The 57,671-nt window shown below is 42.9% G+C and carries 55 protein-coding genes, 4 tRNA genes and 3 pseudogenes (2 of these 62 only partly in view); 26 read left to right on the forward strand and 36 right to left on the reverse strand.

Annotation, left to right across the window (positions count from 1 at the left end; genetic code table 11):
* The 15 genes and pseudogenes from rpoB to dnaJ form a co-directional block, all read right to left on the reverse strand.
* Positions 1-2,166, reverse strand: the 5' portion of a protein-coding gene (rpoB, locus tag IPK86_03895; GenBank protein ID QQS16565.1) for a DNA-directed RNA polymerase subunit beta. Its footprint begins 2,010 nt before the window's first position; the window shows 2,166 of its 4,176 coding nt (coding positions 1-2,166); the start codon lies at positions 2,164-2,166; the stop codon falls past the left edge of the window.
* 116 nt (positions 2,167-2,282) lie between these two features.
* A complete protein-coding gene (rplL, locus tag IPK86_03900) occupies positions 2,283-2,666 on the reverse strand; it encodes a 50S ribosomal protein L7/L12 (GenBank protein ID QQS16566.1) in 384 nt (127 codons plus the stop codon).
* Between the two features lie 32 nt (positions 2,667-2,698).
* The gene (gene rplJ, locus IPK86_03905) at positions 2,699-3,196 is read right to left on the reverse strand and encodes a 50S ribosomal protein L10 (protein ID QQS16567.1); all 498 of its coding nucleotides are present in this window, start codon (positions 3,194-3,196) and stop codon (positions 2,699-2,701) included.
* 87 nt (positions 3,197-3,283) lie between these two features.
* Positions 3,284-3,358, reverse strand: a tRNA-Thr gene (locus IPK86_03910).
* Positions 3,359-3,540: 182 nt separating this feature from the next.
* The gene (rplA, locus tag IPK86_03915) at positions 3,541-4,242 is read right to left on the reverse strand and encodes a 50S ribosomal protein L1 (protein ID QQS16568.1); all 702 of its coding nucleotides are present in this window, start codon (positions 4,240-4,242) and stop codon (positions 3,541-3,543) included.
* A 1-nt stretch (position 4,243) separates the two neighbouring features.
* Positions 4,244-4,675 (reverse strand): 50S ribosomal protein L11, encoded by a 432-nt coding sequence (gene rplK / locus IPK86_03920; protein QQS16569.1) that lies wholly within the window; start codon positions 4,673-4,675, stop codon positions 4,244-4,246.
* A 113-nt stretch (positions 4,676-4,788) separates the two neighbouring features.
* Positions 4,789-5,322: a transcription termination/antitermination protein NusG gene (gene nusG, locus IPK86_03925; protein ID QQS16570.1), complete on the reverse strand. Its 534-nt coding sequence runs from the start codon at positions 5,320-5,322 to the stop codon at positions 4,789-4,791.
* Positions 5,323-5,324: 2 nt separating this feature from the next.
* Positions 5,325-5,684: a preprotein translocase subunit SecE gene (gene secE / locus IPK86_03930; protein ID QQS16571.1), complete on the reverse strand. Its 360-nt coding sequence runs from the start codon at positions 5,682-5,684 to the stop codon at positions 5,325-5,327.
* Between the two features lie 60 nt (positions 5,685-5,744).
* Positions 5,745-5,820, reverse strand: a tRNA-Trp gene (locus IPK86_03935).
* A 13-nt stretch (positions 5,821-5,833) separates the two neighbouring features.
* Positions 5,834-7,023: pseudogene (gene tuf, locus IPK86_03940) on the reverse strand (elongation factor Tu).
* 117 nt (positions 7,024-7,140) lie between these two features.
* Positions 7,141-7,214 (reverse strand) — tRNA-Gly (locus tag IPK86_03945).
* Positions 7,215-8,149: 935 nt separating this feature from the next.
* Positions 8,150-8,234 (reverse strand) — tRNA-Tyr (locus IPK86_03950).
* Between the two features lie 137 nt (positions 8,235-8,371).
* Positions 8,372-8,626, reverse strand: coding sequence for a YfhL family 4Fe-4S dicluster ferredoxin (locus IPK86_03955; GenBank protein ID QQS16572.1), 255 nt, complete (start codon positions 8,624-8,626; stop codon positions 8,372-8,374).
* A 49-nt stretch (positions 8,627-8,675) separates the two neighbouring features.
* Positions 8,676-9,224, reverse strand: a complete 549-nt coding sequence (gene rsmD, locus IPK86_03960; GenBank protein QQS16573.1) for a 16S rRNA (guanine(966)-N(2))-methyltransferase RsmD — start codon at positions 9,222-9,224, stop codon at positions 8,676-8,678.
* Positions 9,225-9,263: 39 nt separating this feature from the next.
* Positions 9,264-10,370, reverse strand: a complete 1,107-nt coding sequence (gene dnaJ, locus IPK86_03965; GenBank protein ID QQS16574.1) for a molecular chaperone DnaJ — start codon at positions 10,368-10,370, stop codon at positions 9,264-9,266.
* 291 nt (positions 10,371-10,661) lie between these two features.
* Between dnaJ and IPK86_03970 the strand changes: the two genes are divergently transcribed.
* The 4 genes from IPK86_03970 to IPK86_03985 all read left to right on the forward strand — a co-directional run bounded on the left by IPK86_03970 (position 10,662) and on the right by IPK86_03985 (position 14,942).
* Complete coding sequence (locus IPK86_03970; GenBank protein ID QQS16575.1) at positions 10,662-12,023, forward strand: amino acid permease; 1,362 nt, start codon at positions 10,662-10,664, stop codon at positions 12,021-12,023.
* Between the two features lie 31 nt (positions 12,024-12,054).
* On the forward strand, positions 12,055-12,909 hold the full coding sequence (gene folP, locus IPK86_03975) for a dihydropteroate synthase (GenBank protein QQS16576.1): 855 nt from the start codon (positions 12,055-12,057) through the stop codon (positions 12,907-12,909).
* A gap of 69 nt (positions 12,910-12,978) precedes the next feature.
* Positions 12,979-14,310, forward strand: coding sequence for a phosphoglucosamine mutase (gene glmM / locus IPK86_03980; protein ID QQS17072.1), 1,332 nt, complete (start codon positions 12,979-12,981; stop codon positions 14,308-14,310).
* 11 nt (positions 14,311-14,321) lie between these two features.
* Positions 14,322-14,942, forward strand: coding sequence for a DedA family protein (locus tag IPK86_03985; protein ID QQS16577.1), 621 nt, complete (start codon positions 14,322-14,324; stop codon positions 14,940-14,942).
* Between the two features lie 78 nt (positions 14,943-15,020).
* On the opposite strand, the gene IPK86_03990 is transcribed toward IPK86_03985, so the two are convergent.
* The 3 genes from IPK86_03990 to IPK86_04000 form a co-directional block, all read right to left on the reverse strand.
* On the reverse strand, positions 15,021-15,299 hold the full coding sequence (locus IPK86_03990) for a hypothetical protein (GenBank protein QQS16578.1): 279 nt from the start codon (positions 15,297-15,299) through the stop codon (positions 15,021-15,023).
* Between the two features lie 166 nt (positions 15,300-15,465).
* Complete coding sequence (locus IPK86_03995; protein QQS16579.1) at positions 15,466-16,089, reverse strand: 5-formyltetrahydrofolate cyclo-ligase; 624 nt, start codon at positions 16,087-16,089, stop codon at positions 15,466-15,468.
* Between the two features lie 340 nt (positions 16,090-16,429).
* Positions 16,430-17,317, reverse strand: a complete 888-nt coding sequence (locus IPK86_04000; protein QQS16580.1) for a cobalamin-binding protein — start codon at positions 17,315-17,317, stop codon at positions 16,430-16,432.
* Positions 17,318-17,475: 158 nt separating this feature from the next.
* On the opposite strand from IPK86_04000, the gene IPK86_04005 reads away from it, so the two are divergent.
* The 21 genes from IPK86_04005 (at position 17,476) to IPK86_04105 (ending at position 37,245) form a co-directional block, all read left to right on the forward strand.
* Positions 17,476-18,750, forward strand: coding sequence for an aminopeptidase P N-terminal domain-containing protein (locus IPK86_04005; protein QQS16581.1), 1,275 nt, complete (start codon positions 17,476-17,478; stop codon positions 18,748-18,750).
* Positions 18,737-19,924, forward strand: coding sequence for an FAD-dependent monooxygenase (locus IPK86_04010; GenBank protein QQS16582.1), 1,188 nt, complete (start codon positions 18,737-18,739; stop codon positions 19,922-19,924). The genes IPK86_04005 and IPK86_04010 overlap by 14 nt, the downstream gene beginning before the upstream one ends.
* Positions 19,925-19,937: 13 nt before the next feature.
* Positions 19,938-21,092 carry an FAD-dependent monooxygenase gene (locus IPK86_04015; GenBank protein QQS16583.1) on the forward strand — a complete coding sequence of 385 codons (1,155 nt, stop codon included), beginning with the start codon at positions 19,938-19,940 and terminating at the stop codon, positions 21,090-21,092.
* Positions 21,093-21,239: 147 nt separating this feature from the next.
* Complete coding sequence (eutS, locus tag IPK86_04020) at positions 21,240-21,584, forward strand: ethanolamine utilization microcompartment protein EutS (GenBank protein QQS16584.1); 345 nt, start codon at positions 21,240-21,242, stop codon at positions 21,582-21,584.
* A gap of 1 nt (position 21,585) precedes the next feature.
* Entirely contained in the window at positions 21,586-22,050 is a 465-nt protein-coding gene (locus IPK86_04025) for an ethanolamine utilization protein EutP (GenBank protein QQS16585.1), read from the forward strand.
* 86 nt (positions 22,051-22,136) lie between these two features.
* Positions 22,137-22,853 carry an ethanolamine utilization acetate kinase EutQ gene (gene eutQ, locus IPK86_04030; GenBank protein QQS16586.1) on the forward strand — a complete coding sequence of 239 codons (717 nt, stop codon included), beginning with the start codon at positions 22,137-22,139 and terminating at the stop codon, positions 22,851-22,853.
* Positions 22,854-22,866: 13 nt separating this feature from the next.
* Positions 22,867-23,682, forward strand: a complete 816-nt coding sequence (gene eutT / locus IPK86_04035) for an ethanolamine utilization cob(I)yrinic acid a,c-diamide adenosyltransferase EutT (protein ID QQS16587.1) — start codon at positions 22,867-22,869, stop codon at positions 23,680-23,682.
* On the forward strand, positions 23,675-24,697 hold the full coding sequence (locus IPK86_04040) for a phosphotransacetylase (protein ID QQS16588.1): 1,023 nt from the start codon (positions 23,675-23,677) through the stop codon (positions 24,695-24,697). The genes eutT and IPK86_04040 overlap by 8 nt, the downstream gene beginning before the upstream one ends.
* A gap of 52 nt (positions 24,698-24,749) precedes the next feature.
* Complete coding sequence (gene eutM / locus IPK86_04045; GenBank protein QQS16589.1) at positions 24,750-25,040, forward strand: ethanolamine utilization microcompartment protein EutM; 291 nt, start codon at positions 24,750-24,752, stop codon at positions 25,038-25,040.
* A 110-nt stretch (positions 25,041-25,150) separates the two neighbouring features.
* Entirely contained in the window at positions 25,151-25,435 is a 285-nt protein-coding gene (locus IPK86_04050) for an ethanolamine utilization microcompartment protein EutN (protein ID QQS16590.1), read from the forward strand.
* Positions 25,436-25,499: 64 nt separating this feature from the next.
* On the forward strand, positions 25,500-26,918 hold the full coding sequence (locus IPK86_04055; protein ID QQS16591.1) for an aldehyde dehydrogenase EutE: 1,419 nt from the start codon (positions 25,500-25,502) through the stop codon (positions 26,916-26,918).
* A 22-nt stretch (positions 26,919-26,940) separates the two neighbouring features.
* On the forward strand, positions 26,941-27,762 hold the full coding sequence (gene eutJ / locus IPK86_04060) for an ethanolamine utilization protein EutJ (protein QQS16592.1): 822 nt from the start codon (positions 26,941-26,943) through the stop codon (positions 27,760-27,762).
* A gap of 2 nt (positions 27,763-27,764) precedes the next feature.
* On the forward strand, positions 27,765-29,003 hold the full coding sequence (locus IPK86_04065) for an iron-containing alcohol dehydrogenase (GenBank protein ID QQS16593.1): 1,239 nt from the start codon (positions 27,765-27,767) through the stop codon (positions 29,001-29,003).
* 23 nt (positions 29,004-29,026) lie between these two features.
* Positions 29,027-30,376, forward strand: a complete 1,350-nt coding sequence (gene eutH, locus IPK86_04070; GenBank protein QQS16594.1) for an ethanolamine utilization protein EutH — start codon at positions 29,027-29,029, stop codon at positions 30,374-30,376.
* Positions 30,377-30,392: 16 nt separating this feature from the next.
* Positions 30,393-31,823 (forward strand): ethanolamine ammonia-lyase reactivating factor EutA, encoded by a 1,431-nt coding sequence (locus IPK86_04075; GenBank protein ID QQS16595.1) that lies wholly within the window; start codon positions 30,393-30,395, stop codon positions 31,821-31,823.
* 23 nt (positions 31,824-31,846) lie between these two features.
* Positions 31,847-33,208 (forward strand): ethanolamine ammonia-lyase subunit EutB, encoded by a 1,362-nt coding sequence (locus IPK86_04080; protein QQS16596.1) that lies wholly within the window; start codon positions 31,847-31,849, stop codon positions 33,206-33,208.
* Between the two features lie 15 nt (positions 33,209-33,223).
* Positions 33,224-34,096: an ethanolamine ammonia-lyase subunit EutC gene (gene eutC, locus IPK86_04085; GenBank protein QQS16597.1), complete on the forward strand. Its 873-nt coding sequence runs from the start codon at positions 33,224-33,226 to the stop codon at positions 34,094-34,096.
* A 16-nt stretch (positions 34,097-34,112) separates the two neighbouring features.
* Positions 34,113-34,769 (forward strand): ethanolamine utilization microcompartment protein EutL, encoded by a 657-nt coding sequence (gene eutL, locus IPK86_04090; GenBank protein QQS16598.1) that lies wholly within the window; start codon positions 34,113-34,115, stop codon positions 34,767-34,769.
* Between the two features lie 11 nt (positions 34,770-34,780).
* On the forward strand, positions 34,781-35,356 hold the full coding sequence (locus IPK86_04095; protein ID QQS16599.1) for a BMC domain-containing protein: 576 nt from the start codon (positions 34,781-34,783) through the stop codon (positions 35,354-35,356).
* On the forward strand, positions 35,326-36,678 hold the full coding sequence (locus IPK86_04100; protein QQS17073.1) for an SLBB domain-containing protein: 1,353 nt from the start codon (positions 35,326-35,328) through the stop codon (positions 36,676-36,678). The genes IPK86_04095 and IPK86_04100 overlap by 31 nt, the downstream gene beginning before the upstream one ends.
* 12 nt (positions 36,679-36,690) lie before the next feature.
* Complete coding sequence (locus IPK86_04105) at positions 36,691-37,245, forward strand: BMC domain-containing protein (GenBank protein QQS16600.1); 555 nt, start codon at positions 36,691-36,693, stop codon at positions 37,243-37,245.
* 11 nt (positions 37,246-37,256) lie between these two features.
* Here IPK86_04105 and IPK86_04110 read toward each other — a convergent pair.
* From IPK86_04110 to IPK86_04140, 7 genes and pseudogenes are all read right to left on the reverse strand, one after another.
* Positions 37,257-40,043 (reverse strand): annotated as a pseudogene (locus tag IPK86_04110) (DEAD/DEAH box helicase family protein).
* Positions 40,044-40,051: 8 nt separating this feature from the next.
* The gene (locus IPK86_04115) at positions 40,052-40,300 is read right to left on the reverse strand and encodes a hypothetical protein (protein ID QQS17079.1); all 249 of its coding nucleotides are present in this window, start codon (positions 40,298-40,300) and stop codon (positions 40,052-40,054) included.
* A gap of 213 nt (positions 40,301-40,513) precedes the next feature.
* Positions 40,514-41,449, reverse strand: a complete 936-nt coding sequence (locus IPK86_04120; GenBank protein ID QQS17080.1) for a site-specific DNA-methyltransferase — start codon at positions 41,447-41,449, stop codon at positions 40,514-40,516.
* A pseudogene (locus IPK86_04125) lies at positions 41,437-42,579 on the reverse strand (hypothetical protein). Before IPK86_04125 ends, IPK86_04120 begins: the two are co-directional and overlap by 13 nt.
* A gap of 71 nt (positions 42,580-42,650) precedes the next feature.
* Complete coding sequence (gene rpmE, locus IPK86_04130; protein QQS16601.1) at positions 42,651-42,884, reverse strand: 50S ribosomal protein L31; 234 nt, start codon at positions 42,882-42,884, stop codon at positions 42,651-42,653.
* A 103-nt stretch (positions 42,885-42,987) separates the two neighbouring features.
* Positions 42,988-44,382 carry a cysteine--tRNA ligase gene (locus IPK86_04135; GenBank protein QQS16602.1) on the reverse strand — a complete coding sequence of 465 codons (1,395 nt, stop codon included), beginning with the start codon at positions 44,380-44,382 and terminating at the stop codon, positions 42,988-42,990.
* A 31-nt stretch (positions 44,383-44,413) separates the two neighbouring features.
* Positions 44,414-46,114: a glutamine--tRNA ligase/YqeY domain fusion protein gene (locus tag IPK86_04140; GenBank protein QQS16603.1), complete on the reverse strand. Its 1,701-nt coding sequence runs from the start codon at positions 46,112-46,114 to the stop codon at positions 44,414-44,416.
* Between the two features lie 87 nt (positions 46,115-46,201).
* Between IPK86_04140 and IPK86_04145 the strand changes: the two genes are divergently transcribed.
* Complete coding sequence (locus tag IPK86_04145) at positions 46,202-47,203, forward strand: class 1 fructose-bisphosphatase (GenBank protein QQS16604.1); 1,002 nt, start codon at positions 46,202-46,204, stop codon at positions 47,201-47,203.
* A gap of 8 nt (positions 47,204-47,211) precedes the next feature.
* Here the strand turns inward: IPK86_04145 and IPK86_04150 are convergent, their stop codons facing one another.
* The 11 genes in view from IPK86_04150 to IPK86_04200 are tightly spaced (at most 48 nt apart) and all read right to left on the reverse strand, a layout consistent with a single transcriptional unit that may run on beyond the window.
* Positions 47,212-48,417: a molybdopterin molybdotransferase MoeA gene (locus IPK86_04150; GenBank protein QQS16605.1), complete on the reverse strand. Its 1,206-nt coding sequence runs from the start codon at positions 48,415-48,417 to the stop codon at positions 47,212-47,214.
* A gap of 48 nt (positions 48,418-48,465) precedes the next feature.
* The gene (rnhB, locus tag IPK86_04155; protein ID QQS16606.1) at positions 48,466-49,038 is read right to left on the reverse strand and encodes a ribonuclease HII; all 573 of its coding nucleotides are present in this window, start codon (positions 49,036-49,038) and stop codon (positions 48,466-48,468) included.
* A 23-nt stretch (positions 49,039-49,061) separates the two neighbouring features.
* On the reverse strand, positions 49,062-49,529 hold the full coding sequence (fabZ, locus tag IPK86_04160; protein QQS16607.1) for a 3-hydroxyacyl-ACP dehydratase FabZ: 468 nt from the start codon (positions 49,527-49,529) through the stop codon (positions 49,062-49,064).
* A gap of 22 nt (positions 49,530-49,551) precedes the next feature.
* On the reverse strand, positions 49,552-51,882 hold the full coding sequence (gene bamA / locus IPK86_04165) for an outer membrane protein assembly factor BamA (protein QQS16608.1): 2,331 nt from the start codon (positions 51,880-51,882) through the stop codon (positions 49,552-49,554).
* Between the two features lie 2 nt (positions 51,883-51,884).
* Positions 51,885-53,228 (reverse strand): RIP metalloprotease RseP, encoded by a 1,344-nt coding sequence (gene rseP, locus IPK86_04170; protein QQS16609.1) that lies wholly within the window; start codon positions 53,226-53,228, stop codon positions 51,885-51,887.
* Positions 53,225-54,409, reverse strand: coding sequence for a 1-deoxy-D-xylulose-5-phosphate reductoisomerase (locus tag IPK86_04175; GenBank protein ID QQS16610.1), 1,185 nt, complete (start codon positions 54,407-54,409; stop codon positions 53,225-53,227). The genes rseP and IPK86_04175 overlap by 4 nt, the downstream gene beginning before the upstream one ends.
* Positions 54,410-54,434: 25 nt before the next feature.
* Positions 54,435-55,232, reverse strand: coding sequence for a phosphatidate cytidylyltransferase (locus IPK86_04180; protein QQS16611.1), 798 nt, complete (start codon positions 55,230-55,232; stop codon positions 54,435-54,437).
* A gap of 12 nt (positions 55,233-55,244) precedes the next feature.
* On the reverse strand, positions 55,245-55,961 hold the full coding sequence (gene uppS, locus IPK86_04185; protein QQS16612.1) for a di-trans,poly-cis-decaprenylcistransferase: 717 nt from the start codon (positions 55,959-55,961) through the stop codon (positions 55,245-55,247).
* A 35-nt stretch (positions 55,962-55,996) separates the two neighbouring features.
* Positions 55,997-56,551, reverse strand: coding sequence for a ribosome recycling factor (gene frr / locus IPK86_04190; GenBank protein ID QQS16613.1), 555 nt, complete (start codon positions 56,549-56,551; stop codon positions 55,997-55,999).
* Positions 56,552-56,584: 33 nt separating this feature from the next.
* Positions 56,585-57,304, reverse strand: coding sequence for a UMP kinase (locus IPK86_04195; GenBank protein QQS16614.1), 720 nt, complete (start codon positions 57,302-57,304; stop codon positions 56,585-56,587).
* 6 nt (positions 57,305-57,310) lie between these two features.
* Positions 57,311-57,671, reverse strand: the end of a protein-coding gene (locus IPK86_04200) for an elongation factor Ts (protein ID QQS16615.1). Its footprint extends 476 nt past the window's final position; only the last 361 of its 837 coding nucleotides appear in the window; its start codon lies beyond the right edge, outside the window; it ends in the stop codon at positions 57,311-57,313.

Genomic DNA, 57,671 nt, shown 5'->3' on the forward strand with positions numbered 1-57,671 from the left:
CGGTTTTTCTGACCGTAAACAAGGGACTGCTTGACGTTGCATATTTGCGCCCATTAGCGAACGGTTCGCATCGTTGTGCTCTAAAAATGGTATCAGTGCCGCTGCAACTGATACAATTTGTCCCGTTGAGACATCCATATATTCCACCCGATCAGGTGTCGTCAAAATGGTTTCGCCTTTTTCCCGACAAGTAACTAGCTCATCAACCAATTTACCGTCCTTGCTCAGTTCCGCATTGGCTTGTGCAATCACATAACGACCTTCTTCAATAGCAGAAAGGTACTTGACTTCATTGGTTACGTATCCGTTAACAACCTTGCGGTAAGGTGTCTCTAAAAACCCATAGTGATTGGTACGCGCAAAAATAGAAAGGGAATTGATTAACCCAATATTCGGCCCCTCTGGTGTTTCGATTGGGCAAACTCGACCATAGTGAGTAGGATGCACATCACGTACCTCAAACCCGGCTCGATCACGCGTCAATCCGCCAGGCCCTAAAGCTGATACCCGTCGCTTATGGGTAATTTCAGACAACGGGTTCGTTTGATCCATGAATTGCGACAGCTGAGAAGAGCCAAAAAATTCTTTAATAGCAGCCGTAATTGGTTTTGCGTTGATTAAATCCTGCGGCATCAATTGATCCATCTCAACTTGACTAAGGCGCTCCTTCACCGCTTTTTCAACACGTACTAAACTTGCGCGAAATTGGTTTTCTATTAATTCTCCCACCGAGCGTACGCGACGATTGCCTAAGTGGTCAATATCGTCAACTTCTCCTCGACCATTGCGTAACTCAATAAGCATGGCAATCGTAACCACAATATCTTCAACGCTGAGAATGTTGCCAGTACTGTAACCTTTTTCATTAAAACGCCCCAGTAGACGATTAAACCAACCAGCAGCCTTATCGTGTACTTTAAGTTGGTAGGTACGGGAATTAAATTTCATGCGACCAACATGAGATAAATCATAGGCATCCACACTAAAAAACAAGCGTTGGAACAACTGCTCAACAGCTTCTTCGGTAGGTGGTTCTCCAGGACGCATCATCCGATAAATCGCCATGCGCGACTGTTGCTGGCCATTGATATCATCAATACGTAGAGTCTGGGAAATGTAAGCACCTTGATCTAGATCATTAACGTATAGTACTGCAATTTCCGAAATAGCATTGGCTCGTAGAGCCTCAAGAATTCCTTCATTGATTTCTTCATTAGCCCTAGCAATTACTTCACCTGTTTCGGTATTGACAACAGACTTAGCTAACACCCTGCCAAACAAAACATCAACTGACACGTCAATACGATCAATACCTGCTTGTTCCATATGTTGAACATGCTTGGTAGTAATACGCTTGCCTTTTTCAACCAGTAATTCACCGTCAGGCGCAACAATATCAGATTTGGCGATATCGCCCCTTAAGCGCTTCGGCAACAAGCGCATCTTTAGCGTTGGCTGTAAGTAAAAAGTATCGGTATCATAGAAATCATGCAAAATCGCTTCGTTATCATAACCTAACGCTTTCAACAAAATCGTAATGGGTATTTTGCGACGACGATCAATGCGAAAATACAATAGATCTTTGTGATCAAACTCAAAATCTAACCATGATCCGCGATAGGGAATAATACGCGCAGAAAATAATAGCTTGCCAGAAGAATGTGTTTTACCTCGGTCATGCTCAAAAAACACGCCTGGGCTACGATGCAGCTGAGAAACCACGACACGCTCTGTTCCGTTGATGACAAATGAACCATTAGTAGTCATTAGCGGAATCTCGCCCATATATACATTATTCTCACGCACTTCCTTAATCGTCTTTTTGGAAGATTCACGATCAAATATTGTCAATTGGATATTAGCGCGAAGCGGTGCCGCATAAGTCATGCCACGCATTTGACACTCTTGTACATCAAAAGATGGCTCTTCAAACATATAATGCGAAAAATCTAGGCGAGCGTAGCCACTATTACTCACAATTGGAAAAATAGACTGGAAAGCTGCCTGCAAACCAATGGTTTTGCGTTTTTCTGGTCGTATACCTTGTTGTAAAAACTCCCGATAGGACTCCATTTGAATAGCCAAAAGCGGTGGGATCTCCAGCACATTAATACTCTTGGCAAAACTTTTACGGATACGCTTTTTCTCAGTCAATGAGTAACTCATTAGCAAACTCCATCAAAATAGGGTGCACAAGCAAGCTAAAATTCCATCCGTACAGCACACAAATAAACAAGAAGAGCCGATGCTATGCATCAGCCAATTTTTGTTGCACTCAAACGTTACTTCATCTCCGCTTTGGCGCCCACTTCAGTGAGTTGTTTGATGAAATTTTCTGCATCAGATTTTGGTACACTCTCTTTAATCATTTTGGGTGCTGCATCCACCAAATCTTTGGCTTCTTTAAGTCCTAAACCAGTAATAGTACGCACCACTTTAATTACGCTTACTTTCTGATCACCCACTGCAGTAAGTAAAACATCAAATTCTGTTTTTTCAGCACTGGCTACTTCTTCATTGGCCTGAGCATTACCACTTCCACCCGCTACTACCATCGCCGCAGCCGATACGCCAAATTTCTCTTCAAATGCTTTGACCAAATCATTAAGATCAATCACACTCATGTTGCTAATAGCCTCAAGAATGTCATCTTTGCTAATCGCCATGTCCTATCTCCTGAAAACAATTATTCCTAAAATTAAGCAACTTCTGTTTCTTTTTTGCTTGCGATGGCCGCTAACACACGCGCTAAACCGACCACAGGCGACTGGATGACACCGAGCAACTGAGCCAATAATGCTAAATGATCCGGAATAGCAGAAAACGCTGCTACATCCTTTTCAGATAGTAATTGACCGCTATAGCTGCCTCCTTTGACAACCAGCTCCTCTTCTTCATGAGCAAATCGGCAAAGCACTCTTGTTACAGCAACAGGATCCGATGACATACCGTATAAAAGTGGTCCGTTCATCTTTTCTGATAAATTTTCAAAAGATGTCCCTTCCACTGAACGGCGTGCTAAGGTATTTTTGAGTACACGCAAAAACACCCCTTTTTCTCTCGCCTGTAAACGCAGTTTGGTTAAACCAGCCACACTAACACCGCGGTACTCAGCAATAACAATTGTTTGAGCTTTATCAATTTGTGCTTTTGCTTCGGCCACCACTGCTTTCTTAGATTCAATATGAGAACTCAAGGTCTACCCTCCTAATCCTACAGATAGCATATGCATGCTATACCAATTAAAATGGCGACCAATTTCAGAAGATTAACTGTCATGAAATGGTGCCCACGGGCAGAATTGAACTGCCGGCCACTCCCTTACCAAGGGAGTGCTCTACCTCTGAGCTACATGGGCGCATCTATCGCGACAAAACGCCTATTCGGCCAAATTATCTGCGCAGGACGCCGAACAACAATTAAGTTCCAGTGAACTCCTGCGATCTCCGATGACTGATTTTCCTACAACAACGCTCCAAAATTTAAATGCTGGAGAGCCTGAAGGATACGCCGTACACTACTCCCACTTTAAAAACTGGATCACGACAGCACCGAGACGCTACCGGTATCCACTTTAATTCCCACCCCCATTGTGCTAGACAAAGTAATTTTCTTCAAATACAGCCCCTTAGCAGTGCTCGGTTTTGCTCTAATTAATGCGTCCACCAGCACACTGAGATTATCCTGCAGCGCCTTGACTTCAAAAGAAGCCCGTCCAATTGTGCTATGCACGACACCACCTTTATCTGTTCGATACTGTACTTGCCCTGCCTTTGCTTTTTTGACTGCTTCTGCCACGTTAGCTGAAACAGTGCCCACCTTAGGATTAGGCATCATGCCACGAGGACCAAGAATTTGTCCTAATTGTCCCACAACACGCATAGCGCTCGGCGTGGCAATAACCACATCAAAATCAATATTGCCCGATCTAACAGCCTGCGCAAGATCTTCAAATCCAACGATATCTGCTCCAGCCTCCTTGGCAATTTCTGCTTCCTCGCCTTGCGCAAATACGGCAATTCTTAACGTCTTGCCCGTACCATGAGGCAAAACTACAGCACCACGGACAGCCTGATCAGATTTGCGCGGGTCAACCCCTAAATTAACCGCCACATCAATTGATTCATCAAATTTTGCTGTCGCAGACTGTTTAGCCAGCTGCAATGCCTCACCTATAGAATATTGTGTATCACGTTTCGCTAAAGCATCCAGTTGCTGTAAGCGTTTAGACAGTTTTCCCATACTATAAGCCCTCCACCTCAATACCCATTGATCGTGCAGAACCAGCAATGGTACGGACTGCTGCTGCCAAATTAACGGCAGTTAAATCAACTTTTTTAGTATGCGCAATCTCTTCCACTTGCTTTAGCGAAACTTTCCCTACCTTATCTGTATGAGGACGTGGGCTGCCTTTTGCTAACCCAGCGGCTTTGAGCAACAATACTGACGCTGGGGGTGTTTTTAATTCAAAATCAAAAGATTTATCCGCATACACAGCGATTAAGACCGGAATAGGCAATCCCAGTTCCAGGTTCTGAGTTTTAGCATTAAAAGCTTTGCAAAACTCCATAATGTTCAGCCCACGCTGCCCTAGTGCTGGTCCAATAGGTGGTGCAGGATTGGCTTGACCAGCTGGTACTTGTAGTTTTATATACCCCAAAATTTTCTTTGCCACGAAAGGCTCCTGATCAGGTGGGATGCAATAAACTACCCACCCAAAAACCATTGAACGGTAAATCTTCTGATTGTAACGTTTTAATCAAAAAGTATCAACACATACTTATTCAATTACAGCTTTTCGATTTGGTTAAAACCCAACTCTACGGGCGTGTCTCGACCAAATATCTGAACAGAAATACGCACTTTGCTGCGCTCGTAATTTACCTCATCAACAATGCCATCAAAATCGTTAAAGGGTCCTTCAATTACCCGTACACGTTGACCAACCTCAAATAGCACTTTTGGTTTTGGTTTTTCAACACCGTCTTGTATACGTTGCGTAATGGCATCTACCTCTTGTTGTGAAATGGACGAAGGTCGATTGCTCGTACCGCCAATAAATCCTGTTACTTTGGGAATACTTTTGACAATATGCCAAGTTTCATCCGACATTTCCATTTCAACCAGCACATATCCTGGGAAAAATTTGCGCTCAGAAATTTTGCGTTGGCCGTCTTTTATATCCACTACTTCCTCAACAGGTACCAAAATTTCGCCAAATTGATCGGACAGTTCTTCCCGCTCAATACGCTCACGCAACAGTCTCTGCACGCTTTTTTCAAAACCAGAATAAGCGTGTACTACGTACCATTGTTTTGCCATCCTCAGCCCCGTCGCAACAGTAGATCGTTAAATACCCAAAATAACAGCGAGTCAATCAGCCACATAAATAGTGACAAAAGCAAAATAAACACAAACACCAATAAGGTTAATCGCAAAGATTCTTGTCGAGTTGGCCAAACTACCTTTCGACCTTCTTCAATGGAAGACTTGACATAAGATAACAATGCCTTGCCAGCATTCGCCTGGCTCATCACAAGGATACCAAGTAACAACAGCATCATGATAGCTAAAATACGCCAGGCAATTTGCATTGTCGGAAATACATAAAACAGCGTAAATCCGGCACACACTAAAAGTAGCGCTAGAATGACTTTCAATTTATCCGATATATTAATTTTCATACAAAGCCTCAGGTAGCTGGCAACAAAAAACTAACTGGCGCTTTACCAGTTAGTCCCATCTGGCAGGTCAGGAGGGTCTCGAACCCCCAACCCTCGGTTTTGGAGACCGATACTCTACCAATTGAGCTACTGACCTCTATCACCACCCCTCACACAATAATCTTAGATACCACTCCTGCTCCGACAGTATGACCACCTTCTCGGATAGCAAAGCGTAAGCCTTCTTCCATAGCAATGGGAGCAATGAGTTCTACCGTCATTTCAATGTTATCGCCTGGCATAACCATTTCAACGCCAGCTTTCAATTTAATGGCACCTGTCACATCGGTTGTTCTAAAGTAAAACTGTGGACGGTAGTTGGCAAAAAACGGCGTGTGTCGACCCCCTTCTTCTTTGGACAACACATACACTTTAGCTTCAAAAGCTGTATGGGGGTAATGGTACCAGGTTTAGCCAATACTTGTCCTCTTTCCACTTCTTCACGCTTGGTGCCACGTAATAAAATCCCAACATTGTCTCCAGCTTGGCCTTGATCTAGTAACTTACGGAACATTTCAACACCTGTACAAATTGTTTTTTGGGTGTCTTTTAGGCCGACAATCTCAAGCTCATCACTGACTTTGACAATACCACGCTCTACACGACCCGTCACAACCGTTCCTCGTCCTGCAATAGAAAATACATCTTCAATAGACAGTAAGAAGGGTTTGTCTAAAACACGTTCTGGGTTAGGAATATACTGATCGAGGGCTTCTGCTAGTTGGAGGATGGAGGGCTCACCCAGTTCACCTTTATCTCCTTCTAGGGCTTTTAAAGCAGAGCCTTTGATCATGGGAATTTTGTCCCCAGGAAATTCATAGGAAGTCAGCAGATCTCTCACCTCCATTTCTACCAATTCTAATAATTCAGCATCATCCACCATGTCACATTTGTTCAGATAGACCACAATGTAAGGAACACCAACTTGGCGGGCTAATAGAATATGCTCACGGGTTTGAGGCATGGGTCCATCGGCAGCTGACACCACCAATATGGCTCCATCCATTTGTGCGGCACCTGTGATCATGTTCTTGATATAGTCAGCATGACCTGGGCAATCCACATGGGCATAGTGACGAGCCGCTGTTTCATACTCCACATGGGAAGTGTTAATGGTAATGCCCCTTGCTTTTTCTTCTGGGGCATTATCAATTTGATCATAACCTTTGGCTTCCCCCCCAAACTGGCGGGATAAAATCGTTGTGATGGCAGCCGTTAAGGTTGTTTTACCGTGGTCAACATGACCAATAGTACCCACATTAACATGGGGTTTTGTCCGTTCAAATTTGTTTTTAGCCATTTGGGGGGATCCTTCTTAACAAGTGTTAATTGTACTATTTCCAAAACCGCTGAATCTATATTTTTTTATGAACATCAATACCCAATTGAATTTTTTTAAGCATTCTTTGGCCGGAACTGGAGCGGGTGAAGGGAATCGAACCCTCGTCATAAGCTTGGAAGGCTTCTGCTCTACCATTGAGCTACACCCGCTTTCCGCTTCATACGCTTTACATACCAGCACCACTTTTGCGTAATTTTACTCTCAATCCAATTTCATATTCTAACCGAACACAGCAACTTATAAGCACATATCAAAACGTCTAAACTTAGTAAAATTCCTCTGCATTTCTTCATGATTTTTGCAAAACTCAAAAACATTTAGTGCTTAGTACCTAAAAATTAGCCAAGGTAAACTGAAAAAAATCGCATTGCTAGCAAAAATAGCAACACAACATAATTCAATTAATAACTATTTTGAACTATTCATGTTTTATGTTTGCCGCTCTTATTTTAAAACCAATCAATATTTCGATAGGTCATAATTTTTAGTTCAAAAATCCTCAATTGCCCATAACTTTACTCACAACAAAAATTTTGCTTTTGATTTTGTGTAACAAGTTTATTTGCAATATTTTCGCTGGACATATCCTAAGGTTATAATATAGCCTTCAGTTCTGTTCGTTGACATACCGATTTTTTAAATACCTTAAATGCCTGATGTGAATCAATCATACTATCACCCAAAATACAAGCTCTCGTTCTGTATTGCGCTTTAATTTTTTGTGAAGGCTCAATCATAATTTTGTGATAATTACCCCAAGCTGTTTCTCTAAAATACAATGGGTATCCCCATCGCCTTGCTTTGTGCCATTAAAAAATGCAAGCTAGTACCTTCGGGTCTTAAGTAACACTTACGATCTACACACAAAGTAATACTACGGTTTTGAATCCAAGCGCCCTAACGAGATGTAAAGCAAGGCAATAACAACCTTTACAGCCATTCCAAGATACAACAACATTCATCATTTTTTCCCTTTTGTTACTCATAATTAAGAACCACTGGATGATCAGTACCAAATAGACACCAAAATCCAACAGCAGATCCCAAAAGCAATAAAGGGAACAGAACCCCAAAAGGAATTGATTGGTGGAGGGGGAAGGATTCGAACCTTCGAAGGCTGAGCCATCAGATTTACAGTCTGCTCCCGTTGACCGCTTGGGTACCCCTCCATGAGAATCGAGGGGGCATCATAATGCCTACACCATTAATCGTCAACTATCTGAAACTGAACCCATATCTTCCGTGTCCTAACCATTTGCCAAGATAGCAGGTCAAATGGGCAAGTAAACCTTACAACTTCATAAACTTAAGTAAGTTGTTGGGTAATTTTACGGTATTTCATTTCTAATGCTTCTGGTGTTTCAACATGATCAGGGTCAATAATAATACAATCAACTGGACACACTGACTGACACTGTGATTGATCAAAATGACCAACGCATTCAGTGCACAAATTCGGATTAATTTCGTAAATTGCTTCACCCTGCGAGATAGCATTGTTTGGACACTCTGGTTCGCAAACATCGCAATTGATGCATTCATCAGTAATTTTTAAAGCCATGATATTTCCAAACCGTATAATCTTAATTTACCCATTATCTACCTAAAAATTAGGAATTTGCGATAAATTTTAGTAATGCGTATTGCGTATGGCAGCTTTTTCCAGTTCGAGTAATCTGCCACTGATCTAAAATAGGTAAAGTATCCGACTCAATATATACCTGACCACCAGTCGTTAAACAATGGGGTATAGTATCCAATAACCGAGGCAACATATTTGCGCCGAAAGGGGGATCGAGAAAGACCACGTCAAACCGTCTTGATTCCTGTTTTATGTGCAGCAAAGCATCGCCCATAACGATTTCTACATTTTTGGCTTCTAACTCCCGTTTACTATCATTCAGGTATTTTACAGCTTGAGCATTACGCTCAACCATTAATACGTAATCTGCACCACGAGAGGCAGCTTCGAAACCGAGTGCGCCGCTACCCGCAAAAAGATCGAGACAACAATAACCTCTCAATGATCCTAACCAATTGAATAACGTCTCGCGCGTTCTATCTGACGTGGGATGTAGTCCATCACAATCTGGAAAACGTAACAACCGATGTCGATATTGTCCGGCGATAATTCGAACTTGGTTTTTTGAGCGATGCATCGCGTATTATCCAAACAAACGCCTGATGGATCTACTTGGTTAGCCAAAAAAACGGCGCAACTTATCCATAAAGGAACGCGTTAGGGGATTTTGGTTATCTTTTACGCCTTGAGAAATGGCTTCGAATTCCTCAAGAAGTGCTCTTTGCCGCTCCGTCAATTTAATAGGTGTCTCCAGTACAACATGACACAGCAAATCGCCCTGTTGACCACCATTTATTGCTTTAATCCCTTTGTTGCGTAGTCTGAAAATTTTTCCAGATTGCGTCTCGGGAGGTATTTTCATTTTAGCAAGACCATCTAGAGTCGGCATTTCAATTTCGCCGCCTAGCGCTGCTACCGTAAAAGAAATAGGCATTGTACAGTGCAAATCAATACCGTCTCGCTCAAAAATGCTATGTGGCTTGATATGAATAAATACATATAAGTCACCTGCACCACCACCTCTTGCACCATGCTCTCCCTTGCCAGAAAGCCTGATACGCACACCATTATCAACCCCAGCTGGTACCTTCACATTGAACGTGTAATCTTTCTTTTGTAGTCCACTACCGCGACAAGCCGAACAAAACTCTTTAATGGTCTTACCTGTACCGTGACAAGCTGGACAAGTTTGTTGAATAGAAAAAAATCCCTGCGACATACGTATCTGTCCATGCCCATGACAATGTGAACAAGTTACTGGCGAGGTACCTGGTTTTGCGCCGCTACCCTGACAAGTTTTACAAGTCTCACTACCTGCAATATGCAAGGCTTTCTCGCAGCCCTTCGCTGCTTCTTCTAGAGATATTTCTAGGTCATAACGCAAGTCATTTCCGCGTTGTGCATGTGCATTTCCGCCTGTACTGCGACCGCCAAAAATATCGCCAAAAATATCGCCGAATACATCTGAGAAATGACCAAACCCCGCTGACGCATTTTGGTCAAGGCCAGCTTGCCCAAATTGATCGTAAGCAGAGCGTTTTTGAGGGTCAGAGAGTATTTCATAAGCCTCTTTAATGCCCTTGAATTTTTCTTCTGCTTTTTTGTCATTAGGGTTGCGGTCAGGATGATATTTCATCGCGAGCCGTCGATATGCTTTCTTGATTTCTTCGTCCGATGCGCTGGAAGTTAAACCAAGCTCCTCATAGTAGTTCGGTTTTGCCATGTTGTACTCTGTTGTTAAAATGGGAACGCATCACCCTATGTGGTGGCGATATTAGCAACTTACAAGATAAAATAGACCTATTTTAATTAAATTTGATAGAATGTTGCTGATGTATTGAGACTTTAAAAGGTGGTGGTTTGGAAGCCTTGTGTGTTGCTAAGCAAGTAAGTATATTTTACCAGAATAGACTTCACCTTTCTTGTAACTATTCCAGTCTCTGATAATACTACATGGTAGGCTAGTTGCCTTATACAAGATTTATAACATAAACTAAAAAAATCGGAGTTCTTAATGTCGCAACCCGTCCGACTTGATCATTCGCTAGAACAACGTCATGTCACGATGATGGCTATTGCAGGCGTCATTGGCGCTGGTTTATTTGTCGCATCCGGTCACATCATCAATATGGCAGGTCCGGCAGCATTAATTGCCTATATTATGGCAGGTGGCTTAGCTACGATCATTACACGCATGCTCGGTGAAATGGCTTTTGCATCGCCTGATACAGGCTCTTTTTCTGTCTATGCTGAACGCGCCATTGGTCCTTGGGCAGGCTTCACCATAGGATGGCTATATTGGTGGACATGGGTAATGGTATTACCCATGGAAACAAATATTGCTGGTATCATTCTTCACGCTTGGTTTCCAGCTATTCCAGTTTGGATTATGGTATTAGCTATCACGCTATTTTTAACAGCAACGAACCTGTTAAATGTCAAAAATTATGGCGAATTTGAATTTTGGTTTGCGCTCATTAAAGTAGTTGCCATTATCACGTTCTTAGTATTAGGCTTTAGTGCCATGATCAACATTTGGCCTTATGGCAACGTATCAGGCATAGCACAGTTAACTGCTAAGGGAGGCTTCATGCCAAATGGCTTTGGTGCAGTTATTTTAGCCATGTTCAGTACGATCTTTGCTTTCATCGGTACCGAGATTGCGGCGATTGCGGCAGCAGAATCAAAAAATCCCGCTAAGCAAATTGCGATGGCGAGTCGATCTATTATATGGCGGATTTTTATTCTCTATGTCGGCTCAATGACCGTAATTGTCTCGCTTATTCCTTGGAATGACCCAAACCTCATAACCATTGGACCATTTCGCTATGTGTTAGAACGCATGGATATTCCTTATGCGGGTTTCTTTATTGACGCTATCGTTTTAACAGCGGTATTAAGCTGCTTTAACTCAGGGCTTTATACAGCATCCCGTATGTTGTTTTCTTTAAGTACAAGGGGTCACGCACCCATTGCAATGCGGTTGGTTGCTCGAAATGGTTCGCCTCAGTTTGCCGTTATAGCATCCAGTCTTGTCGGCTTCATCGCTGTTATTGCAAACTACGCAGCTCCCGAAGCAGTTTTTGGTTTTCTCATGAGTACAACAGGCGCTACGATTCTCTTAATGTACATTGTGATTGCTGTCTCGCAACTAAGAATGCGTCGTCAATTAGAAGCAGCAAACCAGCCTATTGGCTTAAAAACTTGGTTTTATCCGTGGTTAACTTGGGCAACCATCTTTTGCATGATTGCGATCACACTCATGATGTTAATTCGAGAAGAAACCAGGTCAGCTGTGATTAGCACAACCCTACTGGGCTTTATTATTGTTGGAATAGCGCTTTTTATACAGCATCGCAACCATCAACGTTCTTAAAATCATTAACAGCACTAATCCTAGAGGAAGGATGACATTCCCTAAATGTAGAACTGACCGCTTTCGTTGTGGTCGCTTTGAATTCGCCTTATCGCGCCCTTTAATTATGGGTGTACTAAACATTACCCCTGATTCTTTTTCCGATGGTAATCGTTTTTATCTAGTTGATGCAGCCATGGCTCACGCAGAACGTATGGTCGAAGAGGGCGTTGATATTATCGATGTTGGTGGTGAATCCACAAGACCGCAAGCAAAACCCATTAACCATCAAGAAGAATTGGATCGTATAAGTCCTGTACTAGAAAAACTGCAAGCCTTGTCGGTTCCTATTTCGTTAGACACAAGACATGCTACTGTCATGGCTCACACAATCAACAACCATTGGGTAGACATGATTAACGATGTACACGCATTGGAAAATCCGCACGCTTTGGAAATATTAGCCGCTGCTCCCACAATCGGCATATGCTTGATGCATATGCAAGGCACACCTGCTTCCATGCAATGTGATCCATCTTATCAAGATGTTGTCAAAAACGTATCACATTACCTTAAAGAAAGAGTAGCAGCTTGTTGGCAATCCGGTATTGCAACAGAGCGTGTTTTGGTTGATCCAGGGTTTGGGTTTGGTAAAACCTTTTCGCATAATATGACTTTACTTCATCACATCAAAATAATTCAAAAAATAACTGGTAGACCCGTATTGGCTGGACTTTCTCGAAAATCAATGCTGGGTACAATCACTAAGGAGTCCGTACCCAGCGAGCGTTTAGGAGCAAGTATTGCCATCGCACTTGAAGCGATCAAACAAGGTGCTACCATGGTACGCGTGCATGATGTTAAACCAACAAAACAAGCTATCGAAGTTTATTTAGCCTGCCGCTAAAAAAGCACATCGTAAAATGGTAACTTCCTCTACAATGTGCACTATATCAATAAATTCGATGTCATCAGCATGGCGCAACGCTACTTTGGAACAGATGGTATTAGGGGTACCGTCGGCCAATTTCCAATTACCCCAGAATTTGCCTTAAGGCTCGGTTTTGCAGCAGGTCGCGTATTAGTAGATCACGACCAACACTTACCAACTGTTCTCATTGGTAAAGATACACGGATTTCCAGCTATATGATTGAAGCAGCATTAGCAGCAGGATTTACTGCTGCGGGGATACATGTGCTATTAACAGGGCCCTTACCAACACCTGCTGTGGCTTATTTAACACGCACTTTGCGCTTAGCGGCTGGCATTGTGGTATCTGCATCACATAATCCTTATCAAGACAATGGGATTAAATTTTTTGCAGCCAATGGACAAAAGCTAGCAGAAAGTTTAGAGCAAGAAATTGAAGTGATGCTGGATAAACCGATGACAAACCTTCCTGCTTGCCAACTGGGTCGAGCAAGAAGAATGGACAGTGCCGCGGATCGTTATATTGAATTTTGTAAAAGCTGTTTTCCAAACTATTTTTCATTGCGCGGTCTAAAAATAGTCGTTGACTGTGCACATGGTGCCACTTATCACATTGCCCCTAAAGTATTTCATGAATTGGGAGCAGATGTTATCGGCATAGGTATTGAGCCATCTGGCTTTAATATCAATGATAAGGTAGGTGCCATTTACCCAACTACCTTGCAAACAGCCGTACTGGAAAACAAGGCTGATTATGGGCTTGCCTTTGATGGAGATGGCGACCGCTTAATTATGGTTGATCGGGAGTGTCATATCTATAACGGGGATTATCTTGTCTATATTATTGCTAAAGCAAAATTACAAACAGAACAACACAAAAAGGGAGTTGTCGGAACTGTCATGACGAATATGGCCATGGAACTTGCTCTAGCACAAATTGGTATTCCTTTTGAACGGGCTAGCGTCGGGGATCGCTATATCTTTGAAAAATTACAAACCTTAGGCTGGACCATCGGTGGAGAAGCATCAGGTCATATCTTATGCCTCGATAAACACACAACTGGTGATGGCATTATTTCAGCCTTACAAGTTTTTGCAGGATTGACTCAATTGCAACAAGATCTCAATGATATTCGTCAAGAATGGAAACCTTTCCCACAAAGCTGTATCAATGTACCCATTATCGGTAAAAATTGGCAGCTTGCCACTCAAGTAGTCGTCAATGCTGCACAGCAAGCGCTTGCTAATACAGGTCGTGTCGTGATTCGGCCCTCTGGCACAGAACCTGTCTTACGTATTATGGTCGAAGCTTCTGAAGCGGCGCTAGCAAAACAGTGGGCAGAAAGAATCGCACAAAGCCTGTTAGTAGCAGATTAACTAATAAACCTATGGATACCCTATCTTTACTTTTGCCTTTCTTCACGCAATATGGACATATTGCGGTTTTTGTCATGCTCCTTATCTGTGGTTTGGGTTTACCGCTACCTGAAGATATCACCTTAGTTGCTGGTGGCATCATCGCTGGATTAGGTTATGTTAGCGAAGACGTGATGTTGATAGCTTGCTTATCTGGCGTACTGGCAGGCGACACCCTAGTGTTTACAATGGGTTCGCTATTTGGTAAAACCATCAAACGTTGGTTTTGGGTTGCGCACCTTTTAAACAAGAAACGCCTTGCTTCAGCCAAAATAAAATCGGCGCAATACAGCAACCAAATCCTCTTTACTGCACGGTTTTTGCCCGGTCTTCGTGCCGTAATTTTTCTTACCGCTGGCATCAGCCATCATGTCAAATTCTGGCGGTTTTTGTTGATTGATAGTATCGCCGCAACAATTTCAGTTCCTATTTGGGTATATCTTGGCATTTATGGCGCAAGAAATATGGATCAGATTACACAGTGGATATATCACACACAATTGGGTATGTTAGCTTTTGTAATACTAATCATTTTGATCGTTATTTTACTAGGGTGGTGGTATCAAAAATACCGAAAAAATGAGCCTATCTAGCCCTGGTCGCAAAAGTTGACCATAACAGGCTTCTTGTTTGTTGCTTTCATCCCACTTCTCCTCAATAAGATATAAATCCTAAATTGAATAACTTATAAATTTTAAAGCTTTTAAAAACAGATAAAACATTGCAGAAGAGCATACCCAAATAACCATGATACAGGTAATCTTCTCTACTGTGGATAGCGTCACACTTTTAGAATAAATACGATAGACTTCAATAGCACCCGCTGTTATGCCTGAAAAGAATAGAAGAAATGCAATGCAGTTAAGTGCTTTTTCTAGTGCGCCTGAGTTCAATGACACTAGGACTGCTACGACTGCTAGGACTGCTAGGACTATGGATGCTGTTTTCATTTTCATTTCCTGTCTTTAATGATCTGCTGTAAGAGCAAGCAAGATTGTCGCTAATAGTATTGCGTATCCTATGGCTAGCTTGGCTAACGTTTTCATCTCACTCTTCTTTTTTATCAAATATTTTAACTTAAAAAAAATCTTCAGCTTTACCCAAATCCTCAATTTTTCAAATTGTTGTAAACCATGTCACCTTCAACTCAGTGATTAACCCATCAAGAGGAATATCCCAGTTTGTGTGCGGAACATGTTGAATGCACTGACAGGTAAAAGATACGCCAATGACAATTGGTTTTTGCGCCAAGCGGTGAAACTGCCGAAACTTTAAGGAAGCATCATAAAACCCACCGCCCTGCCCAAGTCGGTATCCCTGATGATCTACTGCCAGTAACGGCACAAACAAAATATCTAGCTGTCGTGCTCGTTTAAAAGGATAGATACGTTGAACAGATTTCGCGAACGGGTGAAGTAACAGTTGCTTTGCTGAGTATGGCACAAATTGCAACTGACGACCCCATTTGGGCACTTGCGGCAAATACAGTTGCACTTTTTTTAATAAAGCTCGCTTGATCAGGGGCAATAAATCCAACTCCGAACCATAAGCCCGGTACACTGCAATACGTTGTCCACGCTTGAGTAAATTATCTGCCTGTTTGGCAATATTCTGAGCAGCATAGCGACGCCATGAGGCTGATAAGACTTGTCGTTGCAAACGCATTTGGCAACGCAATTGTTTTTTATAAGAGTCAATATCTCGGTCAGTCATTAAGCATGCTTTAGCATAAACATTCAAGAGCTTTTGCTAATCTGCAAAAGATAAACCAGCCATCAGTAAATTTGAGTGGTTTAGAATACTCTTTTCAAAAACTTGAAGTTCTTTTTCGATCCCAGTTCAAATCCACACCGATAAAAAGCAACCACTTTTTCTAAAAGCACCCCATTGTTTTTAATCGCTTACACAAAGCTTTCAAGTCCTTAAATAAAATAAGGTCGGTAATCTGCTAAGAATAGCGATCCAGTATGGCTTAGGGCCCATACGATACAGTATCCATGGCAAGTCATACGCTTAGCTACTGCAAAACTCACTGCACCAGAAATGATGTTTTTTAATAAAAACCCACACAATTGGTTTTTTACTTAGTGAGTAGCTTTTGTCTGGCTTCATCCATTTTCTTGCAAAATACTTCAATGCCCTCTGGTAAACGCGGTCCCGGTCGAGAAATGGTATCGTCAGGTAAGCTATAAAGTGCTTTATTGGCAACTGCAGGAATCATAGGCCAGCTCAGCCACATATCAAGTCGTTGTAGTAATGTGCCAAAAATCGCTTGTGGTGCGGCACGGATAACAGCCTCTAGACTTACTTGGGGAGCGGATGCAGTGGCTTGACCAAAAACATTGCGTCCGCCACATATTTGAATCACCTGCCCCAAAAAGTTTTTATCATTAACTGTAAAGATTGGCGATTCATTAAGCTGTAAAAAGACACGGATCGGTTTTCGGTACGCATAGTGCTTGCGTAAAGTATTAAGGCGAGAGCGATATTGCGCTGCTATTTTGTTAGCAATACTCTGCTTGCCCGTTAATTTGCCCAATGACACCATATCCTGTGCTACGTCTTCTAGCTTTGCCGGGTTAGTCAGATAAACTGGAATGCCCAGTTCCCGCAATCGCTCAACAACCTTATCTTGCGCCTGACTCTTCCACGCCACGACTAAATCTGGTTGATAGCGAACAACTGCATCTAAACTAATGCTAAATGCATTGCCAACGCGTGGTAATTTTTTTGCTGCAGCAGGATAATCCGTGTAATCCACTGCTGCCACAATTTTATCACCAGCACCAATCTCATAAAGTACTTCAACAGGCGAGGGGGCTAGCACAACAAGTCGGTTTGCAGGTTTTGCTAGGGTAACAAGGTAACCCGTTACATCCTTTGCGCTCACGCCTTTGGCTAATACAAAATTACTTGTGCATAGTATCAACAAGATACATAGGCCTGCTTTAATTCCTGTTTTCATCATCTTAGACGCCTTAAAATTGATTTACGCATCCTTCGTGCAGCTCACGAGAACCGTGCTTTTTTCGCTACACAACGGAACCAAACTTCTCGTATCATAATATATCACTTAAAGTAGAATCACTAAACCAACTATCTACTTTTATCAACCGAGTTGAGATTATGGATTTCTTTGTAAAACGCCGAGAAAAGCTTGGGTGCCTTCTTAAGAGTGGCGTTGTCATCTTATCTAATTATTGTAGCGACATTAAAAACCGCTATACAACAACCAATATCTACAACAATTATTTTTTTTATTTAACTGGGTTAACGCAATATAACAGCGTATTTGTATTGGATATTGATGCTAACCGTACGATTTTTTTTGGTTCTGACAAAGAACCACAAGACGAGCTGTGGTCCGGTTCAAAGCCTAGCCCACAGGAAGTCGCAGCAAAACATGGTTTTGACCAGGCCTATGATATAGCACAGTTAGATCATCAGTTACTTAAAATACTCTCACCACACCGTCCGATTTATTGGCAACTCGGCAGCAATCCAACTTTAGATCATCAATTAACAGAATATACCAAAAGAAGTTATTCGCAAGATACCACTCATCATCAGGACTTGATAAATATCCTAGATAAGATGCGGTTGATCAAGGATGAAGAAGAAAGACGTTGTCTTAAAAAAGCGGGTAAAATCAGTGCATTAGCACATCAATGGGCCATAAAAACCATTCGGCCTGACCAATATGAATATCAAGTCGAGTCAGAATTGCTCTATGTATTCATGCAACATGGCACCAAACAAACAGCCTACGACAGTATTGTAGCTGCTGGCAAAAACGCTTGCATATTACATTATTCTCATAACCATGCACCGATTCGAAAAGGAGAATTATTACTGATTGACGCCGGTTGCAAATGGCAAGGTTATGCCAGTGACATTACTAGAACAGTGCCCGTTAATGGTCGCTTTAGTACTATCCAAAAGACTGTATATGATATTGTTTTAGCAGCGCAACAAGCAGCGATAGAACAAATCAAACCTCAGGCAAGTTGCCAAGCTATTGCGAACGCTGCATTGAACGTGTTAGTACAAGGTATGATTGATTTAAAGCTGCTCAAAGGAAACATTGATAACATTATTGAGAATAAAACATACCAGCAATTTTACATGCATGGCATCGGCCATTGGCTCGGTTTAGATGTCCATGATGTTGGTGAAAAATTCAGTCAGCCCGAACTGCGTTTAGTGCCTAACATGTGCTTAACGGTTGAACCAGGGCTTTATATTCGTCCACACCCCGATATTCCAGCCGCACTCCATCACATTGGTATTCGTATTGAAGATAATGTCTTTGTCACTGAAACAGGCTGCGAAGTCTACACAGCAGACGATGCCCCAAAATCTGTACAAGCCATTGAGGAACTCATGCGTGATTCATCATAAAGCACTGCCTGTTCACACGAACATCGCTATTATTGGCGCAGGACCCGTTGGCATGTGGTTAGCGTTTAGCCTTGTTAAGGCAGGTCATCAGGTTGTTTTAATTGAAGCGACAAAACGCAATCAAAAGAAGCTAGAAACACGGGCATTGGCTTTGTCTTGGGAAAGTTTGCGACTATTCAACATGTTAGGAATTAATCGCGCTCAGTTACAAGCAAACGATATTCACCATATTGATATCGCTCAATATCCCTCGTGGGGAAAAACTCTCTTAACACAGCATGACTTAGGCTTAGACTACCTAGGTGCAGTCGTCGAATACCGAATACTTATCCAACAATGCCATTTGTTATTACAAAAACAGTTGAAAACAAGTATATTATTCGACGACCATCGAGCTGAAATCGTGCGCAACGTTGGCGAGGTTGCGCATATTCTCATCCATCATCAAGGGCAAAAAAAAATCCTCACTGCTGATTTAGCCATTCTTGCTGAAGGCAGTACAGCTTTGCCGATTGCACCAGATTTAGTCAAACATATCCATCCTTATAACCAGTGTGCCATTGCAGCACAAGTTACTTTTTCGCAACCTGCTTACCACGCTGCTTATGAATACTTTTCGCCCTATGGACCTTGTGCACTATTACCCTATGCAGGACATTACCGCCTCCTTTGGATTCGTCGTCAAAAGGATATCGCGGCGCAAAAAATGCAATTGCTGCAAACTCAATTGCAAGCAGTTTTAGGGCAACGCTTAGGGAATATTGAGCATTTTCAGGTAACCCAGCAATTTGTTTTATCACTTAAAGAAGCAAAGCATCTTGCAAAAGGGCGTATTGTATTAGTGGGTGCTGCCGCACAAACCCTACATCCGATTGCGGGTCAGGGACTCAATTTGGGTTTGCGTGATGCACAACAGCTTGTGACATCTTTAAAACATCATTCTTTGCCCATTTATTTTGGCGATGCACTCAAGCATTATCAAAGTAACCGGCAAAAAGATCGGATACAAACCATCGCCTTTACACATTTATTAGCTAAGCTAGCCTTCCAGCCGCAAAGCGCTTGGTTGCGCGGTTTTGTCATGAATAGCCTAGAATTGTCGACATCCTTTAGACAGCGTTTTTTAGCACATATGGTTTTTGGCTCAAACCTGCCACCGCTGCAGCGGACTTGAACAAAGCAAAACTATGGATCAACATCAATTTGATATCATCATTAATGGTGGAGGATTGGTCGGCACAAGTGCCGCCTTGGCTCTTACTAGACTCGGTTTTCGAGTCGCATTGATTGAATCAGCAACACCTGATAGAACTGCTTTACCCAATGAACAGTGGGATGCGCGGATATTTGCTATTAGCCCCATCAACCGCCTGTTTTTGCAGTCATTAAACGCCTGGCCAAGCCATCGTCGTATAGGCACCATCCATACCATGCAAATTATGACATCAGAAGGCGGGCAACTTGATTTATCGGCCAAAGAAGCCGATATAGAGGCTTTAGCTTGGGTTATTGAGCAACGCAGGATACTGTCGTTATTATGGGATCAGCTCATCCAATCCTCCGTAACGTTATTCACAAAAACAAAGCCTATCGCATACCATGTTACACAGCAGAAAGGCTTTTTAACGCTGTATAACGGTCAGATACTAACCACTCAATTACTCATTGGTGCCGATGGAGCAAATTCTTGGGTAAGAAAACAAAGTGCGCTCCCTTATCAAACAGATGACTACCAACAAACTGCTATCGTCGCAAATTTTGCCTGTGAAACCCCTCATCAAGGTATAGCAAGGCAGTGGTTTTTTGGGACTGATATACTCGCTTGGCTTCCCTTGCCCGGACGACGCTTCTCGATGGTATGGTGCACGCCTGACGCCCATACCCTACTTCGTTTAGATCGCCAAGCACTTGCTCAAGTTGTTGCCAAAACAGGCAAGCATCAACTAGGCACTTTACGAACCATCACAGATCAACAAGCCTTTCCACTTTATGCGATCAAATTAATCACAACAGTTGCCGATCGGATCGTTTTAATTGGCGATGCAGCTCACCTGATTCATCCGCTCGCGGGTCAAGGTGTCAATATCGGGCTTCGTGATGTGCAACAACTTGTTTACAGTTTATCGTGCGCAACAGATCCAGGGAACTTAACCCTACTGCGTCACTTTTCAAATCGTCGCTTGCTTCCTGTTAAAGCGATGCATTACACCTGTGATGGGTTATATCGCCTCTTTGGTACATCGCCTACTGGCTTATCGCGTTTTTGTCATAGCGTACTGAACCGCATCAACCATATCGCACCACTCAAGCGCCAACTGATTAAACTGGCAACTCAGTTTTAGTCTCTCTTTAACTTATCGCTTACCTACTCTAGTTGTACAAGGTTATTCCGCCAAACAAGTTACTATAAATCTGTTGACTTTTAGTGGTAAATCTGCGTATCTTGCAACTGAGTGATGATTGTGTCATTTTCTTGACGGAAAGTAAGGATGGATCCTACTGATAAAGAACGCGTCATCCAAGAATTTGTCCCCGGCAAACAGGTTACGCTTGCCCATTTAATTGCTCACCCCACGGAAGATCTAGCGAAGAAAATTGGTGTACCAGGAGCTGAAGCCATTGGCATCATGACCTTAACGCCTGGTGAAACAGCTATGATTGCAGGGGATGTTGCTGTTAAATCAGCCGATGTTTGCATTGGTTTTTTAGATCGTTTTAGCGGTGCACTTGTTTTTTATGGTTCAGTTGGGGCTGTTGATGAAGCACTGCAACAAGTCACCCGAATTTTAGAAAGCCTATTGGGCTACACCGTTTGCCCTTTAACGAGAACCTAAAATGACACGCGCTGATGCTCAAACCTTCATGCTTGTAGGTCCTGTTGGAAGCGGTAAAACAACTTTATTTAAGGCGCTTTATGGTCGATTGGATAAAGTGCGCAAAACACAATCAATTGAGTTTGAGTACGATGGCAACATTGACTCGCCAGGTGAATTCATCAATATTCCTCGTATGTATCATGCTTTTATTCAAACAGCTTCAGATATTGATACAATAGTTTATGTACATCCTAGCGATCAGTTGGAATTTCGTAGCCCGCCAGGACTTTTATTTGTATATCCTAACAAACATCATGTGGCAGTCATCAGCAAGGTTGATTTACTAGATACAAGGCTTGATGAGATAGAAGCAATGTTGCGGAAAAATGGTTTTGGCGAACCTATCTTTCGTGTCAGCTTTCAAGATGAAAATAGCATACTCGCTCTACGCCAGTTTTTGCACATCAAGCCAGCTACTCCATAAAAAGAAACTATGGCCAGCACCACTGATAATAGGTAATTAAGACAAGTTCATCAATTTTAAATACTCAATTGAAAAAGGCAGGATCTATGAAACGCCTCATTACTGCAAATACCGTTCAGCAAGAAAAAGCAGCGGGTCACACGACCATTGAAGTATCGCTGCCAGAATGCATCGTTACCCCTGAAGCGCGTCTTGTTGCCGCACAAGTCGGCTTAAAGATTATTGAGACAGTCACGACGCAGCGTACGTCGCAATCGCTAGGCACCGCTTCTGCACAGGCAACTAAATTCACCATACCTGGTAGCGATCTTGCAACCATTCGTCAAGCTATTTTAGCGCAATTACCAGCTAGCAAATCATGGGATGAGCAACTCCTTAACCAGCTGATCCAAAAAACGGTTGCAACCGCTCCCATTAGCGCATCAGATAAGCAAAGCACCTTGCCAAAAATACCCCAACATATTAAGCATGTTGATGCCAAAACAGTTCAAATGGGTATTTTTGACGGTGCAGGTACGACAAATCAAGTGGGTATTGCAGATGTTATTACCGCTGAAGACAACAGTCCGATGGCAGGAGGTTTTATGGCTTGGGAAAATTGCTTCTTCCCTTGGACATTGAATTACGATGAGATTGATTTGGTGTTGGAAGGCGAGCTACATATCCGTCATGAAAATAAAACAATCGTGGGCAAAGCAGGAGACGTCCTTTTTATCCCTAAGGGATCCGCTATCGAATTTGGCTCCCCAACCGCTGTTCGTTTCTTCTATGTAGCTCATCCTGCCAATTGGCAGGATTGCTAGAGGATGAAGCGCGATGAGTAGTACCTACATTACAGAAACTTGGTTACGAGAAAAGTTTGGGCTTGCAGAAGGCACAGAAGTACAGTTACCTACTGAATCCTTGCTTACCCCTTCAGCTAGAGAACTGTTAGAAACACGTAACATTCGCATCAAGTATGTAGATAAAGCAGGGCGTACCTTTTTTGAGCAGGAAACCGCTATGGGAGTGCCAACACGACAACAAGTCAATCCCCTTACCGGTAAAGAAGGCTGGCAAGTAGGACAATGCATCGTGTGTCATCAAGCAGTCACTAAAAAACCCGATACACTCACCCATCTTAATGAACGCGACTTAGTTGCTAAAAATGACGCAAGGCTTAAGTTACGAGGCAAACTAGATTCTGCGATTGCTTACGCTGTATGGATTCAAACCGAATTTGAGGTCAGCTGTCATGCTTTGGTATTGACCCATTATTTATCTGATCTCCGCTCTGCCTTAGGTAACGTGCTGCGTGCCGAAGTAACAGGCGAAGCCATGCCTCCTGTTAGCATGGGAAAATGGGATGAACAAATGCTACATGCCATTTCACATCAACCACTCAAATACCTTGGGCACGACCATTTATTGCCCGAGGCCTCACATGGTAAGCAGGTCGCAAGACTCAACATACTACGTACAATGGTTCGTGAGGCTGAGTTGTGTGCAGCAGATATTTATATTGCACAAGATTTCAGCGTGATAAGACCTGATATCATGGCAGGCCTGAATCGTTTAAGCAGTGCAATTTATGTTATGATGCTGATTGTATTGCTTGTAGAGCGCAAACAGTGGAAAACCGACCATGATTAAGCTCATTGAGCAGGTGGCGTTCTGTGCTAAAAAATCGCCCAAACATGTGGTGTTTCCAGATGCATTAGATAAACGGGTGCTGTATGCTGCCCATCATTTACTGGAACAAGGCTACGCCATCCCTATTCTCCTTGCTAACCCTTTTGAGTTGCGCAACTATTGTCACCAAAACCACATCAAACTTGACGCACTCACCGTCATTGACCCTGCGCATTCTCCCCTACTAGATCAGTTTGTTGCCCAATACGCACCTTTGTCACCCGATGCGACGCCCGAAGTGATCAAGGCGCAGCTTGCTGACCCGTTGTGGTTCGGTGCTATGATGCTCACACAGGGTAAGACAGACATTTGTATTGGTGGTAATTTATCTTCGACAGCCGATTTTTTAAGGGCTGCTATCAAGATCGTGGGTTTACAAACAGGCATGCGCACAATTTCATCCATCTTTTTCATGATTGCACCTGATAGCGAAAAAATACTCGGTTTTGCGGATTGTGCTGTGGTTCCTGCACCAACGACTGAGCAGTTAGCCGATATTGCTCTAGCCGCTGCTGATAGCTTTGCCAGTTTTACGGGCGAGACGCCTCGTGTAGCGATGCTGTCCTTTTCAACGCAAGGCAGTGCCAAACACCCTTCCGTTGATACCGTACAAGCCGCTACTCGCCTGGTTAAATCACGTGCTCCAGATTTATTAATCGAAGGAGAGTTGCAACTTGATGCAGCGTTGGAGCCTGACATTGCAGCAAGAAAGATACCGCATAGTGTACTCAATGGTGCAGCTAATGTACTGGTATTTCCCGATTTAGCTTCCGGTAATATTGGTTATAAAATCACACAATATCTTGCCCATTATTCGGCTATTGGTCCTATTAGCCAGGGATTAAAATACGCTATGCATGATTTGTCGCGTGGCTGTAGTATTGAGGATATTATCCAAACGACATTAGTTGCTATTAAAATGCTTACCACACAGCAGTCTAGGGAAACAGTATTAACCAGTAAAAAGAATTGCTGATTGGTTTGTGTTCTTAAATTTTTAGTTGTTTATTTACTTACGGAGAAGTCACATGGAAGCACTAGGCATGATTGAAACCAAAGGGCTGGTTGCGTTGATTGAAGCCTCAGATGCAATGGTTAAAGCTGCTCGCGTCAAATTAGTTGGCGTCAAACAAATTGGGGGTGGACTTGTAACGGCGATGGTGCGTGGCGATGTGGCCGCTTGCAAAGCCGCAACTGATGCTGGTGCCGCTGCAGCACAGCGTATTGGCGAGTTAGTTTCTGTCCACGTCATTCCTCGCCCGCATGGTGACTTGGAAGAAATGTTTCCCATTAAATTACCAGGCAATAAAATAGAGTAATGATTGCGCTACGCTGCTTTGCTTGAAGCATAGATGTGTTTTTGCAGCATTTGTTGTCGCAGCTTTTTTGTCAGTTGCGACTAGACCTTGGATATTAGGATGAGGTGCCTATGAAGCTTGCAGTTGTTGTTGGACAGCTTGTTGCGACAGTCAAATGTAAGGGATTTGACCAAGGTCGTTTGCTCCTAGTGGATGAAATCGATACCAAAGGCAAACAAAAAGGTGAAGTACAGGTAGCGGCCGATCATATTGGGGCAGGAAATGGTGAGTGGGTACTCGTTGTCGAGGGCAGTTCTGCCCGAAAAATAACCCAGTTTGAAGCACCCGTTGACATGAGCGTCATTGGTATCGTTGATGAAGTAGTACTAAATAATAAGGTGGTCTATCACAAATAAAAGTAGGGCGTCATCCAGATTGCCCAAGTGTGATACGCCATCGCGAAGAATCGGGAGAGCCATCATGGCTTTAGATGCACAGGATATTGAAAAGATTGTGCGGACGGTAGTCGAAACCATGAAGGGAAAGCCTACCACCGTCATGTCTTCGGTATCGTCATTACCAGCAGGTATTTTTAACCGTTTAGACGATGCCGTAGCAGAAGCAATGCTCGCTCAACGCCAGTTAGGTACGCGTTCAATGCGAGCTTTGGTTATTGAAGCAATCCGCCAAACGGGTCAACACTATGCACTTGAGCTAGCTCAAATGGCGGTCTCTGAGACAGGGATGGGTCGTGTAGAAGATAAAGTCACCAAAAATATCTCCCAAGCCAAGCTGACGCCAGGTATTGAGTGTTTGTCACCCGCCGTCATCGCAGGAGACCATGGTCTTACTTTGATCGAAAATGCAGCATGGGGCGTCATCGCATCGGTAACGCCCTCCACAAATCCCGCTGCAACGATTATCAATAATGCTATTAGCATGATTGCCTCAGGCAATACAGTTGTCTTTGCGCCCCACCCTGCCGCAAAAAAAGTCTCTCAACATACTGTGACCCGACTAAACGAAGCAATTGTCGCTGCAGGTGGACCAAAAAATACAATCGTCACGGTTGCAGAACCGAATATTGAAGTTGCTCAGCAATTATTTCGGTATCCCGGTATTCGTCTTTTAGTGGTCACGGGCGGTGAAGCAGTTGTTCGTGCTGCACGTAAAACTACGGATAAACGCCTCATTGCAGCGGGTGCAGGCAATCCACCTGTAGTAGTCGATGAGAGCGCTGATATCGTTAAGGCAGCCCAGGATATTGTATGGGGAGCCTCTTTTGATAATAATATTGTCTGTGTTGATGAAAAAGAAGCCATTGTTGTCTCAGCTGTCTGCGATGCCTTAAAAGCAGAAATGACAAAACATCGGGCGGTGGAGCTTTCTGCTGACCAACTCCAGGCATTGCAAGACATCTTGCTAACAGACATTGATGCACACGGCGCTGGATCAGTTAACCGAGACTGGGTAGGGCGTGATGCAGCAAAAATTGCCCGCGCCATCGGGCTAACGATCCCAGACGATACTAGGCTGTTATTTGCCGAAACGAGTCCTGACAATCCTTTTGCAGTCAGCGAACAGATGATGCCTATTTTACCGATTATTCGTGTTGATCATGCCGACCAAGCAATTGATTTGGCTGTTCAATTGGAAAATGGTCATCGTCACACCGCATCAATGCATTCCAAAAATATCGATCACTTAGATCGCATGGCCAACGAAATTAATACGAGTATTTTTGTTAAAAATGGTCCCTGTCTAGCCGGACTCGGTTTTGGGGGAGAGGGCTGGACTTCAATGACCATCTCCACCCCAACAGGAGAAGGGGTTTCTTCGGCTCGCACTTTTGTGCGATTGCGTCGCTGTGTTTTAGTTGATCATTTTCGGGTAACATAATTCATCGGAGTCTTGTGCATAGATGTCTATATCCGTACCAAATTGGTTGACTCAACAACTGGACAAAGCATCTCTTATCGTCAATGATCTTAGCGTTGTGACGCCAAGCGGCAAACTCTGTCTAGGAATTGACTTAGGCACGAGTAACATCATGAGTGTTGTTCTAGATTCAAATAATCAACCTGTAGCTGTATTGATGCAATGGGCAGACGTTGTACGCGATGGAGTAGTCTTGAATTTTCATGGCGCTGTAAACATTGTTCGTCACCAACTTGATAGCTTACAAAATAAGCTGGGCAAGGCTTTTGAGGCCGCTAATACCTCTTTTCCGCCAGGCACCGACCCGCGTATTTCGGTCAATGTATTAGAAGCTGCTGGACTCCACATTTCGGCAGTGGTTGATGAGCCATCTGCAGTAGCAGCGCTTTTAGATCTGAGAAATGCAGCAGTCGTTGATATTGGCGGTGGCACAACGGGTATTGCAGTCCTGAAAAACAAAAAAGTAGTTTATTCGGGCGATGAACCAACAGGTGGTCATCATGTCAGCCTTACCATTGCTGGGCACTTAGGGATCAGTTTAGAAGAAGCCGAGGCTCTAAAAATTAACCGGGGCGAAGAAATGTGGCCTGTTGTTGAGCCCGTCTTTGAAAAAATGGCTGATATAGTGCGCACGCACCTTAAGGGATATGTTGTTGATGCCCTATACCTTTCTGGTGGCTCCTGTAGCCTGGCTGGCGTAGCCAAACTTTTCCAGTTAGCTTTTCCAGATTTGTCTGTATTGCTGCCTAGTTACCCGATATTCTTAACGCCCATGGCCATTGCAGCCTATCATCAAGAGGCATAGCAATGAATACCCAAGTACACCCAGCCTATGCCCTTGATACAACAACAGAAAAAACGCTAAGCCGTGCCTTATATCAAGCACTGGATCTGTTAAATCTGCAATCAACTAAAGGTTTTCATGCCCCACGTGACACCTATATCGGTGTCGGTGCAGCAGCCAACACTGGCAAAGTATTAGCCGCCTGTGGCATCACCAAGGTTTTTGTTGTGATTGATGAAATTGTACACCAATTAGGTTTAGCTGAGGCGATGTGGCGTGCCTTAGAGCAATACAATATTGCGCATACTCGTTATGTACATGCTTTAGGAGAGCCAGAAAGTACACCCTGCGAGGCAGCTGCTAGAGAATGTATTGCATCAGGCTGTAACGGTATGGTCGCTATCGGTGGCGGTTCGGCATTAGATACCGCTAAAGTTGTTGCGATACTTGCTGCCAATCCCGCAATGTGTATCGCTGATTTATCAGCAAATCATCACATCCATCATCATCGCATGATGCTCATTGCCATACCTACCACAGCAGGTACAGGATCTGAAGCCACCAATGTCACTGTCATCAAGGATTCTACGGATCATGTCAAGCATGTCATTGTTCACCCCGATATGCTGCCTGATTTGGCTCTGATTGATCCTGGATTGACTTTACGTGTCCCACCTTACTTTACCGCCGCAACAGGCATTGATGCACTCACGCATGCTATTGAGGCTTATGTAGCTACCCAATCTACGCCATTAACACGTGCTTTAGCCTACCAAGCGATTGTTGAAATTGGTCGTGCCCTGCCAATTGCGGTTGGACAAGGCGAAAACTTAGCGGCTCGGGAATCCATGGCGTTAGCTTCATATATGGCTGGTATTGCATTTTCCAACGCGGGACTTGGGTTATGCCATGCGTTAGCCCATCAAATTGGACCGAAATATAACCTGCCACACGGTATTGCTAATGCGATCATGCTACCCTCCGCTATGCATTTTAATCAATTAGTCTGTAAGCAAACGTTTACAGAAATTGGTCTTGCGCTTTGCCACAAAATTATGCCCTCAGAAGATGTAATCGCTGCTGTACAAAACTTAATAGCAGCCGTCATGTTGCCGACAAATTTATCAATGGCAGGAGGAAATACGGATGATTTTCTGACCTTTGCAGAACAAGCCTTGACTGATATTTGTTTGACCACGAATCCGCGAACCGTTTCAAAAGAGCAAATTATGGCAGTGTATCAACATGCACTGCACCGTTAACATTGTCAATTTGGAGAGAAAGTATGGAACAGGTTAACACTATTATCGTGCAAATTATGATGGCCTTCATGGTCATCGCAGCAATTGATAGAATTTTTGATCAATTTGGTGGCATCGAGCAGGTGCTGAGCAAATTTGGCTTAGGTTTTATTGGCAAACTAATCGGTGGTGCAGGTAAACAGTTTGAAGAAGGCTTCATGGCAATGGGTGCTTTGGGCTTGGCTATGGTCGGAGTTATTGCCATTGCACCTATTTTGGCTAATTGGCTGGGCTCCTTTATTCAACCAGTTTATGAAGCTTTAGGGGCTAACCCGGCGATGTTTGCAACCACTTTGCTTGCCATTGACATGGGTGGCTTCCAACTTGCCGAAAAACTCGCTAATGGTGATGTTGCCGCATGGATGTATTCAGGCGTTATACTCGGCGCAATGATGGGTCCCACCATCGTATTTTCGATCCCAGTAGGCTTGGGAATCATTAACCAGTCTGACCGACGTTTCCTTGCTATCGGCGTTTTGGCAGGTATCGTGACTATTCCTCTAGGTTGCATTGCCGGAGGCATGGTTGCTATGCAATCTGGTGTCGTGATTAATGGTCAGCCCGTTGTCTTTACTTGGCCTTTGATCTTAAACAACATGATTCCTGTTGCTATCATTTCAGGATTAATTGCCATTGGACTAAAAGTCATCCCTGAGAAAATGATTAGTGGTTTTCAATGGTTTGCTAAATTTTTGGTTGGCATTATTACTATCGGCTTGGTTGCAGCGGTATTGGTAGATAACAAAATTATCGTTGTGCCAGGTTTAGACCCTATATTCATGATTGGTGGTGATATACCTGGTAGCGTGCTACGTGCTATCGAGATCATTGGAAAGATTGCCTGTATGCTTTTGGGTGCTTACCCCATGGTATATCTTTTAACCCGCTGGTTTAAAAAACCTTTATCAAAAATTGGGTCACTGCTTCGAATGAATGATGCTGCAGCAGCAGGCATGGTTGCATCTTTGGCCAACAACATTCCAATGTTCGGCATGCTCAGCAAAATGGATGATCGTGGCAAAGTATTAAATATTGCCTTTTGTGTGTCAGCAGCCTTTACCTTTGGGGATCACTTAGGCTTCACAGCAGCGGTTGCAGCACCAATGATCTTTCCGATGATTGTTGGAAAGCTAGTCGGTGGCGTAACAGCAGTGTTATTTGCTATGTCTATTGCCCCTAAATCTACGGTTGTTAAGGTTGTGTTGCCCAAAACAACCAAAAAAGTAACGGCTAAGGCTCCTAAAAAAGGAACTAAAATTAAAAAAGCCACGGTAAAAAAGGCTCCTAAAGCCAAAAAAACACTAAAAAAAGTAACCAAAGCCACGAAGGCCTAACTTTTAGATAGAGCAAATGAGTACTCGTTTAATTCATAGTGTGGGCATTGACATCGGTACAACCACCACACAGATGATCTTCTCGAAGCTGGTGCTCGTTAATCGTGCGCCCGCTTCGCGCGTGCCCCACTATGAATTTGCTGAACGAGACATTGTATATGTCAGCCCGGTGATTTTTACACCCATTGATGAATCCGGTAAAGTCAATCAACAAGCACTAAATCAATTTATCTTGGCGCAATATCCCGCAGCTGGATTGACGATCAAACAAGTTGAGTCAGGCGCTATTATCATCACGGGTGAAACGTCTAAAACCAAAAATGCTCGAGAAACGATTATGCAGCTTGCAGCCACACTCGGCAATTTTGTTGTTGCAACGGCAGGCGCACATTTAGAGTCTGTTATTGCGGGCAAAGGTTCGGGAGCTTATGCATATTCTCAAGCTGAAAATTGCCGTGTCCTTAATATTGATATTGGTGGCGGCACCACCAATTACGTTGTTTTCGAGGCAGGACGTGTTATTGATACAGCCTGTTTGAATGTAGGCGGTCATTTGATTGAAACAAATAAGGTTGGTCATATCCAAAAATGTTACGCACCCGCCAGAAAATTATGCGAAGCCCTATTCGGTACTTCAGTTGACGCTTTGACGCTTGATGCCACACAACTTGATACCCTCGTCAAACATATGGCTGCTTTAATTATTGAGGTATCACAAGGCAATTCCTCAACCTATGCTAAACAACTATTGATGACCGATTCGCTACGCGCCGATCATCATTATGATGCTGTCTTCATTTCTGGTGGTGTTGGGGAATGTTTTTATCACCCAACAATCGCTTCAGCGAATTTTAGCTTTGGAGATATTGGTCCTATTTTAGCCAATAAGCTACGTCAGCATCCACATATGGCTATGTTACCTGTGCGTAAGCCTAAACAAACGATCCACGCAACGGTCATTGGTGCTGGAGCCTATACCTTATCTTTATCTGGCAGCACGGTTTGGATAAGCGCCAAGCAGTTGCCGATACGCAACGTACCCGTTGTGCACACCCATACTGCTTGGCATCATTTAACTGCACAAAAATTAGCAGAAGAGTGGATAATGGCAATTAAGCGCGCAGATATTGTTATGGATACAGATTTTTTCGCCTTGGCATTACCTGCTGACTTACCTGTTCGGTATCAGGATGTTAAAATGGTCGTTCAAGCACTGCAATTATTCAGCCAAGTACAAAGCAAAAACACATTACCGCTAATTGTTGTTGCGCAACAGGACATAGGAAAGGTGCTAGGCATGGAACTACAACCCCATATGCAACAACGGGAACTTGCTATTATTGACGAAGTTAAAACACAAAGTGGAGATTATATTGATATTGGTCAGCCATTTTTTAATGGCTCAACCATCCCGTTAACCATCAAATCATTAGCCTTTCCATCGTAAGGTTAGTGTTATGAGGAGTTGTTATGAAAACAGCAACCCATTTGTTTGGACAAAGTTACCAGTTTAATGATTTAAAAGTTATCCTAGCCAAAGCAGGAGACGCAAGGTCAGGTGATGTATTAGCGGGTGTTGCAGCACAAAATTCCCAAGAACGAGTTGCTGCAAAGCATGTATTGTCTGAGATTACTGTCGGTGACATACGTGAAAATCCTGTTATTCCCTATGAAGAAGACTGCGTGACTCGTATCATCCAAGACGACATTAATGAAACAGCCTATCAACATGTCAAAAATTGGACCGTTAGCGAGTTACGTGAATATATTTTGTCAGACAATACCACGATTGCTGATATTGATTTTGTCCGTAAAGGTCTCACATCAGAAGTGGTGGCAGCAGTTGCCAAAATTTGCTCCAATGCTGACTTGATATACGGCGCTAAAAAGATGCCTGTGGTCAAGCGCGCGAATACAACTATTGGATTGCCTGGCACTTTCTCGGCACGCCTTCAACCAAATGACACGCGAGATGATATTGCCAGTATTCTTTCACAAATTTATGAAGGTTTATCATACGGCGTCGGCGATGCTGTCATTGGTGTTAACCCTGTCACGGATAATGTTGAAAATGTCAAACGGATTCTTTTCGCATTACAAGAAGTAATTGATAAATTTGCCATTCCCACACAACCTTGTGTGCTTGCGCATGTCTCCACGCAGATTGAAGCGATTCGTCAAGGCGCGCCGGGCGGATTAATTTTTCAAAGTATCTGTGGAAGCGAAAAAGGATTAAAAGAGTTTGGCGTTACCATCGAGCTTTTGGACGAAGCTTTAGCAGTTGGTCACACACATAATCGATTAGCAGGTTCCAACTGCATGTATTTTGAAACGGGACAAGGTTCAGCTCTATCAGCTGATGCACACTATGGAACCGATCAGATGACGATGGAAGCGAGGAACTACGGATTAGCTCGTCATTACGACCCCTTTATCGTCAATACCGTCGTGGGTTTTATCGGTCCTGAATACCTTTACAACGATCGCCAGATCACGCGAGCTGGATTAGAAGACCACTTCATGGGCAAATTGTCGGGCATCTCAATGGGCTGTGACACCTGCTACACAAACCATGCTGATGCGAATCAAAATTCTAATGAGAATCTAATGATTTTATTGGCTGCTGCAGGATGCAACTACATCATGGGTATGCCAATGGGTGACGATATCATGCTCAACTACCAAACTTCTGCCTTTCACGATACAGCAACATTGCGTCAATTGTTAAATTTACGCCCATCGCCCGAATTTGAAAAATGGTTAGAAAAAATGGGCATCATGCAAGATGGTCGGCTTGCGCCATTGGCTGGCGATGCTTCGTTATTCTTTTGAGTGAGGTTAGAAAAAATGGATCAAAATCAAATTGACAGTATCGTCCGCTCAGTGATACAACAAATCGAAGGCAACAAGCCTACGCCATCCTTATCAGCAAATAAAGTAGCAGTTGATCAGGAAGAGGCTTTGGATGACTTGGGTGGCGATGCTTTTCAGCGTAACTATATTGGTGTGCAGCACCCCAAAAACGGGGAAGCACTTAAAGAGTTGCGTAAAAATACCGCTGCTAGGGTTGCTTCAGGCAGAACAGGTCCTAGACCACGCACCACATCGCTGTTACGCTTTTTGGCGGATCACTCGCGATCTAAAGACACCGTGCTAAAAGAAATTCCTTCAGAGTGGGTAGCCAAAGCAAATCTGCTAGAAGTACAAAGTGAAATCACGACTAAAGACCTTTACTTGACGCGCCCAGATTTAGGTCGTCGCCTTTCCAAAGAAGCGATTGAGGTCATCAAATCGCAATGTAAACCCTCTCCTCAAGTACAAATTGTGGTTTCCGACGGTTTATCAACCGATGCGATTACCGCTAATTTAGATGAAATTTTACCGCCTTTAATCAAGGGGCTTGAAAACGCTGGTCTCAAGCTTGGTACACCTTTCTTCGTACGCTACGGGCGCGTTAAAATAGAGGATCACATCGGCGAATTATTAGGTGCTGAGGTCGTGATTTTATTAGTCGGCGAACGACCTGGCTTAGGACAGTCTGAAAGTTTATCCTGTTACATGATCTACCAGCCCACGGTAAACACTGTGGAAGCAGATCGCACTTGTATTTCGAACATCCATCAAGGCGGCACCCCTCCTGTTGAGGCAGCCGCGGTGATTGTTGACTTGGCTAAGTTAATGCTGGAGAAAAAAGCATCCGGCATTGCTTTAAATCGCTAACGAGGAGCTACATATCATGCCAACATTAGACAGAATTCAACCGAGCGTTTGTGCTGTTCGCTTGATCGCATCCGTCCACCCTGATCTAAAAGCAAAATTGGAAATGCCAAGACATATCAATAGCTTGGGATTGATTACAGCCGATTCCGATGATGTCACATACATCGCTGCTGATGAAGCCACGAAACAAGCGCAAGTTGAGGTCATTTATGGTCGCTCCCTCTATGCGGGCGCAAGCCATTCTCCCTCTCCTTCATCGGGTGAAGTCATTATCATGCTTGGCGGACCGAATCCCGCTGAAGTCAGAGCTGGATTAGACTCAATGATTGCAACGATTGAATCGGGTCCTGCCTTCCAATGGGCTGATGATAAACAAAGTGCTGCCTTCTTAGCGCACTTAATTTCCAGCACAGGCAGCTATTTATCCAAAGCAGCGGGAGTAGAATTAGGTGCACCACTTGCTTATTTAATCGCCCCACCTTTGGAAGCCACTTACGGTATTGACGCAGCCATCAAAGCTGCCGAAGTAAAGTTAGCCACTTATATTCCACCACCGTCCGAAACCAACTATTCGGGAGCTTTTTTGACAGGGAGTCAAGCGTCTTGTAAGGCGGCCTGTAATGCCTTTGCAGAAGCTGTAACAGAGATAGGTCGTAGTCCAATTAAATGCTAGAGGTTCATCCCATGGATGCACTAGGCTTTTTGGAAGTACAGGGTTTTACTACAGCGGTTAGTGCCGCAGATGCCATGCTAAAAAGTGCTAACGTCGTGCTTTTGTCAACGCATGAAGTCCGGCCAGGCATGCTAACCATCGTAGTCTCTGGCGATTTAGCAGCTTGTCGTGCTGCAGTAAGCGCTGGGCTTGCTGCAGCCAAACAAGTCGGCAAAGTTCTTAGTCATCATGTGATTGGTCGATTGGATGAGGATGGTGTTTTAAATACCCTCATCTCAACTGGTCAGACCTGTACAAAACCTGCTATATCAACCTTGCCTGCTTCAGCCATAGGTCAAGCAATCGCTAAACCGCAGCTGATAACTAAAGGTACATCACCCAAACCTCTTGAGGTAGAAAAATCGCTTGATCCTATTTTGGCTTTGGTGATGGCAGCACCAAAAGGCAAGACGATTAAGCAAATCAGACAACAGTTTACGAATCAGAAAACCCAAGCGATTCGGGCAAAATTGATGATGTGGGTTAAAGCAGGGCGTTTGATTCAAAAGGGAGAAAAATTCTATCCGCTTGCAATAGAGGCGATTTGATGATCTACACGGATATCCAAAGAAAGCTGCGAGCGGCCGGAGTTGTTGGTGCGGGCGGTGCTGGATTTCCAACTTATGTTAAGTTTGGTGCTAAAGCTGATATTTTTTTGGTCAACGCTGCTGAGTGTGAACCTCTGCTCAAAGTTGATCAACAACTTATGGTTGCCCATGCAAAACAGCTGATCCGTGGCCTAGAACTAGGTATGCAAGCAACGGGAGCAACGGAAGGCGTTGTTGCGATCAAGAGTAAGTATACTGATGCCATTGCAGCCATTACACCACTACTACACTCTACTATGCGGATTCATATTCTCAAAGATATTTATCCTGCTGGCGATGAAGTAATTACCATTTGGATGGCGACGGGTCGACGCGTACCACCTGCTAAGTTACCGCTGGATGTTGGAGTCGTTGTAAATAACCCTCAAACATTGATTAATGTCGCTCGTGCTGTAGATGAAGCAGAACCTGTTATTTTTCGTACCGTAACCGTTAGCGGTGCTGTGACTCACCCGATAACAGTTACGGTACCAATCGGCACGGCTTTTGCCGACATGATCAAGATGGCAGGAGGGGTTAGTGTTGGTAGCGCCGCCTATGTAGAGGGTGGTCCGATGATGGGTAAATTAATCAATAATTTAACAGATTCCGTCACCAAAACAACGGGCGGTATTATTGCTCTGCCAGAAGACCATATCATCATTCGTCGTCATCGCCAGCCGATTGAAGCACAGCTGCGTATTGCCAAAACAACCTGCGAGCAGTGCTGTTTATGCACAGAGCTTTGTCCACGTCATATCATTGGCCATGAATTACCGCCTCACTTGATTGTCCGTGCAGTGAATTACAGCGATATTGCCGCCCCATCAATCCTCTTGTCAGCATTGACTTGCTCAGAATGCAACATTTGTGAAGCGTGGTCTTGTCCTGTTGATATTTCGCCAATGCGAATTAATCGGCTATTGAAGGCTAAATTCCGCGCTGAAGGAGGACACTACGACGGTGAATTGCGTAATATGGATCCGATGACAGAATACCGCTTATTGCCAACTTCTCGCCTCATCGCAAGACTGGCTATTGAGCCTTATAACCATCCAGCGCCGCTGATTAATAGTGTGTATCAGCCTGATACTGTAACGCTCAATTTGAGCCAACATATCGGTACACCAGCTATCCCGATCGTTAAAAAAGGGGATAAAGTCTTGCAAAAACAATGCATTGCCGAAGTACCAGAAGATAAATTAGGTGTACCCATCCACGCAAGTATCACGGGCATTGTTGATGAAGTCACCCGTCACACTATCCGTATTCAGCAAGTTTAGTTTGGAAAAATCATGGCCAACCATCACGCAATCGGTCTTATAGAATCAAACAGTATCGCCAAAGGCATTGAGGCATCTGACATAATGGCCAAAACGGCTGATGTCACCATTTTGGTTGCCAAAACTATCTGTCCAGGAAAATATATTGTCTTAATTGGTGGTAATATCTCAAATGTCAAACAATCAGTTGAAGCTGTATTAAGATTGACGCCCGAGACCATGGTTGATCACTTCGTTATACCGAATATTCACCCTTCGATTCTGCCCGCTATTGGTGGTGGGAAAGTCATTGAAAAAGTAGAGGCCATTGGCGTGATTGAAACCTATAGCGTGGCAGCAACAATTGAAGCAGCTGATATGGCTGTCAAGACTGCTCAAGTTGAGCCGATTCGCATGCATTTAGCTTTTGGTATTGGCGGTAAAAGCTATGTGGTTTTAACAGGCGATATTTCGAGCATTAATACTGCGGTTGAAGTTGGCTCATCCATAGCAAGTGAACGTGGATTCCTTGTCCAGCGTATTGTGCTGGCACGCCCACACCAACAGGTTATTGATAGCTTGCTGTAATCTATTTAGGCTTAACAAACTGATTTTGCTTTATCAATGCGATTTTTGACTTCCCGCGGTTCAAAAATAAGCTCATAACACCACATACCAAAACCACCATGGCTATTTACCGCCTTTGTCCATTCCTCTGCAGCGCTCTGTTTGGCTCTAACTTCCTCCGAATCTTTGCCTTTTATTTCAAGAATAATATGCAAATTATCTGATCTTTTTACAATGAAATCCGGTCGATATTTTCTTGTAATACCTTGATAAATATAAGAGATTTCAAAACCTAGGTGATCGTTTTTTACCCAAGATATTACGCTAGGATGTTCATCTAAAACACAGGCAGCATTCAATTCCCAACCACTGTCAGAAACACAAGCATTAATATGAGATTTTTTCGTTTCTTTACATGGTTTGGCTGTGTACCAAGTCTGCATATCTTTAGTTGACCCTATTGATCTATTAGAATCTGTAAAAATAATGTCAATTCGCTCTTTATTTTCATATTTAATAAATTGCCAAATATGCTCAACAATTTCGCCCATTTTGAAAGTCAAAGCTAGTTGCTTTTTAAGCACATCTTGCTGCCAGTCAATAGGTCGAATTCTAATTTTTTCAGACAATAAAAATTGCTCAGCAATACGCACAATCTGTGACACAAGCATTATTTTGTTACCATTCCAGCTAGGATTCATTTTTTCATAAATATCAAGTGATATTTGAAAAATAATAGTTTGCATCCTCTGCAGTTGTGCTAACTTTTCCAAATTGATATTAGAAAGCATTGCTAAATTTGCTTGACCACCAACCATATCAGCCAATTCCGCAGAAAACATTGCATCTGTAACATTAACCGTAAATAAATCAACTTTGTTTATATCAACACTTAAGTGAGGCTTGTAGTGGTAATTAATCCGCGCGATATTAGGCCATTTAATTTCACAATCAGAGCGTTCTTGGCAAACAGCAATTTTTGTCTTGGGCTCTGTAGGTTTCAAAACAGAAATATCTGCTGATTCGTGAGGAAGAAAGGTAAAAGGAATGCCAAAAATATTCACATGCTCAGGATTATATAAATTGGTCTCCTTGTTAATTTCATAAGCTGTTCTGCGAAGGCCGCGACCCACAACTTGTTCACACAATAACTGGCTTGAAAAAGCTCTTAATCCCATAATATGTGTTACTGTTCTCGCATCCCATCCCTCAGACAACATAGCAACAGATATAACATGCTGAATCTCCCCTCCAGGCTCTCCAACCTGTCCGACAGTATTTACTTTTCTTCGTAACAATTCCGCTCTTTCTTTTAAAGTCTGTTTTTTCGTATTAGCATCCTGTTCAACAATTTGAGCAGTATCACCAACAGATTCCGCTTCACTTAAAATTTTGGAGTCAATTCTGAGTATTTTACGGCTATCACATAATTGAGGAATAGGTATCTTATTATGCTCAAAAACATATTCAATGCGCTCAGCTGTTTCTGTGCGATTAGTCACTGTAATCATTACGGGCGGTACTTTATGACCAATTTTATCCCATCTTATTTTTGTCAAACGCCAATCTTCGCCTAGCAATAAATATGCGTTAATTACTAGTTCAGGCAAAGGATCATGCGGTTTGATATTTGAGCGATTTAAATTATCCTTTACATCGTCGTTCATATAAAGGTGATAAAGCTTGGATTTAAAGAGCTCCAAATTAGGAATTACGCCATCTCGCACCACAATGCGTGATGTCTTCACCAAACCTGATTCAATTGCATCATTTAAACTAAAGTCACTTACAATCCATTCAAAAAGGGCTTCCTCAATATTTTATTTGATAGATGGAACAAAAGGCGTTGCGGAAAAATCAAAACATCTTAAAATGCCACGTGCACGATGGATGCGATCCAGACCACCTATCCAAATAGTAGCTTGTTCAGCTTCTTTTGCTGCTGTGCCCTTTTTTATTTTTGGCGGCACTCTCCAAGCATGATGAGCTTCATCATTAATGACTATAATATTTTTTGCATGACCAAACTCCGCACACACTTCTTTAGTATATGCTTCGTCACTTTTTACGCCACGTTTATCAACAGAACTTTTTTTGGCAAGTTTCTCGCCCGAATCCCACGCTAGGACATGCCAATTATGAATTAATATCCTCCCTTGAAATAACTGTTCCCTCATTGAGGCTGGCACGATATCAAAAATCACAAAATAATTACTTCTCTTACCTGGACAAAGTACACTCAATCTCTCTTTCACTGTCAAACTGGGCGCAATGATCAAAATATACCTAGAAAAACGCACATCTTTAGGGTAGAGTACCTTGTTAATAATCTGCCAAGCAATAAGCATACCCATGACAACGGTTTTTCCAGTACCCGTTGCCATCTTTGCACAGAATCTATTGAAATCACCCCCATCATTTTTGATGTTGATCCCGACTCGATCTGCTTCAGGAGCTTCAGTAATCCAGATAAGCGTTTCAATCGCTTCCAATTGGCAAAAAAAGAATGGTGTATCCCTTATTGTCCCAGCATGCCAATGCTGAAGTAATTTTTTTGTTGCTCCAGTAACACCTGGATAATTTTTTTCTCGCCACTTTGACACTCTTTTGCGTATCTCATTAACGAGTGGTATTTCAATAAATCGTCCCGGATCATCTAAAGATTTTGAGTTATGTGAAGCTACAGTATATCCTGCCGAGCGACGCTCTCCATTAATTAAACGAAAATTGCAAGAATGGCTATCATACTGTCAAAACTTCTTCGGCTCTTCATATGGGGAATTGATGATAAGTTGATCGATAGATCGCGTGCCAACCATAGATCTTCCTAGGAAACTAAATGGATAATTTTGAGACTTTCAATACCTCTGTCATCCACAATTTTAACGGCTGCTCGTCGATAAATTCCAATTTCAAATGGTAAAGAAGTAATTCCAGAATATGATTTAATCAATTCCTCATCAATTTCCCCTTTGAGATTTTTGGCTAACTTCGTCCAACCATCCATCTTATCGGACATTGGGAAAAACAACTGTCTAGGAAATAAACTGTGTCCATCATAATCAGTATCCAGCATCCATAAAGCAATTTTATCGGTACCACCCGATTCAATTTGACCTGTCTGGACATTAAAATAATCAAAACCTTTGACTTCAATTTACCATTTGCCACTTTTACCAAATTTACTAATAACATCCGGCTGACCAATCAACCAAAAGCTTCCACTGCTAGAATGCGCTTTTTTAAGATCGCTAGTTAACAAATCTGGATTCATCTGAACTTTAAGAAGCTATGTATTAGGCCACTTGGCTTCATCAATACCCTTGGCAGCTTCTGGATCAAACTGAAAAGCAGCAAAAATAATCAAAGTAGGTTTTGGGATCAGATCTTGTGCTTCGCCAATCGCTAAACTTACCTGACATTGTTCAAGCGGTGCATGATCTGGACCAAATACTATAACTGCACGTTCAGGAAATTCAGATTTTGTTTCTGCGTCAGCGTGTAGATAATGGCAAGCAGCAAGAGTTTCAATATATGCAAACTCAATTTTTTGACCGAATTTACCACGAATACCCGTCTTTAAGAGTTCGTCTTGCCAATCGTACTGACGGATGGTTTCTGGCGTTCGAGTAGCATATATGTCCACCCTTTCAGAAATATTTAAATCTTCTTCATCAATGCGTTTTACAATAGGGGCAGGAACAGCTTCGACGGTAAATGGGCCTGTAACACGGATCTTAGTATTGTCTTTAATTGGCCTATCAACAAAAGTCACTATCTCGGGAGGTTCTTCGCCAATAATTGATCCCATAGTGATTTTTTCTGTCCTTTGATATAAAAATCCACTGGACACTCCTTCTCCCTTTTCTGCCAAAGAGAAATAATCAAAGATCTGAGTAGCTAGCCTTTGCTTTGCAATATTTATAGCAACCCTAGAAGTATCACAAGTAATCCATCTACGACCAAAACGCTCTGCTACAACTGCAGTTGTCCCAGAACCGCAAGTAGGATCCAAAATAAGATCGCCTGGATCAGTACTAGCCAAGATACATCTCTCTAATACCTTTTCTGCAGTCTGCACAACATAGGTTTTATTTCTAGCACCAGCCGTGTCGTCCCAAAAACTTACCAGATCTTTAAAACCAAAATCATCCAAAAAATAAATGTAACGAATACTTTTTTCGTTAGTTGCATAAATCCTATTTTGTTGGATTAGTTTTTGCATACCTTCAAGTTTAGTAACCCATGATGTCCCCTTTTTTGGTTTGTAAATGCTTCCTTGGAATTCAACAGGATAAATGTAATTCTCACCGTTGGAATGAGTGGGCTCAATGAAACTAATTGAAAAATTCTCGAATCTTTTGGTAAACATTGGTAATTAGCAATTTCCTCTCGGGTCATCTTTCTTCTTGAGCCATCTTGAATCTCTATCCAGCTCCAACTGCTATCCCCTTCAGTATCTTGCGAAACATAAAGTTGCCGGTATTTTAGAATTTTTTTATCTTTGGCATACCATAATAAGAAATCATGCATGCATTCAAGATATTTAGCGCCAAGTGGTCCTGTTTTTTTGCGAAAAGGAATAATTGCCACAAAATTCTGAGCTCCCAATACTTCATCCATCAGCTCCCGAATGTGATGCAGATTTTTATCGCTAATCTGGACAAAACAACTACCGCTGTCCGTTAGTAAATCACGCGCCAACAACAGGCGATCCCTCATGTAAGTGAGGTAGGAATGGATGCCCAACTCCCATGTATCCCGAAACGCTTTAATTGTTTCTGGCTCTGCTGTTAGATCATCATCCTTCCCATCTTGAACCTCTTTCTTATTAAAAAATGGTTGGAAGTTAGAGCCATAGGTAATTCCATAGGGTGGATCTATATAAACCATTTGTACCTGAGAAGCCATACCCTCTTTTTCTAAGAGGCTATTCATCACGAGCAAACTATCGCCCGCAATTAAACGATTGGACCAATTATTTTTATGTTGATAAAACTCAATTGCTTCACGAATAGGTTTAGTTTGATCAATCTAACTACCAAAAAGATCTGGCTGACTATCCTCTTTACCATTAGATTTTACTCGTCGCACTGATTGAATAATTGTCCTTGGATCAATACGTTCATGAATATGCAACGAAACAGTTGATACATCAAAACTAACATGTTCAGACTTGCCAGCCCATTGTAGAGATGGATCAAAATGTGGATCATATTGGTAAGTTTTTTTACCAGTATCTTTATCAGTATCCGGAGTGACCAAACCAACTGGCGGATTATTAGTGCGCGTTTTTCCGGCATGGGTATAGGTATTAATTTCTTTTGCAGAGTATTTTTTGCTTTGACTGGCCATTTTCCCACATCGCTTACTAGGCGTATCACAAAACTCTTAAGACAAATAAGAAAAAATTAAAACGATCAGTTTCATTCACTATTTTTAGGACGGAAACGTTGTAGATCACCATATTTTTGTTGAAACTTATCAACCCGTCCTGCTGTGTCAACAATTTTTTGCTTACCCGTATAAAAAGGATGGCATTTTGAGCAAACCTCTAAATGCAATTTTCCCTTGTCCATAGTGGAACGCGTAGCAAATTTATTGCCACATGAACAAGTAACTGATAGATCAAAATACTCAGGATGAATATCCTTCTTCATATACTATTCCTAACAGGAGCCAAATTCGGTCGGTTTGTCAAAAGAACTATGGCTTATTGTAGCATAAACCCATCATTAATTTCGCAAGCCTATCCAGAAGAAGTTACATGCGACGCCACTTCGTTCGACCTGATAGATCATCCTCTAATACAATACCCTGCTCAAATAATGCTTTGCGAATCATATCAGCCTTTGTCCAGTCTTTTGCGATGCGTGCAGCGTTTCGCTGACTAATCATGGTCTCAATATCGCTCTTCGTATATGTCGAAGCCGTAGTGCTGGTATCTTGAAAAAACGCTTCAGGCGATCCTGTTAAGAGCCCCAAAATATTAGCAAGTGCTCTGAATTCACTCGCAAATATGGGGTCTTGAGTGCGATTGAGGATATGCGCCATTTCAAATAAAATAGCAACCGCCTCTGCTGTGTTAAAATCGTCATTCATAGCTGCTTTAAAACGTGCCGGATAGCTTTTTGACCAATCCACTGGTTCTGGTATGGTCATTTGCCTTATATAGCGTAAGGGCATATAGAGCTTTGCCAAAGACTGTTTTGCATCTTCAAGGATCGATGAGCTGTAGTGAATCATGCTGCGATAATGACTGCGCACGATAAGAAACCGTAACACTTCCCCGTTTACACGCTTTAAAACTTGGCGAATCGTTATAAAATTATCCAAACTCTTTGACATTTTTTGGTGATTGATATTTACAAAGCCGTTATGTAACCAATAATTAACCCATCGTTGGCCTTGCGGTCGCTTTGCAATACCCTCACTTTGCGCAATTTCATTTTCATGATGTGGAAACTGTAAATCTGAGCCACCACCATGAATATCAAACTGACCACCTAAGTAACGTAAACTCATCGCTGAGCATTCAATATGCCAGCCCGGCCGGCCGAGTCCCCATGGACTTTGCCAATACGGCTCACCTGCTTTGGATTTTTTCCATAACACAAAATCCCCAACGTGGCGCTTTGTCTCATCTTCTCCAATCCGAGACTCCGTCTGAAGCATCATAGGTGTCTTGCCAGATAATTGACCGTATGGTAAAAACTTTTCAATGTCATAACACACATCCCCATTAGTCGTCACATAAGCAAGTCCATGAGCAATAAGCTCTTGGATCAACGTAATCATGTTATCAATATGTTCTGTTGCGTGGGGTTCAATATTAGGTTGCAGTAACCCCAACTGATTACAATCTTCGTGCATGGCTTGTGTAAAACGTTCTGTTAAAACAGTCATTGATTCGTTTTGTGTCATAGCACGCTGAATAATTTTGTCATCAATATCGGTGATGTTGCGCACATAAGTGACATCGTAACCTAAAGCCATCAACCAACGATAAATCACATCAAAAGCAACTAACATACGAGCATGGCCAATATGGCAATAATCGTAAACCGTCACACCACATACATACATACGAACGACATTACCCTGAATTGGTACAAATACTTCCTTTTGTTTAGTCAGTGTATTAAAGAGGGTCAGCATGATTTAGGTACTTGTCGTCAAGAAAGTACAATTAAAGTTTTTGCCAAGTATCTTTTAAAGATACAGTACGATTAAAAACAATCGTTTTATTGGGCTGATGGTCAAAGCGATCTGTCACAAAATAACCTAAGCGCTCAAATTGACATTTTGTCTCGGGTTGCCAGTTTGCCACAACAGGCTCAACCCACCCATTAATGTTTTGCATCGGATCAACTAGCGTAGCAAGTTGGGCAGTATGCGTTGACTCCATATAATCAACCGCATTGAGATGCGGTACAGTCAGTAATCGATTGTACAACCGAACTTGTACCGGGATCGCATGATGGCAAGCAATCCAGTGGATCACTCCTTTGACCTTGCGCCCCAGCGGGCTTTTACCTAATGTGTCGTGATCAATAGAGCAATGTAGCGCAATGATATGTCCCTGATCATCTTTGATCACTTCATTGCAACGTATTACATAACTATAACGCAAACGTACTTCTCCCCCTAACACTAAGCGTTGCCAACCTATGGGGGGTACTTCTGCAAAATCGTCTTGCTCAATAAAAATTTCTTGGGCAAGTGGTATGACACGCTCACCAAAATCGGTATTTTGAGGATGAAAAGCAGCACAACGATTTTGGCTAACCTGAGCTTGATAATTGGTTAATACTACGCGTAACGGACGCAATACTGCCATGATACGAGGAACTCGCATTTCAAGGTCATCACGTATCGTACCCTCTAAAACATCCATAGCAATGACATTAGCAGATTTAGTAATCCCAACGCGTGCGATGAACTGCTTCAGTCCGCTTGGTAAATAGCCTCTGCGTCGCATACCAGACACAGTCGGCATACGCGGATCATCCCAACCACTAACTACCCCTTCTTGTACCAATTTACCCAAAAAACGTTTGGAAGTAATTGTATGGCACATCTCAAGGCGAGAAAACTCATACTGATGCGGCAGCAGAGGCAGCTTTAAAAAACCAATATCCACAAGGCGATTCAGTAACCAATCGTAAAACGGACGTTGATCTTCAAATTCCAAAGTACAAATAGAATGTGTCACTTGCTCTTTTGCGTCCTCTAACGGATGCGCAAAGGTATACATAGGATAAACACACCAAGCATCACCCGTGCGATGATGTGTAAGATACCGAATACGATAGATAACCGGGTCGCGCATATTAATATTGGGTGAAGCCATGTCAACTTTAGCACGCAGAACCATTTTTCCTTCTTCGTAATCTCCTTTGCGCATCGCAATAAATAGTTGCATGTTCTCTTCAATCGGTCGGTCTCGGTAAGGTGAATTTACCCCCGGTTCAGTTAGGGTACCGCGATAAATTCTTATTTGGTCTTGGTTTTGTTCATCGACATAGGCAAAACCTGCTCGAATCAGTGCTTGAGCAGCTTGATACATCCACTCAAAATAGTCAGATGCAAAAAATACCGTTTTAGACCACTGACAACCTAGCCATTGCACATCTTCTTGAATTGCGCGCACAAAGTCATCAGATTCTTTTTCTGGATTAGTATCATCAAAGCGTAAATAGCATTCCCCCTGATAGTAGTCAGCCAATCCAAAATTCAATAAAATTGATTTCACATGGCCAATATGTAAATAGCCATTTGGCTCTGGTGGGAAACGGGTAACAATCTTAAGGTTTGGTTGGTTCTTGATCGCTTTATCCATGACATGCGTGATAAAGTTTTGACCAAGAAAGAAGGTGGAACGACTCATAACAGTATGAACATAATGATCATTAATGCTGTGCGCTAACTAGTAGGCGCTTATAATAACCGTAATTGTATGATTGGATAAAAAAATATGATGTTGCCTACCTTGTCCGAGTATCTTCAGCTTGCCTACCAAACAAAAAAAATACGAGATGCGGATCTCATCAATCTACTCACAACGATAGCCAATGCCACGATTCAAATCAGCGAAGCGGTGCGACAAGGTGGCATCATTGATCTATTAGGTTCGGCAGAGCAACAAAACAGCCAGGGCGAAACCCAACAAACATTAGATATCTATGCTAACCAGGTCATTTTATCAAACTGTGAAGCACTTGGCATCTTATCCGGAATGGCCTCAGAAGAGATGGAAACACCTTACATTGCGCCAAGTGTTTTGCCAAAAAAACGTTATTTGCTGCTCTTTGATCCGTTGGATGGTTCATCCAATATTGCAATTAATGCGCCGATTGGATCCATTTTTTCGATATTGGTCAAACCATCATCCAATCTACCTACCACAGCAGAAGATTTTTTACAGCCTGGTCATCAACAAATCGCTGCGTGTTACGCTCTGTATGGTCCGCAAACTTTTTTTGTATTAACAATCGGCTATGGCACCGCAGGATTCACGCTGGATCATAAAACCAATCAATTTATCTTGACCCATCCTGCATTCAATATTCCAGACAATACCACCGAATTTGCAATTAATATGTCCAATCAACGATACTGGGAAGCACCGGTACAACGCTACATTCATGAGCTATTAAGCGGGCAAATAGGTTCTCGAAGTAAAAATTTTAATATGCGCTGGGTGGCTGCAATGGTCGCTGATGTCCACCGCATTTTGATGCGGGGCGGTGTATTTGCTTATCCGTGTGATCAACGACCTACCAACAGGTCAGGTAAACTACGACTTTTATACGAAGCCAATCCGATGGCTTTTTTAGTTGAGCAAGCAGGGGGGCTAGCATATGATGGCAAAAATCGGATCATGGCGATTCTACCAACTACCCTACATCAACGTGTTGCTGTATTTTTGGGAGCCAAAGAAGAAATTGAGCAACTTGTTGATTATCATCGCGCCTAAAAAAACTGCTACCAAGGTAAAAAATCAACTTGGTCTCCTGCTTTAACTGTTTGTCCAGCGAAAATATGCGCCAAACCATTGGCCCAAAAACAAGAAGAAAAAACGCCTGAACTTTGGTTGGGATATGGCTCAAGATACCAACCTGAATCATCTTGTTTACGTTGTACACGTAAAAATGTTTCGCGATCAGGATCTGGCTTTGCTACTGTAAACGCAGCACATGTCGGTATCGCTCGTAGCGTTAATGTGGGAACAACCCCCAAACGTGCTAATAAAAAGGGTTTTACAAATATTTCAAAGGCAATAAAACCAGAAACAGGATTGCCAGGTAGCCCCATAAAATCAGCATCTTGAATCCGTCCAAACGCAAAAGGTTTGCCCGGTTTCATCGCAACCTTCCACAAGTATAACTCACCCAATTCGCTAACCGCTGCTTTAACAAAATCCTTATCCCCAACTGAAACACCGCCACAAGTTAAGATCACATCAACTTGTCCGGCCACTTGACTTATAGCATCCATTATAGCAATAGGGTCATCTTTAATAATGCCAAGATCAATCACTTCACAGCGCAATTGTTTAAGGCGAGTATGTAACCAATAACGGCTCGTATTGTAAATTTTGTTCAAGCATCCTTGATCACCCGGCTCAAGTAATTCATCTCCCGTAAAAAATAAAGCGCATCGCAAAGGCTTGACAACAGATAATTGTGCAACCCCAACTGAAGCAGCAAGACCAATAGCGCTGGGCGTTAAAACAAGACCTGCATCCAATAGTAAGCTATTGGCAGCAATATCTTCTCCTATCCGTCGGATATATTGCCCAGTAACCGGACGCTGCATACATTGAATATGTTGATTAGCAAGCATAGTAACTTGCTCTTGGGCAATGATAGCATCAGCGCCAGTTGGGATTGGAGCACCCGTAAAAATACGTGCAGCGGTACCTATTTGAAGCGGTGCGGGCATACTGCCTGCTGTAATGACTTGGCTAATCGGTAAGGTTAAATGTGCATCAACACAACGCAATGCATAGCCATCCATTGCGCTATTATCATGGGGTGGAATATGCATGGGCGCAGTCAATGCGTGTGATAAAACATATCCCTCTGCGTCTAATAAGGGTAGCATTTGGTTCTTGGTCATTAGACGCACTTTATTCGTTAGCGCCCCACAAACTGCCTTGACACTGGCTGGCTGAAAATTAAAAGTCATCAACAATACACCACTTAGTCATTCAAATAACCGATCATAGCAACAACATTAAGATTGAGCCAGTAACTGTTTGATCGGCGCAAAACTTTTACGATGTACTGGAGTTATGCCATACTGGGCAATAGCAGCCAAATGTTGTGAAGTAGGATAGCCCTTATGTCGTGCAAAACCATATTGCGGATATTGCGCATCTAAACTGAATAAAGCCGCATCCCGTTCTGTTTTAGCAAGGATAGAAGCAGCTGAAATAGCGGGTACCAACTGATCACCCCTAACCATTGACTGCACTGGCATGGATAACCCATTTGGCACACAACAACCATCTATCCACACTACATCAGGCAGTATCGTCAAACCTAGAATAGCACGTCGCATAGCTAACAAAGTGGCTTGCAGAATATTTAGCGCATCAATTTCTTCTACTGATGCCTTTGCAACGCACCATGTCAAGGCTTGCTGTTTGATCTGGTTTGCTAAAAATAGGCGCTTCATTGCGCTAAGCTGTTTAGAATCCTTTAATCCTGCTATTGGTTGTGTTGGGTCAAGCATAACTGCTGCTGCATATACCGCACCAGCCAGGGGTCCTCGACCTGCTTCATCAACGCCCGCGATCCCTGTCATAACCTATCACCACCGTTACCTTTTTACGGCTCCACAGAGTTGACCGAATGTCTTGCACACAGGATTTCAGCTTCACAGACTAATTGTCCACCAACCAAAGCTTGTGCAGCATAGCGTCCAAGCATGCGCTTAACTTGAATGACTTGCGCTACAATAACCAGCTGATCACCTGGCACCACTTGACGCCTAAAGCGTGCTTTATCAATCCCAGCAAAAAAATACAATTCATTTTCAGGCCGACCACCAAGGCTTTCTAGCTCAAGTAACCCCGCAGTTTGTGCCATCGCTTCAATAATCAACACACCAGGCATTACTGGAAAATCTGGAAAATGCCCCGCAAAAAAAGGTTCGTTATAAGTTACGTTTTTTATCGCTTGAATCATTTTGCCACGTTGCAAGGCTATAACACGATCAATCAATAAAAAAGGGAACCGGTGAGGTAAATAGCGCATAATGCGCCGAATATCCATCACCATATCTTGATCGGACACAATAAAACCCTCCTCCTAGGACTTAGAATGTCGTGCCCAAGCTAAACTGGAAGTTTTCAATATGATCATTTTCTTTTTTGTCTCGCCATAACGTGTAACTAAATTCAATCGGTCCGACAGGTGAAACCCAAATCAACCCTAAGCCTGTGGATCGACGCCGACCTTTATGAAATGTGATTTCCGACTCCGGCGCTTTATTTTCTCCTTGTTTCTGCGTTGTTGGTCCCCAAACGCTCGCTAAATCAAAAAACACACTCATCTGTACTTCATTTTTCTTAGCTAAACCAAAAATAGGAAAGCGCAATTCGGCACTCGCTAAAAGCCGATTACTACCCCCTACACAATCTTGTCCTTGCACGTATTTTCCTGAATCATCTTTCAACCAGTTATATTCACCCAAACTATTCTCACGAAAACCGCGAATAGTACCAATTCCACCTGCTTGCTGATTTTTAAAAAAGGGAAGCGTCGTAGTTTTACCATATCCTCCACCAAGATATAAACTGCCCTTGAGTGCTAAGGTAACATAGTCATGTAGAGGAAAATACACAGCCTGATCGGACTGTATTAAATAGTACTGCAATTGACCAGTAGGTAACCCAGCTTTAAGCTGTATTGAAGTGAGTAATCCCCTCGTTGGAAAGCTGGCCAAATCCCGTGTATCCTTCACAAAACCAATCTGACCCGTCAACGCACTTCCTTGATCCTTATACTGCTTGCAATATTCCACATCACCCGTGCAAGTATTACGCTCAGCCCCGAAACCAAAAGTCACATTATCGTTTTCAGTTACTGGCACCTTAGATAAGATGTCAGCGGTCAACACGCGCTGGTCTCTTTTACCTTCGCCCTCGCCTGAAAGCGAACGCTTAAAACTTAATTTGCCACCCAAGTAGATACCGTCATTGGTAAAATACGGATCCCCGTAAGACAACACACCCAATTGCTCTAACGTATTTATTGATAAGCCCAACTCCAGTAACTTACCCGAGCCAAATATATTAGGATTTCTCACATTGATAACCGGAGCAAACCCCTCAGCTTTCGAATAGCTAAACATCAAATGCACTTCGCCCATTTGCTGTTTTTCTTGCACAATAACTTCTAAATCAACTTGATCAACAACGTTTTCAACTGGCTTAATGCGAATGTTCACCGCATTAAAATAGTTCAGCATGATGATGCGCTCTTTTGAGCGATCAATTTTTTTCTGATTAAAAAGGCTGTATTCAGCAAGACGCATTTCACGTCGTATTACTTCATCACGTGTATTAAGGTTGCCCGTAATATCAATATGGCGCACATAAACCCTGCGCCCAGGATTAATCTCAACATCAAAGTGGATAAGGGCTCGCTCTTCATCAATACGCTCTTTGAGCTGAGCTTCTGCAAATGCATAGCCTTCTTCCCCTAAGCGTGATGTTATGGCGCTGATTGATGCCTGAAAAGGAGTATAGCGGAACAATTCGCCTTTTTTGAGCCGGAGCAATGCATAAAGCAATTTTTTGGGTAAGATCGTTTCGCCCAATAACGTAATGTCGCCAACCTGATAGGCTTTACCTTCTTTGATGTTAATCAATAGCTCAATGGATTTTTTGTCAGAGCTTAACAATACTTGTGTTGACTCAACACTCATCTTGAAAAAACCATGATCTTGGTAAAATCGCTTAATCCGCTCGAGATCTTGTTTTAGTTTGTCTTGAGCATATTGATTATCTTTTGTCTGCCAGGACATCAGCTTACCTGTCGTTAAAAACATCTCTTGGCGCAACGTTTTTTCGCTGATAGCTTTGGTGCCGACAATATGAATGGCTTTGATGGTGGTCGTTTTGCCCTCCGAAATATTGACAGTGATGGCCAAACGATTTTGGTCTAATTTTTTGAGTACTGTGGTAATGTCCACATCATACTTACCAATGTCAAGGTAAGCACTTTTGACTGATTTAACTAGATTATCAAACGAAGCAGGGTTAAAAATCAGTGATTCAGCGATACCTCGATCCTTCAATACTTTCTTAATCAGACTATCATTGATGACAACAGCACCATTAATCGTAATTTCAGCAATAATAGGGCGCTCAACAACATGAATGGTAATATCCGGATTGGCAGGTGTAATGCGTACATCATCAAAAAAACCCGTATCAAACAGATGCTTTACAATATCTTGGGACGCAGTTTCATCAAAGTGATCGCCTGATTTCACAGGTAGATAATCAAGCACTGTACTCATTTCCGTATGTTGCAAACCTTCTACTGCAATACCGCGTATGACAAAGGACTCATCAGCTTGCACGCTAGAGGCAATCAAACAAAAAGAAAGTACAGCAACACAATATTGGAAAGCTTTCAATATCAGCCCGCAAAAAGATAATTAAAATCGTTAAATAGAGCAACGCACATCATGGCATATAACAACAACATGCCCAACATGTCACATTTTTCTTGTACTTTGTGGCTCACTGGTCGCCCACTGAAGAATTCAATTGCGTAGTATACCAAGCGTCCGCCATCTAGCATAGGAATAGGTAATAAATTCAGCACACCTAAGACCATGCTGATAAATGCTAAAAATTTCAAGTAGGTTAACCAGCCCAAATGTGCTGCTGCACCAGCCAAGCGTGCCATCGTCACGGGTCCGGCGACAACCTGGTCTGAAAATGCTTTATCGCCCAATATCATGTGACCTATCGTCAATAAAGTCACCCAACTACCGTCTAAAGTTCGCCAGATACCCTCTCGGAAAGCTTCCCATATAGCGGGCTGATAGAATTGCCTCAGTTGACGGTGCCAAGCCATATCCGGTGACCCTGCTAAACCAACTTTCCCCATAGCAAAACCATTCTCATCAACAGTTTCAATACGCAAAGCAATCGGCAACATACGATGGTGACGTTCCACTACAACTGGCAATAATTGACCCGGATGATTACGCACCTGCGTCGCAAATTGCTGCCAATTTTCAATGGGTTGATGGTCAATAAAACGCAATACATCACCCACTTTCAATCCAGCATGTGCAGCAGAACCATTCGGATCAATATAACCGATAACAGGAAGTATCCGCTCAGCAGACAAACCTATTTTGCGCAAATCAGTCAATATATTTGGCTCGTGCATAAAGCGTTCTAAGACAATTTTGCGTGTCAGCGTCACCCCGAGTGGATTAGTCACAGTAATCAATAAAGTGGACTGCGAACTACCCTGTAATATTGCTTGCTGTACATCTTGCCAATGTAAAATGGGCTGGGTATTAATCGATACGATCCGTTCACCAGGTAAAAAGCCCGCTAAGGCAGCTGGAGTTTGCGGTATAACCGTACCAATGACCGGCTTGACTTGCTCTTCGCCTGGCAGTAGTGCAAAAAAACTCAATAGCATTGCCACCAATAAATTCGCTAAAGGCCCCGCTAGAGTAATCGCAACACGCCATCCAACAGGTTTGGTATTAAACGAGAATGGTTTGTCTTTGGCATGAACAAGTCCACTGCGTTCATCCAATAACTTGACATACCCACCAAGCGGTATTGAGCAAAGCGCCCACTCGGTACCACCGCGCTTGATCATCCAAAGTGGGCGACCAAAACCAACAGCAAAGCGTAACACGCGAACATGACATAATTTAGCAACACAATAATGCCCAAGCTCATGAATGGTCACGAGTAAACTGATGGCTAGAATAAAAGCAAATAAGGTCATCGTTTAGCTACCTCTTGTTGTGCTACGCTTCTTGCTTCGTGATCGCAGGATAAAAGTGCTGCTAAATCTTGACTGACTGGTCGATGAGCTAGTCGTGTTAAGGTATGATCAATAATAATGGGAATGTCTCCAAATGAAATATGCGTATCTAAAAATGCTGCAACGGCGACTTCGTTGGCAGCATTAAGTATCGCCGGAGCATCGCCTGCCATCCTTAAGGCATCAAGCGCCAATTGTAAACAAGGAAAACGCTTAAAATCAGGTATTTCAAAATGCAATACAGATAGCTGCGTTAGCGAAAGCCGAGCAACACCGGATGCGATGCGACGTGGCCAACTTAAAGCACAAGCAATAGCCGTACGCATATCCGGCACACTCATCTGTGCTAAAGCAGAGCCATCTTGGTATTGTACCATCGCATGCAAAACACTTTCCGGATGAATGACCACCTCAATTTGATCGGCTGTAGCATGAAATAGCCAACAAGCTTCAATAATTTCTAGCCCTTTATTCATTAGCGTTGCCGAGTCAACCGATATTTTTTTACCCATTGACCAAATCGGGTGTGCGCAAGCCTCTTTTGGGGTCACATTGCGCATAGCTTGCTTAGAAAATAAACGAAAAGGACCACCTGATGCGGTAAGCACTAATTTTTCTACACCTGATGCTTTTAAATCACCATCAAAATCAGGTGGCAAAGCTTGTAAAATAGCACTGTGTTCGCTATCAATCGGCAGTAATTGGCCATGATGTTGATCAAGCGCTGCCTTAACCAGGTGCCCCGAGATAACTAATGACTCCTTATTGGCAAGCAATATTTTTTTGCCCGCACAAGCTGCCGCTAATACAGTAGGCAGTCCCGCTGCACCAACAATAGCCGCAATGACATAATCTGCCTCCGATAACCTTGCCATATCAAGTAGCGCTTGGGTACCATGTAAAACAACCGTCTTGCAACATGCATGTGATAAGGCATCAGTAAGATACCGCGCAGAATCCGCTGATTCAACCACTGCATAGGTTGGGTGATGAACCAAGCATTGTTTAAGCAATACATCAAGTTGTCGCCAACCACTTAAAGCAAGGATAGGATAAGCTTCTTTGTGGCGTGATAAGACATCCAGTGCACTGATTCCAACTGTGCCCGTTGAACCTAGCAAAACAACTGGATGGCACTTCATCGTTTTTTAAATATGCTCCATTAATTTATTGCGTTATTACTAAACAAGCCATGCTCACCGCTAAAACTGCAACTAAACCATCCATGCGATCATACAACCCACCATGCCCTGGCAATAAATAACTACTGTCTTTTATAGCCGCTTCGCGCTTAAACCAAGATTCAAGTAAATCGCCTATCACGCTGGTTATACATAATAATATGGCCAAGGCTGGCACAGCCCATCTAGACAAACTAATCGGCAAATAACCCAATTGATCAAGTAGCACACTATACAATAGTGTTCCAATCAACCCTCCAATAAATCCCTCCCAGCTCTTGCCTGGACTAATATGATCGGCTAATTTATGTTTACCATATAATTTTCCTGTGATGTACGCTACGGTATCTGCTACCCAGACAATACCCATCAAGACCAATAACTGTCTACCCATTGCTGGCAAGGGACGCAGCACCTGAAAAGCCATCCAAGCTGGTAAAAAAATTAACCAACCAGTCACCCATCCTGTCCAATTCGGTAAAAGCGGCCAACGCTTTACTAACCACAGTGGTGCTATACCGAGCCAAAATACTAATATGACAGCTGACGCAATCCAACCGAGCTGGTCTTTGACTAGCCATAATAGCCCTTGCAATAAGGCGCTGGTCAAAAGATAGTAGGGCACTTGAGCAGCAGTCATACGAGTCATTTTGGCAAATTCCCATAGCAATCCCTGCACCACCATACCTGTTATGATCATCCATAAAAAAGGAGGACAATAAAAAACGGCGTTGACCGTAATGAGCAAGAGGAAACAAGCTGTCACTACACGTTTTTTGAACACCCAATCTCCAATCTATCTGGATAATAACTGCTCGCTCGTACAGCCAAATCTTCGTTCGCGCTGTGTATAAGAAGTGATTGCCGCTTCTAATGCTTTGCGATCAAAATCTGGCCAAAGTAAGGGCGTAAAATACAATTCCGAATAGGTCAAGTGCCATAACAAAAAATTACTGATACGTTGCTCACCGCCCGTTCGAATAAATAAATCCGGTTCCGGTAAATCAGCAAGCGACAATCGATGGGACAGCATCGCTTCATCAACTTGTCGTAACCCTTGGTTCAGTAATTGATTAACCGCCTGCAAAATATCCCAACGCCCGCCATAATCAACAGCAATCGTTAATTGGAGTCCTGTATTGGCGCAAGTCATCGCTTCTGCCTTGCTTGCTGTCCTAATCGTTTCGGCAGAAAAATGGTCGCGACGACCAATAATACGTAAACGAATGTTATGTTGGGACAGCTTGGCGGCTTCTTGCTCAAGTGATTGCAAAAAAACGTCCATGAGCCAGGAAACTTCCTCGGGTGGGCGACGCCAGTTTTCTGTTGAAAAAGCAAAAAGCGTCAAACAGGAAATACCTAATTCAACGGAAGCCACAATAATTTGGCGCACAGCATCTAACCCTTTTTTGTAGCCTGCAATACGAGGTAGATGGTGCTGCTTTGCCCAACGACCGTTGCCATCCATAATGATGGCAATATGTTCGGGCAAATGGACGTGGTGATCTGGCATGAACAAAATGGGGTGTCGCCCGGTAAATTTGTGAACTATATTGCTAACAAGTCGGCTTCTTTGATAGCCAATAACTTATCAATTTCTGCAATATATTTATCGGTGTGTTTTTGAATGGCTTCTTGGGCAAGATGCTCTTCATCTTCCGTAACCAGCTTATCTTTCAATAAAGCCTTCAACTCATGATTACCATCTCGGCGAATATTGCGTATCGCAATCCTTGCGTTCTCGGCTTCCATCTTAACGATTTTGATGAAGCTCCGTCTTTTTTCTTCAGTCAGTACTGGCATTTGTACGCGAATCATATCGCCTGCTACAACAGGATTAAGCCCTAATTCTGATTCACGGATAGCCTTTTCAACAACAGGCATCATATCCTTTTCCCATACCCGTACACCAATAGTACGCGGGTCTAGGACCGTGACATTGGCCACCTGATTCATTTTCATGATGCCGCCATGGCAGTTGACCTGAATATGATCAAGAAATCCTGTATAAGCACGGCCAGTATGTACCTTCGCTAGCTCCGCTTGGAAGGCACAAAGCGATTTTTGCATCTTCGTTTCATATACTGCATGGGTATGGTACATGCCCTCAATCCAAACTTAATTTAAAAAAATACTTCAATAGTGAACCAATGTTCCTTCTTCATCTCCCATGACAACGCGTTCTAATGCACCAACACTAAAAATGTTAAACACCTTCATATTCAACTTTTGGTCGCGACACAACGCAAAAGCCGTCGCATCCATTACCTTTAAATCATGCGCAATGACTTCGTCAAAAGTAAGTGTTTTGTAACATATTGCATCGGGATGTGTTTTAGGGTCATGGGAATATACACCATCAACTTTAGTGGCTTTGAGCATGATATCAACCTTCATCTCAACACCTCGCAGCGCAGCGGCTGTATCAGTTGTAAAAAATGGATTACCCGTGCCTGCCGCAAAAATAACTACACGACCACTTTCAAGATGCTTGATAGCCTTATCACGTGAATAAGGCTCGGTAATTTGTTGCATGGCTAATGCAGACTGAACGCGCGACACCACATCAAAACGAAGCAAAGTATCATTTAAGGCTAAAGCATTAATCACTGTTGCCATCATGCCCATATAATCTGCCGTTGCACGATCCATCCATGTCGCAGCAGGAGAAAAACCTCTAAAAATATTCCCTCCCCCTACAACAATAGCAATTTGCACACCTAGTTTAGATACGGCTTTGATTTGGGAAGCAATCCGCTCAATCATGACACGATTAATGCCATAACTATCCTCCCCCATCAGCGCTTCCCCTGACAACTTTAATAAAATACGCTGATAAGCAGGTATCTTATTCATGGCAGATCACTCAAATTGGCTTTCAAGACCCTCACCCACAGCAAAAAACGCAAAGCGATTTACAGTAGCTTGCTTTTTACGCAACAAATCACCGACAGTCATTTCTTGTTCTTTCACAAAAGTCTGCCCAAGCAAAGTAACTTCAGCTAAAAATTTAGTAATTCTTCCTGATACCATCTTATCAATAATGTCCATGGGTTTACCAGATTGCGCGGCTTGTTCTTGATAAATATGTTTTTCTCTAGCCAGTACCGCAGCAGGTACATCACTTTTGTCCACACAAAGCGGTTTACAAGCCGCAATATGCATAGCAATATCATGACCTAGTGGCGCATCACCACCTCGGTAATCAACCAGTACGCCAATT

Source organism: Neisseriales bacterium (genome assembly GCA_016699915.1).
In the GTDB taxonomy this organism is placed as follows: domain Bacteria; phylum Pseudomonadota; class Gammaproteobacteria; order Burkholderiales; family Q3-R57-64; genus Q3-R57-64.

Bases quoted from the DNA above. Each gene is read 5' to 3' on its own strand.
- rplL (QQS16566.1), bottom strand. From the start codon at position 2,666: ATGGCGATTAGCAAAGATGACATTCTTGAGGCTATTAGCAACATGAGT.
- rplA (QQS16568.1), bottom strand. From the start codon at position 4,242: ATGGGAAAACTGTCTAAACGCTTACAGCAACTGGATGCTTTAGCGAAA.
- nusG (QQS16570.1), bottom strand. From the start codon at position 5,322: ATGGCAAAACAATGGTACGTAGTACACGCTTATTCTGGTTTTGAAAAA.
- secE (QQS16571.1), bottom strand. From the start codon at position 5,684: ATGAAAATTAATATATCGGATAAATTGAAAGTCATTCTAGCGCTACTT.
- IPK86_03955 (QQS16572.1), bottom strand. From the start codon at position 8,626: ATGGCTTTAAAAATTACTGATGAATGCATCAATTGCGATGTTTGCGAA.
- rsmD (QQS16573.1), bottom strand. From the start codon at position 9,224: ATGCATCGCTCAAAAAACCAAGTTCGAATTATCGCCGGACAATATCGA.
- dnaJ (QQS16574.1), bottom strand. From the start codon at position 10,370: ATGGCAAAACCGAACTACTATGAGGAGCTTGGTTTAACTTCCAGCGCA.
- IPK86_03970 (QQS16575.1), top strand. From the start codon at position 10,662: ATGTCGCAACCCGTCCGACTTGATCATTCGCTAGAACAACGTCATGTC.
- folP (QQS16576.1), top strand. From the start codon at position 12,055: ATGACATTCCCTAAATGTAGAACTGACCGCTTTCGTTGTGGTCGCTTT.
- glmM (QQS17072.1), top strand. From the start codon at position 12,979: ATGGCGCAACGCTACTTTGGAACAGATGGTATTAGGGGTACCGTCGGC.
- IPK86_03985 (QQS16577.1), top strand. From the start codon at position 14,322: ATGGATACCCTATCTTTACTTTTGCCTTTCTTCACGCAATATGGACAT.
- IPK86_03990 (QQS16578.1), bottom strand. From the start codon at position 15,299: ATGAAAACAGCATCCATAGTCCTAGCAGTCCTAGCAGTCGTAGCAGTC.
- IPK86_04000 (QQS16580.1), bottom strand. From the start codon at position 17,317: ATGATGAAAACAGGAATTAAAGCAGGCCTATGTATCTTGTTGATACTA.
- IPK86_04005 (QQS16581.1), top strand. From the start codon at position 17,476: ATGGATTTCTTTGTAAAACGCCGAGAAAAGCTTGGGTGCCTTCTTAAG.
- IPK86_04015 (QQS16583.1), top strand. From the start codon at position 19,938: ATGGATCAACATCAATTTGATATCATCATTAATGGTGGAGGATTGGTC.
- eutS (QQS16584.1), top strand. From the start codon at position 21,240: ATGGATCCTACTGATAAAGAACGCGTCATCCAAGAATTTGTCCCCGGC.
- IPK86_04025 (QQS16585.1), top strand. From the start codon at position 21,586: ATGACACGCGCTGATGCTCAAACCTTCATGCTTGTAGGTCCTGTTGGA.
- eutQ (QQS16586.1), top strand. From the start codon at position 22,137: ATGAAACGCCTCATTACTGCAAATACCGTTCAGCAAGAAAAAGCAGCG.
- eutT (QQS16587.1), top strand. From the start codon at position 22,867: ATGAGTAGTACCTACATTACAGAAACTTGGTTACGAGAAAAGTTTGGG.
- IPK86_04040 (QQS16588.1), top strand. From the start codon at position 23,675: ATGATTAAGCTCATTGAGCAGGTGGCGTTCTGTGCTAAAAAATCGCCC.
- eutM (QQS16589.1), top strand. From the start codon at position 24,750: ATGGAAGCACTAGGCATGATTGAAACCAAAGGGCTGGTTGCGTTGATT.
- IPK86_04050 (QQS16590.1), top strand. From the start codon at position 25,151: ATGAAGCTTGCAGTTGTTGTTGGACAGCTTGTTGCGACAGTCAAATGT.
- IPK86_04055 (QQS16591.1), top strand. From the start codon at position 25,500: ATGGCTTTAGATGCACAGGATATTGAAAAGATTGTGCGGACGGTAGTC.
- eutJ (QQS16592.1), top strand. From the start codon at position 26,941: ATGTCTATATCCGTACCAAATTGGTTGACTCAACAACTGGACAAAGCA.
- IPK86_04065 (QQS16593.1), top strand. From the start codon at position 27,765: ATGAATACCCAAGTACACCCAGCCTATGCCCTTGATACAACAACAGAA.
- eutH (QQS16594.1), top strand. From the start codon at position 29,027: ATGGAACAGGTTAACACTATTATCGTGCAAATTATGATGGCCTTCATG.
- IPK86_04075 (QQS16595.1), top strand. From the start codon at position 30,393: ATGAGTACTCGTTTAATTCATAGTGTGGGCATTGACATCGGTACAACC.
- IPK86_04080 (QQS16596.1), top strand. From the start codon at position 31,847: ATGAAAACAGCAACCCATTTGTTTGGACAAAGTTACCAGTTTAATGAT.
- eutC (QQS16597.1), top strand. From the start codon at position 33,224: ATGGATCAAAATCAAATTGACAGTATCGTCCGCTCAGTGATACAACAA.
- eutL (QQS16598.1), top strand. From the start codon at position 34,113: ATGCCAACATTAGACAGAATTCAACCGAGCGTTTGTGCTGTTCGCTTG.
- IPK86_04095 (QQS16599.1), top strand. From the start codon at position 34,781: ATGGATGCACTAGGCTTTTTGGAAGTACAGGGTTTTACTACAGCGGTT.
- IPK86_04105 (QQS16600.1), top strand. From the start codon at position 36,691: ATGGCCAACCATCACGCAATCGGTCTTATAGAATCAAACAGTATCGCC.
- IPK86_04115 (QQS17079.1), bottom strand. From the start codon at position 40,300: ATGCTGGATACTGATTATGATGGACACAGTTTATTTCCTAGACAGTTG.
- IPK86_04120 (QQS17080.1), bottom strand. From the start codon at position 41,449: ATGCAAAAACTAATCCAACAAAATAGGATTTATGCAACTAACGAAAAA.
- rpmE (QQS16601.1), bottom strand. From the start codon at position 42,884: ATGAAGAAGGATATTCATCCTGAGTATTTTGATCTATCAGTTACTTGT.
- IPK86_04135 (QQS16602.1), bottom strand. From the start codon at position 44,382: ATGCTGACCCTCTTTAATACACTGACTAAACAAAAGGAAGTATTTGTA.
- IPK86_04140 (QQS16603.1), bottom strand. From the start codon at position 46,114: ATGAGTCGTTCCACCTTCTTTCTTGGTCAAAACTTTATCACGCATGTC.
- IPK86_04145 (QQS16604.1), top strand. From the start codon at position 46,202: ATGATGTTGCCTACCTTGTCCGAGTATCTTCAGCTTGCCTACCAAACA.
- IPK86_04150 (QQS16605.1), bottom strand. From the start codon at position 48,417: ATGACTTTTAATTTTCAGCCAGCCAGTGTCAAGGCAGTTTGTGGGGCG.
- rnhB (QQS16606.1), bottom strand. From the start codon at position 49,038: ATGACAGGGATCGCGGGCGTTGATGAAGCAGGTCGAGGACCCCTGGCT.
- rseP (QQS16609.1), bottom strand. From the start codon at position 53,228: ATGACCTTATTTGCTTTTATTCTAGCCATCAGTTTACTCGTGACCATT.
- IPK86_04175 (QQS16610.1), bottom strand. From the start codon at position 54,409: ATGAAGTGCCATCCAGTTGTTTTGCTAGGTTCAACGGGCACAGTTGGA.
- uppS (QQS16612.1), bottom strand. From the start codon at position 55,961: ATGCCAGATCACCACGTCCATTTGCCCGAACATATTGCCATCATTATG.
- frr (QQS16613.1), bottom strand. From the start codon at position 56,551: ATGTACCATACCCATGCAGTATATGAAACGAAGATGCAAAAATCGCTT.
- IPK86_04195 (QQS16614.1), bottom strand. From the start codon at position 57,304: ATGAATAAGATACCTGCTTATCAGCGTATTTTATTAAAGTTGTCAGGG.